Annotated in this window: 46 protein-coding genes; 17 read left to right on the top strand and 29 right to left on the bottom strand. The window is 68.8% G+C overall.

The window, feature by feature from the left end:
• Positions 1-375 precede the first annotated feature (375 nt).
• The 3 genes from aroB to ACJQWM_RS12900 all read right to left on the bottom strand — a co-directional run bounded on the left by aroB (position 376) and on the right by ACJQWM_RS12900 (position 2,979).
• Positions 376-1,479 carry a 3-dehydroquinate synthase gene (gene aroB, locus ACJQWM_RS12910; RefSeq protein WP_332704644.1) on the bottom strand — a complete coding sequence of 368 codons (1,104 nt, stop codon included), beginning with the start codon at positions 1,477-1,479 and terminating at the stop codon, positions 376-378.
• On the bottom strand, positions 1,476-2,015 hold the full coding sequence (locus ACJQWM_RS12905) for a shikimate kinase (protein ID WP_332704642.1): 540 nt from the start codon (positions 2,013-2,015) through the stop codon (positions 1,476-1,478). Before ACJQWM_RS12905 ends, aroB begins: the two co-directional genes overlap by 4 nt.
• Positions 2,016-2,154: 139 nt before the next feature.
• Positions 2,155-2,979 carry a kinase gene (locus ACJQWM_RS12900; protein ID WP_332704640.1) on the bottom strand — a complete coding sequence of 275 codons (825 nt, stop codon included), beginning with the start codon at positions 2,977-2,979 and terminating at the stop codon, positions 2,155-2,157.
• A 17-nt stretch (positions 2,980-2,996) separates the two neighbouring features.
• Here ACJQWM_RS12900 and pdxH point away from each other — a divergent pair, with 17 nt between their 5' ends.
• The 4 genes from pdxH (at position 2,997) to ACJQWM_RS12880 (ending at position 6,142) form a co-directional block, all read left to right on the top strand.
• Positions 2,997-3,614, top strand: a complete 618-nt coding sequence (pdxH, locus tag ACJQWM_RS12895; RefSeq protein ID WP_332704638.1) for a pyridoxamine 5'-phosphate oxidase — start codon at positions 2,997-2,999, stop codon at positions 3,612-3,614.
• A gap of 206 nt (positions 3,615-3,820) precedes the next feature.
• On the top strand, positions 3,821-4,615 hold the full coding sequence (locus tag ACJQWM_RS12890) for a cobalamin-binding protein (RefSeq protein ID WP_332704636.1): 795 nt from the start codon (positions 3,821-3,823) through the stop codon (positions 4,613-4,615).
• A 160-nt stretch (positions 4,616-4,775) separates the two neighbouring features.
• The gene (locus tag ACJQWM_RS12885) at positions 4,776-5,150 is read left to right on the top strand and encodes a PA2779 family protein (protein ID WP_332704634.1); all 375 of its coding nucleotides are present in this window, start codon (positions 4,776-4,778) and stop codon (positions 5,148-5,150) included.
• Between the two features lie 62 nt (positions 5,151-5,212).
• Entirely contained in the window at positions 5,213-6,142 is a 930-nt protein-coding gene (locus ACJQWM_RS12880) for a PA2778 family cysteine peptidase (protein WP_411306879.1), read from the top strand.
• 62 nt (positions 6,143-6,204) lie between these two features.
• Here ACJQWM_RS12880 and ACJQWM_RS12875 read toward each other — a convergent pair whose 3' ends face one another.
• The 3 genes from ACJQWM_RS12875 to ACJQWM_RS12865 form a co-directional block, all read right to left on the bottom strand.
• Positions 6,205-6,690, bottom strand: coding sequence for a DUF4426 domain-containing protein (locus ACJQWM_RS12875; RefSeq protein ID WP_411306878.1), 486 nt, complete (start codon positions 6,688-6,690; stop codon positions 6,205-6,207).
• Positions 6,691-6,773: 83 nt separating this feature from the next.
• On the bottom strand, positions 6,774-7,622 hold the full coding sequence (gene proC / locus ACJQWM_RS12870) for a pyrroline-5-carboxylate reductase (RefSeq protein ID WP_332704628.1): 849 nt from the start codon (positions 7,620-7,622) through the stop codon (positions 6,774-6,776).
• 268 nt (positions 7,623-7,890) lie between these two features.
• On the bottom strand, positions 7,891-8,589 hold the full coding sequence (locus tag ACJQWM_RS12865) for a YggS family pyridoxal phosphate-dependent enzyme (protein ID WP_411306877.1): 699 nt from the start codon (positions 8,587-8,589) through the stop codon (positions 7,891-7,893).
• A gap of 125 nt (positions 8,590-8,714) precedes the next feature.
• On the opposite strand from ACJQWM_RS12865, the gene ACJQWM_RS12860 reads away from it, so the two are divergent.
• Together ACJQWM_RS12860 and ACJQWM_RS12855 are read left to right on the top strand one after the other, a co-directional pair.
• Entirely contained in the window at positions 8,715-9,752 is a 1,038-nt protein-coding gene (locus ACJQWM_RS12860; protein WP_332704626.1) for a type IV pilus twitching motility protein PilT, read from the top strand.
• A gap of 146 nt (positions 9,753-9,898) precedes the next feature.
• Positions 9,899-11,068, top strand: a complete 1,170-nt coding sequence (locus ACJQWM_RS12855; protein ID WP_332704624.1) for a PilT/PilU family type 4a pilus ATPase — start codon at positions 9,899-9,901, stop codon at positions 11,066-11,068.
• Between the two features lie 247 nt (positions 11,069-11,315).
• Here the strand turns inward: ACJQWM_RS12855 and ACJQWM_RS12850 are convergent, their stop codons facing one another.
• The 6 genes from ACJQWM_RS12850 to cysG all read right to left on the bottom strand — a co-directional run bounded on the left by ACJQWM_RS12850 (position 11,316) and on the right by cysG (position 18,486).
• Positions 11,316-12,314: an SDR family oxidoreductase gene (locus ACJQWM_RS12850; protein ID WP_332704622.1), complete on the bottom strand. Its 999-nt coding sequence runs from the start codon at positions 12,312-12,314 to the stop codon at positions 11,316-11,318.
• Positions 12,311-12,658, bottom strand: a complete 348-nt coding sequence (locus tag ACJQWM_RS12845; RefSeq protein ID WP_332704620.1) for a sensory rhodopsin transducer — start codon at positions 12,656-12,658, stop codon at positions 12,311-12,313. Before ACJQWM_RS12845 ends, ACJQWM_RS12850 begins: the two co-directional genes overlap by 4 nt.
• On the bottom strand, positions 12,561-13,445 hold the full coding sequence (locus ACJQWM_RS12840; RefSeq protein ID WP_332704618.1) for an enolase-like domain-containing protein: 885 nt from the start codon (positions 13,443-13,445) through the stop codon (positions 12,561-12,563). The genes ACJQWM_RS12845 and ACJQWM_RS12840 overlap by 98 nt, the downstream gene beginning before the upstream one ends.
• Positions 13,442-15,235 (bottom strand): thiamine pyrophosphate-requiring protein, encoded by a 1,794-nt coding sequence (locus ACJQWM_RS12835; RefSeq protein WP_332704616.1) that lies wholly within the window; start codon positions 15,233-15,235, stop codon positions 13,442-13,444. The genes ACJQWM_RS12840 and ACJQWM_RS12835 overlap by 4 nt, the downstream gene beginning before the upstream one ends.
• A 651-nt stretch (positions 15,236-15,886) precedes the next feature.
• Positions 15,887-16,864, bottom strand: a complete 978-nt coding sequence (gene cysK, locus ACJQWM_RS12830) for a cysteine synthase A (RefSeq protein WP_332704614.1) — start codon at positions 16,862-16,864, stop codon at positions 15,887-15,889.
• A gap of 155 nt (positions 16,865-17,019) precedes the next feature.
• Positions 17,020-18,486, bottom strand: coding sequence for a siroheme synthase CysG (gene cysG / locus ACJQWM_RS12825; RefSeq protein ID WP_332704612.1), 1,467 nt, complete (start codon positions 18,484-18,486; stop codon positions 17,020-17,022).
• 270 nt (positions 18,487-18,756) lie between these two features.
• On the opposite strand from cysG, the gene ACJQWM_RS12820 reads away from it, so the two are divergent.
• Positions 18,757-19,743 carry a LysR family transcriptional regulator gene (locus ACJQWM_RS12820; RefSeq protein WP_332704610.1) on the top strand — a complete coding sequence of 329 codons (987 nt, stop codon included), beginning with the start codon at positions 18,757-18,759 and terminating at the stop codon, positions 19,741-19,743.
• A gap of 212 nt (positions 19,744-19,955) precedes the next feature.
• Here the strand turns inward: ACJQWM_RS12820 and ACJQWM_RS12815 are convergent, their stop codons facing one another.
• From ACJQWM_RS12815 to ACJQWM_RS12805, 3 genes are read right to left on the bottom strand one after another with little or no spacing between them, the layout of a single operon-like run.
• Positions 19,956-20,837, bottom strand: a complete 882-nt coding sequence (locus ACJQWM_RS12815; protein WP_332704608.1) for a phosphoadenylyl-sulfate reductase — start codon at positions 20,835-20,837, stop codon at positions 19,956-19,958.
• Positions 20,834-22,636 carry an assimilatory sulfite reductase (NADPH) hemoprotein subunit gene (cysI, locus tag ACJQWM_RS12810; protein WP_332704606.1) on the bottom strand — a complete coding sequence of 601 codons (1,803 nt, stop codon included), beginning with the start codon at positions 22,634-22,636 and terminating at the stop codon, positions 20,834-20,836. The genes ACJQWM_RS12815 and cysI overlap by 4 nt, the downstream gene beginning before the upstream one ends.
• Positions 22,636-24,507, bottom strand: a complete 1,872-nt coding sequence (locus ACJQWM_RS12805; RefSeq protein WP_332704604.1) for an assimilatory sulfite reductase (NADPH) flavoprotein subunit — start codon at positions 24,505-24,507, stop codon at positions 22,636-22,638. The genes cysI and ACJQWM_RS12805 overlap by 1 nt, the downstream gene beginning before the upstream one ends.
• 251 nt (positions 24,508-24,758) lie before the next feature.
• Between ACJQWM_RS12805 and cysD the strand changes: the two genes are divergently transcribed.
• Positions 24,759-25,676 carry a sulfate adenylyltransferase subunit CysD gene (gene cysD / locus ACJQWM_RS12800; protein ID WP_332704602.1) on the top strand — a complete coding sequence of 306 codons (918 nt, stop codon included), beginning with the start codon at positions 24,759-24,761 and terminating at the stop codon, positions 25,674-25,676.
• A gap of 172 nt (positions 25,677-25,848) precedes the next feature.
• Positions 25,849-27,741: a sulfate adenylyltransferase subunit CysN gene (gene cysN, locus ACJQWM_RS12795; protein ID WP_332704600.1), complete on the top strand. Its 1,893-nt coding sequence runs from the start codon at positions 25,849-25,851 to the stop codon at positions 27,739-27,741.
• A gap of 513 nt (positions 27,742-28,254) precedes the next feature.
• Here cysN and ACJQWM_RS12790 read toward each other — a convergent pair.
• Both ACJQWM_RS12790 and ACJQWM_RS12785 read right to left on the bottom strand, forming a co-directional pair.
• Positions 28,255-28,500 carry a GlsB/YeaQ/YmgE family stress response membrane protein gene (locus ACJQWM_RS12790; protein WP_332704598.1) on the bottom strand — a complete coding sequence of 82 codons (246 nt, stop codon included), beginning with the start codon at positions 28,498-28,500 and terminating at the stop codon, positions 28,255-28,257.
• Between the two features lie 93 nt (positions 28,501-28,593).
• Positions 28,594-30,114: a M20 family metallopeptidase gene (locus ACJQWM_RS12785; protein WP_411306876.1), complete on the bottom strand. Its 1,521-nt coding sequence runs from the start codon at positions 30,112-30,114 to the stop codon at positions 28,594-28,596.
• Positions 30,115-30,324: 210 nt separating this feature from the next.
• Here ACJQWM_RS12785 and ACJQWM_RS12780 point away from each other — a divergent pair, with 210 nt between their 5' ends.
• A complete protein-coding gene (locus tag ACJQWM_RS12780) occupies positions 30,325-30,648 on the top strand; it encodes a ComEA family DNA-binding protein (protein ID WP_332704596.1) in 324 nt (107 codons plus the stop codon).
• A 235-nt stretch (positions 30,649-30,883) separates the two neighbouring features.
• Positions 30,884-31,546, top strand: a complete 663-nt coding sequence (locus ACJQWM_RS12775) for a HutD/Ves family protein (RefSeq protein WP_332704594.1) — start codon at positions 30,884-30,886, stop codon at positions 31,544-31,546.
• A 96-nt stretch (positions 31,547-31,642) separates the two neighbouring features.
• Here ACJQWM_RS12775 and ACJQWM_RS12770 read toward each other — a convergent pair whose 3' ends face one another.
• The 7 genes from ACJQWM_RS12770 to ACJQWM_RS12740 all read right to left on the bottom strand — a co-directional run bounded on the left by ACJQWM_RS12770 (position 31,643) and on the right by ACJQWM_RS12740 (position 38,493).
• A complete protein-coding gene (locus ACJQWM_RS12770) occupies positions 31,643-31,963 on the bottom strand; it encodes a non-heme iron oxygenase ferredoxin subunit (RefSeq protein ID WP_332704592.1) in 321 nt (106 codons plus the stop codon).
• 95 nt (positions 31,964-32,058) lie between these two features.
• A complete protein-coding gene (locus ACJQWM_RS12765) occupies positions 32,059-32,613 on the bottom strand; it encodes a GNAT family N-acetyltransferase (protein WP_332704648.1) in 555 nt (184 codons plus the stop codon).
• A gap of 88 nt (positions 32,614-32,701) precedes the next feature.
• Positions 32,702-34,015: a cysteine desulfurase gene (locus tag ACJQWM_RS12760; protein WP_332704590.1), complete on the bottom strand. Its 1,314-nt coding sequence runs from the start codon at positions 34,013-34,015 to the stop codon at positions 32,702-32,704.
• Positions 34,012-35,307 carry a Fe-S cluster assembly protein SufD gene (gene sufD, locus ACJQWM_RS12755; RefSeq protein WP_332704588.1) on the bottom strand — a complete coding sequence of 432 codons (1,296 nt, stop codon included), beginning with the start codon at positions 35,305-35,307 and terminating at the stop codon, positions 34,012-34,014. The genes ACJQWM_RS12760 and sufD overlap by 4 nt, the downstream gene beginning before the upstream one ends.
• 235 nt (positions 35,308-35,542) lie before the next feature.
• Positions 35,543-36,307: a Fe-S cluster assembly ATPase SufC gene (sufC, locus tag ACJQWM_RS12750; RefSeq protein WP_332704586.1), complete on the bottom strand. Its 765-nt coding sequence runs from the start codon at positions 36,305-36,307 to the stop codon at positions 35,543-35,545.
• Positions 36,308-36,446: 139 nt separating this feature from the next.
• Positions 36,447-37,928, bottom strand: coding sequence for a Fe-S cluster assembly protein SufB (gene sufB, locus ACJQWM_RS12745; protein WP_332704584.1), 1,482 nt, complete (start codon positions 37,926-37,928; stop codon positions 36,447-36,449).
• Between the two features lie 82 nt (positions 37,929-38,010).
• Positions 38,011-38,493: an SUF system Fe-S cluster assembly regulator gene (locus ACJQWM_RS12740; RefSeq protein WP_332704582.1), complete on the bottom strand. Its 483-nt coding sequence runs from the start codon at positions 38,491-38,493 to the stop codon at positions 38,011-38,013.
• Positions 38,494-38,758: 265 nt separating this feature from the next.
• Here ACJQWM_RS12740 and ACJQWM_RS12735 point away from each other — a divergent pair, with 265 nt between their 5' ends.
• The 5 genes from ACJQWM_RS12735 to ACJQWM_RS12715 all read left to right on the top strand — a co-directional run bounded on the left by ACJQWM_RS12735 (position 38,759) and on the right by ACJQWM_RS12715 (position 44,771).
• Complete coding sequence (locus ACJQWM_RS12735; RefSeq protein ID WP_332704580.1) at positions 38,759-39,241, top strand: SET domain-containing protein; 483 nt, start codon at positions 38,759-38,761, stop codon at positions 39,239-39,241.
• 227 nt (positions 39,242-39,468) lie between these two features.
• On the top strand, positions 39,469-41,796 hold the full coding sequence (locus tag ACJQWM_RS12730) for a DUF5916 domain-containing protein (RefSeq protein WP_332704578.1): 2,328 nt from the start codon (positions 39,469-39,471) through the stop codon (positions 41,794-41,796).
• A 102-nt stretch (positions 41,797-41,898) separates the two neighbouring features.
• Positions 41,899-42,696 (top strand): S-methyl-5'-thioinosine phosphorylase, encoded by a 798-nt coding sequence (locus tag ACJQWM_RS12725; protein WP_332704646.1) that lies wholly within the window; start codon positions 41,899-41,901, stop codon positions 42,694-42,696.
• A gap of 133 nt (positions 42,697-42,829) precedes the next feature.
• The gene (locus tag ACJQWM_RS12720; RefSeq protein WP_332704576.1) at positions 42,830-43,036 is read left to right on the top strand and encodes a cold-shock protein; all 207 of its coding nucleotides are present in this window, start codon (positions 42,830-42,832) and stop codon (positions 43,034-43,036) included.
• A 583-nt stretch (positions 43,037-43,619) separates the two neighbouring features.
• On the top strand, positions 43,620-44,771 hold the full coding sequence (locus ACJQWM_RS12715) for an ATP-binding protein (RefSeq protein WP_332704574.1): 1,152 nt from the start codon (positions 43,620-43,622) through the stop codon (positions 44,769-44,771).
• A 97-nt stretch (positions 44,772-44,868) separates the two neighbouring features.
• Here ACJQWM_RS12715 and ACJQWM_RS12710 read toward each other — a convergent pair whose 3' ends face one another.
• From ACJQWM_RS12710 to ACJQWM_RS12700, 3 genes are all read right to left on the bottom strand, one after another.
• Positions 44,869-46,662, bottom strand: coding sequence for an ABC transporter transmembrane domain-containing protein (locus ACJQWM_RS12710; RefSeq protein ID WP_332704572.1), 1,794 nt, complete (start codon positions 46,660-46,662; stop codon positions 44,869-44,871).
• Positions 46,663-46,770: 108 nt separating this feature from the next.
• Positions 46,771-47,481, bottom strand: coding sequence for a hypothetical protein (locus ACJQWM_RS12705; RefSeq protein WP_332704570.1), 711 nt, complete (start codon positions 47,479-47,481; stop codon positions 46,771-46,773).
• Positions 47,482-47,638: 157 nt separating this feature from the next.
• Positions 47,639-48,268 carry an IMPACT family protein gene (locus ACJQWM_RS12700; RefSeq protein ID WP_332704568.1) on the bottom strand — a complete coding sequence of 210 codons (630 nt, stop codon included), beginning with the start codon at positions 48,266-48,268 and terminating at the stop codon, positions 47,639-47,641.
• A 247-nt stretch (positions 48,269-48,515) separates the two neighbouring features.
• Between ACJQWM_RS12700 and ACJQWM_RS12695 the strand changes: the two genes are divergently transcribed.
• Positions 48,516-51,455: a bifunctional diguanylate cyclase/phosphodiesterase gene (locus ACJQWM_RS12695; RefSeq protein ID WP_332704566.1), complete on the top strand. Its 2,940-nt coding sequence runs from the start codon at positions 48,516-48,518 to the stop codon at positions 51,453-51,455.
• Positions 51,456-51,500: 45 nt separating this feature from the next.
• Here ACJQWM_RS12695 and ACJQWM_RS12690 read toward each other — a convergent pair whose 3' ends face one another.
• Complete coding sequence (locus ACJQWM_RS12690; RefSeq protein WP_332704564.1) at positions 51,501-52,940, bottom strand: aldehyde dehydrogenase family protein; 1,440 nt, start codon at positions 52,938-52,940, stop codon at positions 51,501-51,503.
• Positions 52,941-53,135: 195 nt separating this feature from the next.
• A partial coding sequence (locus ACJQWM_RS12685; protein WP_411306875.1) for an exodeoxyribonuclease VII large subunit occupies positions 53,136-53,500 on the bottom strand: 365 nt, incomplete at its 5' end.

Genomic DNA, 53,500 nt, shown 5'->3' with positions numbered 1-53,500 from the left:
ACCATGATCACGCCGCGCTCTTCGGCGCTGAGGTGTGCGTAGTGCTGGCCCATTGCAAGTTCTCTTTGCCAAGTGATGCACTTGAGCTTAGAGACCGCCAACCAAAGAAAGGCCCTTCCCCGACACTTCAAACACCTTGCGTTCGGGCGACGCGGGGATTTTCCGACTCGGCATCCTGCCTCGGTCGAAAAACGGCGCACATCCATGTGCGCCGCCCCTTCGGGGTTCGTGGAGTGGCGAGGTGGATCGGTTGACGCTGGGGATCAACAGCCAAGCAACGGCAAAGGCAACCGGAACGGCAGCCGCAGGTCCAAGCTCAAGAGCAGATCACGAACCGCAGCGTTTCGCTGGGAAGACGGGCGTGTGCGGCGGGGCTCAGGCGGGGTGGAGTACGCCGAGGACCGCCTCGTCGGGTACGCCGGAAACGATCCGCGCCCGTCCCGCGCCGTCCCACAGGACGAATCGCAAGCCCGCCGCATCGGCTTTTTTGTCCAGGCGCATGCGTGCGAGCAAGGCCTGCGGCTGCAGCCCTGCAGGGATCGAGGTCGGCAAACCCAGCCGCTGCAGCAGGACCTGCAGCCGCTCGGTGTCGGCGGCGGGGGCCAAGTCGAGGGCTGTCGACAGCCGCGCTGCCAGAATCATCCCGACCGCCACCGCCTCGCCGTGGTTGAGCGCCTCGCTGCCGGACCCGGAATAGCCCTGCTCGGCCTCGATCGCGTGGCCGAAGGTATGGCCGAAGTTGAGCAGCGCCCGCTCGCCGCGCTCGAACGGATCGCGCGCCACCACGGCGGCCTTGTACGCGCACGAGCGCGCCACTGCCTCGGTCAGTGCCGCGTCGTCGCCGCGCAGCAGGCGCTCGGCGTGGGCGTCGAGCCAGTCGAGAAACGTCGCATCGAAGATCGCGCCGTACTTCGCCACCTCGGCCAGGCCCGCGCGCAGCTCGCGTGCCGGCAGCGTGCGCAGCGCGGTGGTGTCGGCGATCACCGCGCGCGGTGGATGGAACGCGCCGACCAGGTTTTTGCCGGCGGGCAGGTCGACTGCGGTCTTGCCGCCGACCGATGAATCGACCATCGCCAGCAAGGTGGTCGGCAGCTGCACCACATCGATCCCGCGCATCCAGCAGGCCGCGGCGAAGCCGGCCAGGTCGCCGACCACGCCGCCGCCGAGCGCCACCACCGCGGCATCGCGGGTGGCGCCGAGCGCGGCCAGCGCGTCCAGGCATTGGCCGAAGCGCGCCAGGGTCTTTTCCTGCTCGCCGGCCGGCATCACATAACGGGCGATCACGAGTTCGGGGCGGGTGCTGCGCAACGCGTTTTCGGCGCGGTCGGCATACAGCGGCGCGACATTGTCGTCGCTGACGATCAGCGCGTGGCGCCCGCGCAGCGAGCCGGCGAGCCGGGGGCCGTCATCGAGCAGGCCGGGACCGATCTTGATCCGGTAGGGCGTCGCGCCCCCGACCTCGATCACGCGCGCGCTCATGCCGCCACTCCGCGTTGCCAGCAGCGCTCGAGCTCGTGCGCAAGCGCGGTCGCCGCCTCGGCCGCGGTCAGGTGGTCGGTGTCGAAGCGCAGGTCGGCAATCTCGGCATACAACGGTCCGCGGACCCGCGCCAGCTCGTGCAGCACCTCGTCGCGGTCGGCGCGTGCCAGCAGCGGCCGGCTGCGGTCGCGCGCCAGGCGCTCCAGCTGCTGCGCCGGGGTGACCTGCAGGTGCACCACGAAGCCGCGCGTGCGCAGCAGCCTGCGGTTATCGGGATCGAGCGCTGCGCCGCCGCCGGTGGCGAGCAGCAATCCGTCGTCCTGCAGCAATGCTGCCAGCGTGTCGCGCTCGCGGGCGCGAAAGCCGGCCTCGCCCTCGCACTCGAAAATCGTGCTCACGCTGGCGCCGGCGCGCTGTTCGATCTCGCGGTCGGTGTCGGCCAGGCGCAGGCCGAAGCGCCCGGCCAGGCGGCGGCCGATGCAGGTCTTTCCGGCGCCCATCGGCCCGACCAGGATCAGGTTGTTGGCGGGGTTCATCGGGTGATTGTAGTCATGGCGGTAGCCTCGACTCGCCGGCGTGCGCGATGGGGGTGCTGGTTGGAGCGTACTGGGCCGTCGTTCCCGCGCTTGTGGGGCGGCCGAGCCGGGGCGCGACGCGTGCGGTCACCGGCAGTGTTCAATCATCGAGGCGAGGCGGGCGCCGCTGCGCATCCAGCGCGATCGTGCGCTGCGCGATGTGGGGCAGGGCCCGCAGTGCGTGCCGGCTGACCCGCTCGAAAAACTGCACGAACCGCTCGACCTGCGCGCGCGACATGGCGCTGCGGCGCGGGTGCGCGGCCTGCAGGGTGCGCTCCTGTTGCCAGCGCCAATCGGGCACCACATCGAAACCGGGGCCCTGCAGGAACACCAGCCGCGGCAGTCGCGACCACAAGGCGGGGTAGTCCCGTGCCAGCGCCTCGTTGCAGTGGCGCCGCCAGATACCGTGCGGGTCTTCGTCGCGTTCGAGTCGGTTGAGCGGTGTGGCCAGCGCGGCTTGCGCCTGCGGTGGCACCTTCAAAAACCAGCCCTCGAACAGCACCAGGTCGGCCGTGTCGGCCCGCGGCCAGCGCGATGGCGGCAGGCGCCGGTCGGCGATCTTGTCGAAGCGCGGGAGCCGCGCCGGCAGGCCGCCAGCCAGACGGTCGAGTACCTCGCAGGCGAGCGCGACGTCGTGCGTGCCCGGCGGGCCGCGCGTGGCGAGCAAGGGGTGCACGTGGCGACCGAGCCGCTGCCGCTCCCGGTGCCCCAGGTAGAAGTCGTCGATCGACAGCGCCACCGCATGCACGCCGCGCGTACGCGCCGCGGCCACCAGTTGCCTGGAGAGCGTCGATTTGCCGGTGCCCTGCAGGCCGGCGATGGCGTACACGCCACCGCCCTGGGACAGCGCATCGGTCAGTACACCGGCGACGAACCGCTGCTCATAGCCCGGCGCGTTCGATGGCGGATGCAGACGTGGGGACATCGCCGCACAATAGCCCAATGACCGCGCCCGAACCGACCGCCCCGGAATTGCTGCAAGAAGCCCTCGCCACGTTCGCGCAACTGTTCGACGAAGCGCGCGCGGCGGGCGAGCCCGACCCGACCGCGATGGTCGTGGCCACCGCCGCGCTCGATGCGCGCCCCTCGGCGCGCACGGTATTGCTCAAGGCTTTCGATGCACGCGGCTTCGTGTTCTATACGCATCTGGACGGGCGCAAGGGCCGCGACCTGCAAGCCAACCCGCACGCCGCGCTGCTGATGCACTGGCCGCGGGTACGCCAGGGGGTGCAGGTGCGTATCGAGGGTGCGGTGGAGGTCGTCAACGACGAGGAGGCCGACGCCTACTTCGCCTCGCGCCCGCGCGGCAGCCAGATCGGCGCATGGGCATCCAAGCAGTCCGAGACGCTGGAGTCGCGCGACGCCTTCGTGCAGCGCATCGCCCAGGTCGATCGCGAGTTCGAAGGGCGCGAGGTGCCGCGACCGCCGCGCTGGAGTGGCCTGCGCGTGCGGCCGGAGCGGGTCGAGTTCTGGTACGGCGCCGAGTTCCGCCTGCACGAGCGTTTTGCATATGAAAGCGATCTCGCGGGGGAATGGTCCAAGCGGATGCTGTATCCGTAAGAGCGTCCTTGTCGATGTAGGAGCGGCTTCAGCCGCGAGCTCTTCAGCCCCATTGGCGAGTACACCCGTTGGTAGGAGCGACGTAAGTCGCGATCCACGCACCGACGGAGTTCTTTCGAGACTCACGTCGCTCCTACCGAGGCGAAGAGCTCGCGGCTGAAGCCGCTCCTACAAATGATGAGACGGCATTGCGGCAGAATGCCCGCATGGGCCCTCAACGCATCGTCTGCCTGACCGAAGAACCGACCGAAACGCTGTACGCACTCGGCGAGCAGGACCGCATCGTCGGCATCAGCGGCTTCACCGTGCGCCCGGCGATCGCGCGCAGGGAAAAGCCGAAGGTGAGTGCGTTCACCAGCGCGAAGATCGGCGAGATCCTCAAGCTTCAGCCGGACTTCGTGGTCGGGTTTTCCGACATCCAGGCCGAGATCGCCAGCGCGCTGATCAAGCACGGCATCGAGGTCTGGATCAGCAACCACCGCAGCGTCGCGGGCATCCTCGACTACGTGTGCCGGCTCGGTGCACTGGTCGGTGCGGGCGAGAAGGCAAATGCCTATGCCGAGGACCTGCGGCGCGGACTGGACGCGATCGCCGAGGCGTCCACGCGGCTGAAACGGCGGCCCCGGGTCTACTTCGAGGAATGGGACGAGCCGCCGATCAGCGGCATCCAGTGGGTCGCCGAGATCGTGCGCATCGCCGGCGGCGACGACATCTTTCCCGAGCGCGCCGCGGAGCCGCTGGCCCGGCAGCGCATCCTGGAGGATCCGGACGAGGTGATCCGGCGCGCCCCGGACATCGTTTTCGGCTCCTGGTGCGGCAAGAAGTTCCGGCCCGAGAAGGTCGCCGCCCGTCGCGGCTGGGACGCGATCCCGGCGGTACGCGACGGCGAGCTGCACGAGATCAAGTCGCCGATGATCCTGCAGCCCGGACCGGCCGCGCTGACCGACGGCGTGCGCGCGATCGCCGAGGTCATCCAGCGCTGGGCCGATCGCCGGGGCTGAGGCGCCTGCTCGCCTGCTCCTGCTCCCCTCCTTGCAAAGCGGCAGGCGCGGGGACTTGTGTTCCACGTCCGGTTCGACCAGCAACTCCGCCACCAGCAATCCTTCACGCCGCCTGTGGCATACCGCTGCCTGCCACTTTTGGTTCAAGCAGGAGAGCGCCATGTTCCGCAGATTCCTCGTGATGCCGTTGTTGATCGTCGCGCTGATGTCTTACGGCTTTGCCGGCACCGCGTCGGCGGCGGTGATCAGCACCCAGCAGGCGCTGTCGGCCGAAGCCCGCGCCGCCAGCGAAACCGACGTGCGCAGCGCCCTGGCACGCGAGGACGTGCGCAACGCGATGCAGCGCCTGGGCGTGGATCCGGTCGATGCCGATGGCCGGCTGGCCTCGTTGAGCGACGCCGAACTGGTCCGGTTGCAGGGCGAACTGGACCAGTTGCCGGCCGGTGGCGATGCGCTGGCGGTGATCGGCGTAGTGTTCCTGGTGTTGTTGATCCTCGAACTGGTCGGCGTGACCAACGTCTTCAACCGGGTTTGATCGATCCGTTGCGGCGTCTTGGACGTTTAGCGGCGGCGGGCCTTGCGCTCGCCGCCGTTCTGATGCTGCCCGCTTGCGCGATCAACCCGGCCTGGACGCTCGCCGGCGCCGCGCCCGACGCCGCTCCGGTCTTGCTGGAGCAGGTGCCATTCCACCCGCAGACCGACTACCAGTGCGGGCCGGCGGCGCTCGCAACGGTGCTCGGCGCCAGCGGGGTGCCGGCCTCGCCGGAGGCCCTGGCCCCGCAGGTCTACCTGCCGGGCCGGCGCGGCAGCCTGCAGCTGGAGCTGGTCGCCGCCACCCGCCGCGCGGGGCGCATCCCGTTCGTTGTCCAGCGCGATCCGGACGCATTGCTCGATGAGGTCCGCGCCGGTCGGCCGGTGCTGGTGCTGCAGAACCTCCTGACCCGCAGCGTGCCGCGCTGGCACTACGCGGTGGTGGTCGGCAGCGATCCGGCGCGCAACCGCGTCGTGCTCAACAGCGGTACCGAACGCGGCCTGGCGATGCGCGCGCCGAAGTTCCTGCGCACCTGGGACTGGGCGGGGCGCTGGGGACTGGTCGCTCTGGCGCCCGGCGACATGCCGGTCCGCGCCGAGCCGGTGGCGTACCTGGGCGCGGTCGCCGATTTCGAGGCGGTGGCAGGCGCGGAGGCGGCGGCGCCGGCGTATCGCGCCGCGCTGCAGCGCTGGCCGCGGGAGCCGCATGCGCATCTGGCGCTCGGCAACCAGGCGTATGCGGCGGGGGAGCGCGCGACCGCCGCGCGGCACTACCGCGACGGGCTCGCGCATGCGCCGGACGACCCGGTGCTCGGCAACAACCACGCCAGCGTACTCGGCGAGCTCGGCTGCCGCGAGCAGGCGCGTGCGGCGCTCGCCGCAGCGCAGGCGGGCTTGCCCGAGAACAGCCCCTGGCGCGAACGCCTCGCCGAAACCGGTCTTGAGCTGCAGCGCCACCGGGTCGAACGCAGCGCTGCCTGCGATACCACGCGCTGAGGCGCGGCGGCGGCCGCCAAGGATGTCCCGCCGGACATCGGTGCAGCTCTCCGTGCGGCTCGTCAGCGCGGAAAGATGTCGCGGCTGAACTGCATGGTCGAACGCGCACCGCCTTCGCGCACGATCGTCAGGTCGAAACGCAGCGTATCGGGCGGCGCGACCCGGGCCGTCCCGACGTAGTCGACCAGGTCTCCGTTGCGCACCTCGCGCATCTCGATGCCCTGGCTGACCCCACGCAGGTCGGTCGCGGTGGCCGTGATCCGTGCCGGCAGCGCGGTCTCTTGCGCCTCCGGCCCCAGGCGCACGCCGACCAGCAACAGCACCGTGTTCTCGTCGCGCTCCAGCCCGTACTGCGCGGCCACCGCCTCGCCGATCATCGCCGTCGGCGCCACGCTGGCGCGGATGCTGACGTCGCCGACCCGGCTGGTCGCCTCCTGCTGCGTGGCGTTGGCGTGGCTGGCGGTCGCCGATGGTGCGGATGGTTCGCGGCCGCAGCCGGCCACGGCCGCGACCGACGTCAGCAGCACGGCGCAGCCGGCGCGGCGCATGGACCGGGCCCATGACGGCATGCTCAACGATTCCATGCTCAACGACGCCATGCTCAACGAAGCCACGCGCGGTAGCAGCATGCTCAATCGTGGGCCGCCGACAGCTCGCGCCCGCGCACCGCGGCGGCGGCCACCGCCTTGGCGACCAGCGCCTCGAACCCGCCGGCCTGGAAGGTCTCGATCGCGGCGTGGGTGGTGCCGTTGGGCGAGGTCACCTGCCGGCGCAGTTCCGCCGCCGGCTGCTCCGATTCGGCCAGCATGCGCGAGGCGCCGAGCAGGGTCTGGGTGGCCAGCGCGCGCGCGGTCTGCTCCGGCAGGCCTTGGGCCACGCCGGCGGCCTGCATCGCCTCGGCCAGCAGGAACACGTAGGCCGGGCCGCTGCCCGAGACCGCGGTCACCGCATCCATCTGCGCCTCGTCCTCGACCCACACGGTTGGCCCCACCGCACCGAGCAGGGTCGCGGCCTGCTCGCGCTGCGTCGAGGTGGTGGGCTGGTTGGCGAACAGGCCGGTGATGCCGGCGCCCAGCAGCGCGGGCGTGTTAGGCATCGCCCGCACCACCGCCATGCCGCCGCCGAGCCAGTGCGAGAGCTGGCCGGAGGTGATGCCGGCGGCGACCGAGATCGCCAGCGGCGGATGTGCCTGCGCCTGTTCGGTCATGGCGTTGCAGACGCTGCGCATGACCTGCGGCTTGACCGCGAACAGCCATACGCTGGCCCCTTCGGCTGCCTCGGCGGCGGTGGTGAACGTGGTGACGCCGAACTCGCTGCGCAGCGACTGGCGCAGGGCGTCGACCGGCTCGGCCACCCGGATCGAGGCCGGCGCCGCGCCGCGCGCGACCATGCCGCCGATCAGGCTGCGGGCCATGTTGCCGCCGCCGATGAAGGCGACGGTGGGGGATTCGGGGTTGGAGACTTGGGATTCGGGACTCATCGGACCACCAGTTGCGTGAACGTGTGGCCAGTCTAAGGCGAAGCCCCGGTGGCTGCCCAAGCCCGTGCACCCGCGCGCCTCTGTAGGAGCGGGCCATGCCCGCGACCGGTCCACCACATGCAAAGCGATCGCGCCCATGGGGCGCTCCTACAGAAAAGCGTTGGCAGGAGCCGGTGATGCCGGCATGCATTCTTGTAGGAGCGGCTTCAGCCGCGATCGGATGCCAGAAGCATCGCGGCTAAAGCCGCTCCTACAGTTCCGCCGCCGATCAGCCCGCCTTCCCCGGTCGCGCCCCGAACAGCGCCCTGCCGACGCGCACCATCGTCGCGCCTTCGGCGATCGCCAGCGGGAAGTCCTCACTCATGCCCATCGACAGCGTGTCGATATGCGGATGGACGCGCTGCAACTCGTCGAAGCAGGCACGCATGCGACGGAATGCATCGCGACGGCGTCGGGACTCGGGCGAGGGCGCCGGGATCGCCATGAGCCCGCGCAGGCGCAGGGCCGGTGCGGCGGCTACCGCACGTGCCAGACCGGCGATCGCGTCGGGGGCGCAGCCGTGCTTGCTGGTCTCGTCATCGATGTTGACCTGGATCAGCACGTTAAGTGGGAGTTGATCCCCGCGTCGGTGCCGGGCGAGCGCAGCTACCAGCTTCTCGCGATCCACGGTCTGCACCCAGTCGAACAGCGCCGCGGCGTCGCGCGCCTTGTTCGACTGCAGGTGACCGATCAGGTGCCATTCCAGTCCAGCCGCGGCCGGGTCCAGCGCGGCCAGTTCGGTGCGCCGGGCGGCGGCTTCCTGCACGTAATTCTCGCCGAACGCGCATTGTCCGGCCGCCGCGAGCTCCGCGACCGCGGCCGCGGACTGGCTCTTGGCGACCGCCAGCAGGCGCGGCGGTGGCCGGTCGGGCGCACGCGCCGCGTTGTTCAGGAGTTGGCGGACGTCGTTCAGGTTCTGGGCGAGCACGCCGGGGAGTCCTCACTAGGGTTCGAATTTGCGACGGCGGGCAGTGGCTATACTGCCGCGCAGGGGTAGTATCGTTCCAATCGGCGGCCCCTGTGCGGGGCCGCCCTGCAGTGCGGGGAGCACTCATGGACATCGCCGAACTCCTGGCGTTCTCGGTAAAGAACAAAGCATCCGACCTGCACCTGTCGGCCGGCTTGCCCCCGATGATCCGGGTCGACGGCGACGTGCGCCGGATCAACATCCCGGCGCTGGACCACAAGCAGGTCCACGCGCTGGTGTACGACATCATGTCGGACAAGCAGCGGCGCGACTACGAGGAATTCCTCGAGGTCGACTTCTCGTTCGAGATCCCCGGCCTGGCCCGCTTCCGCGTCAACGCCTTCAACCAGAACCGCGGCGCCGGTGCGGTGTTCCGCACGATTCCGTCCGAGGTGCTGACCCTGGAGGATCTCGGCACCCCGCGCATCTTCAAGGAGTTGATCGATCAGCCGCAGGGTCTGATTCTGGTGACCGGCCCGACCGGCTCGGGCAAGTCGACCACCTTGGCGGCGATGATCGACCACATCAACAAGAACGAATACGGCCACATCCTCTCGGTCGAGGACCCGATCGAGTTCGTGCACACCTCGCAGAAATGCCTGATCAACCAGCGCGAGGTGCACCGCGACACCCACGGATTCAACGAGGCGCTGCGCTCGGCGCTGCGGGAGGACCCCGACTACATCCTGGTCGGCGAGTTGCGCGACCTGGAGACCATCCGACTGGCGTTGACCGCCGCCGAAACCGGCCACCTGGTGTTCGGCACCCTGCACACCTCCTCGGCGGCCAAGACCATCGACCGCATTATCGACGTGTTCCCCTCGGGCGAGAAGCCGATGGTGCGCAGCATGTTGTCGGAAAGCCTGCGCGCGGTGATCTCCCAGGCGCTGCTGAAGAAGGTCGGCGGCGGCCGCACCGCGGCGTGGGAGATCATGGTCGGCATCCCGGCGATCCGAAACCTGATCCGCGAAGACAAGGTCGCGCAGATGTATTCGGCGATCCAGACCGGCCAGCAGCACGGAATGATGACCCTCGACCAGCACCTGCAGGACCTGGTCAAGCGCGGCCTGATCGCACGCCCGCAGGCGCGTGATTACGCCAAGGACAAGCGTCTGTTCGATTGACCGGGACTCGGGACTCGGGACTCGGAAAAGCGTAACGCTGCATTGATTTTTCTACACAAGCGGGTTGCAGGACGACGGATCAGGATGAGCAGAGCGTGCTTCTGCGAGTCCCGGATTCCGAGTCCCGAGTCCCGCCGGAGACAGGCATGAACACCACCAGCAGCACCGGCCCCAATCCGGCCACCGGCACCAGCATCGACTTCACCTCGTTCCTCAAGCTGATGGCGCACCAGAAGGCGTCGGACCTGTTCATCACCGCCGGCATGCCGCCGGCGATGAAGGTCCACGGCAAGATTTCGCCGATCACCCAGAATCCGCTGACGCCGCAGCAAAGCCGCGATCTCGTGCTCAACGTGATGAACCCGCTGCAGCGCGAGGAGTTCGAAAAGACCCATGAGTGCAATTTCGCGATCGGCGTCGCCGGGATCGGCCGCTTCCGCGTGTCGTGCTTCTACCAGCGCAACCAGGTCGGCATGGTGCTGCGCCGGATCGAGACCAAGATCCCTACGATCGAGGAGCTGAGCCTGCCGCCGGTGATCAAGACGCTGGCGATGACCAAGCGCGGCATCATCATCTTCGTGGGCGCCACCGGTACCGGTAAGTCGACCTCACTGGCGGCGATGATCGGCTACCGCAACCAGAACTCGACCGGCCACATCATCACCATCGAGGACCCGATCGAGTTCGTGCACAAGCACGAGGGCTGCATCATCACCCAGCGCGAAGTCGGCATCGACACCGACAGCTGGGAGGCCGCGCTCAAGAACACCCTGCGCCAGGCGCCCGACGTGATCATGATCGGCGAGGTGCGCACCCGCGAGGGCATGGACCACGCCATCGCCTTCGCCGAGACCGGCCACCTGGTGCTGTGCACGCTGCACGCCAACAACGCCAACCAGGCGATGGACCGCATCATCAACTTCTTCCCCGAGGACCGCCGCAACCAGTTGCTGATGGACCTGTCGCTGAACCTCAAGGGCGTGGTCGCGCAGCAGCTGATCCCGACGCCCGACGGCAAGAGCCGCCGCGTCGCGATGGAGATCATGCTCGGCACCCCGCTGGTGCAGGACTACATCCGCGACGGCGAGATCCACAAGCTCAAGGAAGTCATGAAGGAGTCGACCCAGCTCGGCATGAGGACCTTCGACCAGGCCCTGTTCGAGCTCTACCAGGCCGGCGAGATCAGCTACGAGGACGCACTGCGCTTTGCCGACTCGCAGAACGAGGTGCGCCTGCGGATCAAGCTCGCCCAGGGCGGCGACGCCAAGACCTTGGCACAGGGCATGGACGGGATCGAGGTCGCCGAACTGCGCTGACGGTCGTTATCGCAGGTGGGAAACAGCCGGGCCGATGCCCGGCTGTTTTGTTTTCGGGGCCGTGTATCGGGTGCGGAGCGGAGACAGGCTGCGAGGTGGTCCTCGTCGCGGCCGATCGAAGGGCTCGCGGCTGAAGCCGCTCCTACAAAAGCCGGGGAGTTCCGCAGGCCTCGTAGGAGCGGCTTCAGCCGCGAACCACAATGATCCTCGCCGCGCTCCCCACCAGAGGCTGCGCGCCGGGCAACCCTCACCACACCAGCGCCGCGACCCCCACAAGCAGCACCAGCACCACCAGCGCCGCCACCGCCAGCCCGGCGCGATGCATCGTCGACCACAACTGCCAGCTGCGGCCGCGTGCCTGCTGGTCGAACCGGCCGTGGGCGCCGAATTCCCCCTCGACCGGCTCGAACAGGTTGTCCGGTCCCGGTGGCAGCGGGTCGTCGGTGATCTGGCCCTCCCAGGCCTGGCGACTCAGCACGCGATCCGCTAACGCCGGCGCGAACTTGTTGCCCCAGATCGCCTTGACCGCGGGAAAACCGACGCAGACCTCGCGCCGGCCGGCATAGGCGGCATGGCGGATGCCGCGCGCGGCCAGTTCCGGCTGGAAGATCGGCGGCACCGGCTGCGCCCGGTGCTGCATCTTGTTGCGGGCCCAGTCGAACTGAGGCGTGTTGAACGCCGACAGCTGCACCATCGTCAGGCGGATGTTGCAGCGCTCGTGCATCAGCTCCACCCGCAGCGCATCGGTGAAGCCGCGGATCGCGAACTTGGCCGCGCAGTACGCCGACTGCAGCGGGATGGCCCGGTACGCCAGCGCCGAGCCGACCTGCACGATGGTGCCGCGGTTGCGCCCGCGCATGCGCGCCAGTGCCGCCAGGGTGCCGTGGACGGTACCGAGGTAGGTGACCTCGGTGACCCGCCGGTATTCCTCCGGGGTGACGCGATGCACCGGGGCGAACACCGTCACCATCGCCGAGTTGATCCAGATGTCGATCGGCCCGAACGCCTCCTCGACCCGGGCGGCGGCCGCTTCGACCTGGGCCGCATGGGCCACGTCGGCGACCAGTTCCAGCGCTTCCCCGCCGAACGCGCGGACCTCCTCGGCGGCCGCCTGCAGACGTTCCCGCGAGCGCGCCAGCAGTCCGATGCGGGCGCCGTGCCGGGCGAACTCGCAGGCCACCGCGCGACCGATGCCGGCCGAGGCGCCGGTGATCACGACCACGTCGGGGCGCCCGCCGCGGCTCATTGCGCGGGGTAGGCCATGGTGCTCAGCAGCGCCAGTGCTTCCCGCCGCGAATCCAGGCGGGTGTGCTGCACGACCACCGGCACGTCGGATTCGATGACGCTGGCATAGTCGCTGTCGTGCGGCACCGGCTCGGGATCGGTGAGGTCGTTGAAGCGCAGGTGGCACGTGCGCCGCGCCGGCACGGTCAGGCGGTAGGGCCCGACCGGCTCGCGATCGGCGAAGTACAGCGTGATCCGCAGTTGTGCATCATGGTCGCCGCAGTTCAGCACGCACGCGGTCTCGTGGCTGGCGAAACGGCGGTCGCGTGGGCCGTCGTCGGGAGGGATGTAGCCCTCGGCGATCACCCAGGTGTGTCGCCCGATTGATGTGGTTGCTGCGGCCATTGGAGTCTCCTGTCTCTGCGAAGGTTTGCGGTCGCGGCTCAATGCGCTGGTCGGATGCCAGCGCAACCACGGCGTCACACCCGGTAGGCCGCGAGGTCGTGCTCGCGCAGGGCCAGGCCTTGGCCGGGGGACGCCCGGTCAGGCACCAGCATGCCGCCGCGCCGCGAGTGCCAGCGCCTGGCCGCGATCGTAGGCGCCGTTGGCCTCGACCATCAGGCCGGGCGTGCTGCCGATCGCCGTGCGCGCGGCCGATCTTCATCTTGACCCGGTCGATACCCTGCTCGATCCAGCCCGACAGCTGGGTCGACCGCTGGACGTCGTCATAGCTGGTGAACCCGCCGCTGCCGTACACCGGCACGCGATCGCGCGCCGCGCCCAGCAGGTCCGGCAGCGATACCTGGAGCAGCCGCGCCTTCAGATCCCACAGCGCCACGTCGAGCGCCGATACCGCCATCGCGCCGAGTCCGGGATGGCCGATGTTGCGTAACGCAGCCACCGCCTCGCCATGCAGCGCCGCGGTATCGAAGGCATCGCGGCCGCGCGCCAGCGGCGCCAGCGATTCGGCGATCACCACCGCGACCGCGCGGTGTCCATAGGTGTAGCCCAGCCCGCTGCAGCCACCGGCGTCCACCCGCACCGTGTCCAGGGTGCTGCTGTCCCAGGCGACGGTGCCGTCGGACTCCGGGGCACTGGTCGGCACGGTGAAGGCGTCGGTGCGGACCCGCTGGATCGGGCAGTCCGGCTTCACCCGCGGCCCTGCCCCGGCAGCATGCTCGCCGCGACCTGCTTGACGCTCTGCTTGATGATCCCGCCGCGGTCGGGATCTCCGTGCACCAGCGAGGACATCAGTGCACGCGCCTGCTCCAGCGTGATGTGCGGCGGCAGCGGCGGCACGTCGGGATCGGTGATGAACTCCAGCAGCACCGGGCGGTCGGCGGCGAAGGCCTCGTCCCAGGCCCGGCCGATGTCGTCGGGACTGTCGATGCGGATACCGCGGAAGCCGAGCATTTCGGCGTATTTGGCGTAGGGAAAATCAATCACGTCCTGCGCGGCGGAGAACTTGGGATCGCCGGCCAGCACCCGCTGTTCCCAGGTCACCTGGTTGAGGTCGTGGTTGACCAGCACCAGCACGATGAAGGTCGGGTTGCTCCAGTCCTTCCAGTACTGCTGCACGGTCAGTAGTTCACCGCTGCCGTTCATCTGCATGGCGCCGTCACCCACCATCGCGATCACCGGGCGGTCCGGGTGGGCGGTCTTGGCGCCGATCGCGTAGGGCACGCCGCTGCCCATGGTGGCCAGCTGGCCCGACAGCGAGCCGTTCATGCCGCGGCGCATCTTGACGTCGCGCGCGTACCAGTTGGTGTGCGAGCCCGAATCGCCGCACAGGATCGCCCGCTCCGGCAGGCGCGGCGACATCTCCCAGAACACCCGTTGCGGGTTGATGGGCTTGGCCTCCACCATCGCCCGCGCCTCCAGGTCCTTCCACCAGCCGGCGACGTTCTGCTCGATGCCGCGGCGCCAGCCGCGGTCCTGCTTGGGCAGCAGCAGCGGCAGCAGGCGGCGCAGGGTTTCGGCGCTGTCGCCGACCAGGTTGACCTCGGTCGGGTAGCGCATGCTCATGTTGCGCGGCCGGATATCGATCTGCACCGCGCGGGCCTGGCCGTCCTTGGGCAGGAACTCCGAGTACGGGAAGGTGGTGCCCACCATCAGCAGCGTGTCGCAGTGCTGCATCATTTCCCAGCTAGGCTCGGTGCCGAGCAGGCCGATCGAACCGGTCACGAACGGCAGCTCGTCGGGCACCGCGGCCTTGCCCAGCAGCGCCTTGGCCACGCCGGCGCACAGCTTCTCGGCGACCTCGATGACCTCGTCGGTGGCCAGGAGCGCTCCCGCGCCGACCAGCATCGCGACCTTGCTGCCCTCGTTGAGCACCGCCGCGGCGCGCTGCAGCTCCTCCTCGTTGGGCTGCGGCCGCGGTTGGGCGTGGCCGACACCCGAGTAGACATGGCCGTGCGAGCGCGGCGGGCTGTCGACCGCGTCTTTCTCCTGCAGGTCATTGGGCACGATGATGCAGGTCACCGCGCGTTCGGCCGCGGCGATGCGCATCGCGCGATCGACCACGTGGCGCACCTGGGCCGGCGCGCTGACCTGCTCGACGTAATTGCACACGTCCTTGAACAGGCTCTTGAGGTCGGTTTCCTGCTGGTAGTCGCTGCCCAGCGCGGTCATCGCCTGCTGGCCGACGATCGCGACCACCGGCATGTGGTCGCCCTTGGCGTCGTACAGGCCGTTGAGCAGGTGGATCGCGCCGGGGCCGGAGGTGGCCATGCATACGCCGGTGCGGCCGGTGAACTTGGCATAGCCGCAGGCCATGAACGCGGCCATTTCCTCGTGGCGCACGCGCACGTAGACGAAGCGGTCGGACGCGCGGCCGAGCGCGCCCATGATGCCGTTTATGCCGTCGCCGGGGTAACCGAAGATGCAGTCCACGCCCCAGTCGGTCAGGCGCTGCAGCAGAAAATCGCCGACGGTAGTGCTCATGTCGAGTCCTCGCCTACGGATGGAGTGTGCTGGTGGCGTTCCACCGTCCGCCGCGTGCGGCGCTCGCCCGCCCGCCCGCGGCTGTTGCTGATGAAGGCGTGGTCGGCGAGCGACGATGGCATGGGGTGCGATGCTCCCTGGCGGCGCGGGCGCGTTGCCGGACGAGAGGTCGGGGTCGGCACGCGCCGACGCTGGAGGTCGCCGCCAGCGTGCCCCTAGCCGCGTGGGTGACCTCGCGGATGACAACGAATGGAGCGGCGGCGACGGGGGCCTTTGCACTGTACCCAGCGCCTGTCGGCGCCCGGTGAAACCGCGCTCCTTTGTCGGGGACGTGGTCAACTCGGCCGCTGTGCGGCCTGTGAACGGTAAACGGTAAGAGCAACAGCAACAGCAACAACAAGTCATCGTTGATCATCTGCTCGAATGGCGTGGCGGTGGCTTTGCTCTTGCACTGACCATTGACCGTTCACCTCAATCCACTTTTTCGATCAGTGTCTGTGCATCGAACCGCGCGTGGACCTTGGCGTCGTTGTCGAAGTAGCGATAGACATCGCGCTGCTTCGTGCGCGGCATCTCCTTGTGCGCCGGGGTGCTTCCGACGCGCTGTGCGCTCGCGTCCGGTGGTCGCCGGAATGCGAGCAAGAGAGCCGCTTACGCGGCGACCGCTTCGCCCGGCAGGGCGGCGAGCCAGTCGTCGTCGGAACCTTCGGCCACCCCTTCGAACAGGAACGTCGACAGATAGCGCTCCCCGGTATCGGGCAGCATCGCCAGCAGGACCGTGCCGTCCGGCGCCTGCGCGGCGACTTGCAGGGCGGCCGCGACGGTGGCGCCGGCGGACAGGCCGACGAACAGGCCTTCCTCGGCGGCCAGCCGGCGTGCGGTGTCGCGCGCATTGACATCGTCGATCGGGCGGATCTCGTCGGCGACGCCACGATCCAGCACGCCCGGCACGAAATCCGGTGTCCAGCCCTGAATCTTGTGCGGCTGCCACTCCTGCCCCGACAACAACGCCGCGCCCGCGGGTTCGCAGGTCACGATCCTGAGCTCCGGCCGCGCCAGCTTCAGCACCTGGCCGGCGCCGGTCAGGGTGCCGCCGGTGCCCCAGCCGCTGACGAAATAATCCAGCCGCCGGCCGGCAAAGTCGCGCAGGATCTCCGGGCCGGTGGTGCTGCGGTGGTAGGCCGGATTGGCCGGGTTGTCGAACTGCTGCGCGAGGAACCAGCCGTGGCGCTGCGCGAGCTCCGCGGCGCGGCGTACCATGCCGCTGCCGCGCTCGGCTGCGGGCGTCAGGATCACTCGCGCCCCGTAGGCGCGCATCAACTTGCGGCGCTCGATCGAGAAGGTTTCGGTCATCACCGCAACGAACGGGTAGCCGCGCGCGGCGCAGACCATCGCCAGCGCGATGCCGGTGTTGCCGGAGGTGGCCTCGACCACCGTCTGGCCCGGCTTGAGCGCGCCGCTGCGTTCGGCATCGAGGATGATCGCCAGCGCCAGCCGGTCCTTGACCGAACCGCCGGGATTGGACGCTTCGACCTTGGCGTACAGCGAGACGTGCGCTGGCGCGAGGCGCTGCAGTTTCACGATCGGGGTGTTGCCGATAGTGTCGAGGATGCTGTCGTGCAGGGGCATGGGATTTCTCGCAGTCGAGGGGGTGTGCTCTTGCTCGTCATCCCCGCGAAGGCGGGAACCCAGCGGCTTTGCTGCTCATGGAGTTGGAAAGCAAAAAGTCACTGGGTTCCCGCTTTCGCGGGAATGACGTCTGGTGAGGGCGGCGCGGGTGATGCTCATGCGGCTTGGGGTAGCGACTCGCGCGCGCGATCGGCTGAAGTCGAAGCGACCGTGGACAAAGGCTCGCTGCCAAACCAGTGCAGCTCACGCGCCAGCGCGGCGACTTCGCCGAGGATCAGCAGCGCGGGCGACACCACCGAGTGCGCCTGCGCGATCTCCGGCAGTTCTGCCAGCGTGCCGGTGATCACGCGCTGTTGCGGGCGCGAGCCGTTCTCGATCAATGCAAAAGGGGTGCCGGCCGCGCGGCCGTGGGCGAGCAGGCGCTCGCGCAGCTGCGGCAGCCCGGCCACGCCCATGTAGACCGCGAGCGTCTGCCGCTCCTGCGCCAGCGAACGCCAGTCCAGCGCATCGGCCGAGTCCCTGCAGTGCGCGGTCACCAGCCGCACCGACTGGGCGTGGTCGCGATGGGTCAGCGGCACGCCGGCATAGGCGGCGCAGGCCACTGCGGCGGTGATGCCGGGCACCACTTCGAAGTCGATGCCATGGGCGTGCAGGAACTCGAGCTCCTCACCGCCGCGCCCGAACACGAACGGGTCCCCGCCCTTGAGCCGTACCACGCGTTTGCCGGCGCGCGCGTGCTCCAGCATCAGCGCATGGATGGTCTCCTGCGGCGCGTGGTGCCACCCGGCCTGTTTGCCCACTTCGATCAGCTCGGCATCGCGCCGCACCAGCGCCAGCACCTCGGCGCTGACCAGGCGGTCGTGCAGGATCACGTCGGCTTCGTTGAGCACACGCAATCCACGCAGCGTCAGCAGGCCGGGATCGCCGGGGCCGGCGCCGACCAGCGCGACGCTGCCGCGGGAGTCCGATGCATCCTCGGCCAGTGTCCGCTCGAAGGTCTCGCGGGCGGCGGCATGGTCGCCGCGACGCAGCAGCGACGGCACCGCGCCGCGCAATACGCGTTCGAAAAAGCGGCGGCGCGCGCCGAGCTCGGGCCAGCGTGCGCGGATGCGCGCGCGCTGGCGCGTCAGCAACGTGGCCAGTGCCCCCAGTGACTCGTCGAGCTGGATCTCGAGCTGCTCGCGCAGATGCCGCGCGAGCATGGGGGCGCCGCCGCCGCTGGAGATCGCGATCTGCACCGGCCCGCGCTCGACCCGCGACGGCACCTGGAAACTCGACTGCCCGGCGTCGTCTACCACGTTGACCCACACCCGCCGCGCCTCACCGGCCTCGGCGACGGCGCGATTGGTCGCGACGCTGTCGGTGGCGGCGATCGCCAGCCACGCATCATTCAGCCAGTTCGGGTCGAAACGTCCGCGGCGGTGCTCGATGCGGCGCTCGTCCGCCAGCTGCTTGAGCGAGGCTTCCAGCGCGGGTGCCCCGACGGTCACGCGCGCGCCGGCCTCCAGCAACGCGGCAACCTTGCGCCGTGCGACCGTGCCGCCGCCGACCACCAGCACGCAGCGGCCGCGCAGGTCGGCGAAAATCGGAAACAGGCGGGGCGGGGACGAACCGGTGGTCATGGCGGCACTTCACAAGGTGGTGCCGTGACGCTAGGCCTTGCATGCGCCGAGCGGAAATAAGCAATCGATCGCCGGGCATGCCGGGCGGTCATAAGCGATGACGGAGATCGGCTGGACGCGGCCGGGAGCACCGGGTAGCTTCGATTGCATCGCCCCCGGGTGTTGGGGGCGCCCGTCCGGAAGCTGCGCCATGTACCTGCGTTGTCCACTCAAACGTTGTCGCCCGCACGCCTGAACCGCGTCGCCCCGACCTCTTCCGGACCGGATCCGATGACCCTGACCCAACTGCGCTATCTCGTCGCCATCGCCGATTCCGGCCTCAACATCACTGTGGCCGCCGAACGCGTGCATGCGACGCAGCCGGGTTTGTCCAAGCAGCTCAAGCAGCTCGAGGACGAGCTCGGCTTCCAGCTGTTCGTGCGCAAGGGCCGCAGCCTCGAAGCGATCGCCCCGACCGGCCAGCGCGTGCTCGCGCACGCCCGCCGCATCCTGGAGGAAGCCGCCAACATCCGCGCCTACGCCGCCAACGAACGCGGCGAAGCGGTCGGCCGGCTGATCATCGCCACCACCCACACCCAGGCGCGGCACGTGCTGCCAAGCGCGATCGCCGCGATCAAGCGCCGGTTCCCGCAGGTCAGCGTGCACCTGGAGCCGGTGGCCGACGGCGAGGTGCTGGAGCAACTGGCACATGGCGCCGCCGACGTTGCGGTGCTGAGCACCGCCGGCCAGGTCCCCGATGGCGGGATCGCGGTGCCGCTGTTCCGCTGGCGACGGCAGGTGCTGGTGCCCGGCGGCCACCCGCTGGGCAGCCTCGCGCACCCGCCGAGCCTGGCCGACCTGGCGCTTTATCCGCTGGTCAGCTACGAGTCCTCGGTCCGTCCGGAATCATCGTTGCGCCGCGCCTTCGCCGCGGCCGGGCTCGAGCCGCAACTGGCGATGACCGCGCGCGATGCCGACCTGATCAAGACCTACGTCCGTGCCGGCCTCGGCGTGGGCCTGCTGGCCGAGATGGCAGTCGGTGCGCGCGAAGACGAGGACCTGTTGGCCCTGGCGGCGCCGGCCGAGCTGCCCGAGTGCATCAGCTGGGCGGTGCTGCCACGGGCACGGGTCTCGCGCGACTACGCGCTCGAGCTGATCCACGCGCTGGCGCCGCAGCTCGATCTGCGCGACCTGCGGCGCGTGCTGGAAGGCAACCAGGAAGCCGACTGGGCGCTGCCGCCGAGCTGGGTGGAGTTGAGCCAGCCGATCACGCAGTGATGCGTAGGGTGGGTACGCCGTTTGTGCCCACCATCGGCGGCGTGGGCACAAACGGCGTGTCCCCCTACGTCGCTGCGAAAGCAGACGTGTCCACCACACGGATGCTGCCTGCCGTTGTAGGAGCGGCTTCAGCCGCGATCCAAAACCGGCGCCTGTCGACCGTTCCAGATCGCGGCTGAAGCCGCTCCTACATGTGCGGGGCGCGAGGCCGCTCAGGCGGCGCGGTCGGCGTCGCTGTCGAAGTGCAGGCCGCACTCGCGCTGCAGGCCGAAGAACCGGGTGTCCTCAACGCGCATGCCCGGCTCCAGCCGGCGGGTGGTGTGCACGTCGCCGATCGACACGTAACCCTCGTGCCACAGCGGGTGATACGGCAGGTCGTGCTGTTGCAGGTAGGTCCAGACGTCGCGGTCGGACCAGTCGGCCAGCGGGTGCAGCTTCCAGCGGCCATCGCGCAGTTCCAGCACGTCGATGTCGGCACGGCTGCGCGCCTGGCTGCGGCGCAGGCCGGCGATCCAGGTGCGCACGCCGAGCTCGCCAAGCGCGCGCTGCATCGGCTCGACCTTGCGCAACCGGTTGTAGCGCTCCAGCCCCTCCACCCCGTCTTCCCACAGCCTGCCCATGCGAGCCTCCATCCAGGCCGGCCCGACCTGCGGCCGGTAGACCTTCAGGTTGAGGTCGAGGCGCTCGACGAGCTGGTCGATGAAGCGGTAGGTCTCGGGAAACAGGTAGCCGGTGTCGATCAGGATCACCGGGATGCCGGGTTGCTGGCGGGTGACCAGGTGCAGCGACACGGCCGCCTGCGCACCGAAACTCGACGACAGCGCGTGCGTACCGGCGGTGTTCTCCAGCGCCCAGGCGACACGCTCGGGCGCGCTGCGCCGGGTCAGCCAGCTGTTGAGCTCGGCCAGCGCACGCGGCGACTCGGCGGCGGTGATCGGGTCGGGGAGCGGCCCCCCGCTTGCGTTACTTGTCGATTGTCGATCGGGAGCGGCGGGCCGCTCTCCCTCACCCGTCCCTTCGGGCCACCCTCGCCCGCGAGCGGGAGAGGGATCAAAGGTGCGGCCTTCGGCCGACTGGTCTTTCTCGGGGCTCATGCGGATACCTCCGGAACGGCAGGGGCCTGGGCGAGCAGCGCTGTGCGCAGCAGGAAGTCGCCGAAACCCTCATCGGCCTGGTGGTCGGCTGCATACCGCGCCAGCAGGGGATCGAGCGCGGCGAGGATCTCGGGCTCGCCGATGTTCTCGCGGTACAGGGTGTTGAGCCGCTGGCCGCGATGGTCGGCGCCGAGCATCAGGTTGTAGCGACCGGGCGCCTTGCCGACCAGCGCGATCTCGCCCAGGTACGGCCGCGAGCAGCCGTTCGGGCAGCCGCTGACGCGCAGGTTGATCGATGCATCCTGCAGCCCGTGCTTTTGCAGCAGCGTTTCGAGCTTGCCGAGCAGCTCGGGCAGGTAGCGCTCGGCCTCGGCCATGGCCAGCCCGCAGGTCGGCAGCGCGACGCAGGCCAGCGCATTGCGCCGCAGCGGCGATGCATTGCGGTAGCCATCCAGCCTGTAGAGCGCGACCAGCGCGTCGATCACGTCGCGGCGTACGGCGGGCACGCCGGCGATCACCAGGTTCTGGTTGGGCGTCATGCGGATCTCGGCGCCCTCGTCATGGTGGTGCAACACGCGTGCGATCTCGCGCAGGCCGCTGAGGTGGCGCAGTCCCGGCCCCTCGGTCTGGGCGATGTCGACGATGCGTCCGGCCGGGATGCGCAGCGTCAGATGGCTGCGGCCGTCGTCGCCCTCGACCCAGCCGAAACGGTCGCCGTTGTGGCGGAACTCGAACGGCCGCGCCGGCGCGAGCCGGAACCCGGCACGGCGTTCGATCTCGATGGTGAACGCGTCCAGGCCGTGGTCGTCGATGGTGTACTTGAGCCGCGCGCGCTTGCGCACGCTGCGGTTGCCATGGTCGCGTTGCGCGGTCACCACCGCTTCGGCGACCGCGGTCACCTGCGCGGGGCTGACGAAGCCGATCACGTCGCCCAGCCGCGGGTAGGTCTCCGGGTCGCCGTGGCTCGCGCCCATGCCGCCGCCGATGCTGACGTTGTAGCCGGCCAGCGCGCCGTTCTCGATCACCGCGATGAACCCCAGGTCCTGCGCGAATACGTCGACATCGTTATAGGGCGGGATTGCGAAACCGATCTTGAACTTGCGCGGCAGGTAGGTCGCGCCGTAGATCGGTTCGTCAACGGCCGGTTCCGTAACCGCATGCTCCGTACCAGCATGCTCCACAACAGCATGCTCCGCGACGGCAGGCCCGCCCACCTTCGGAGTGCCGGCGACGCGCTGCTCGTCGAGCCAGATCTCATAGTACGCGCGGGTGCTCGGCAGCAGGTGCTCCGACAGCGCGGCGGCCTGCGCGTACACCCCCGCGTGCGTGCGCGACAGCAGTGGGTTGGCGGCGACCGCGACGTTGCGGTTGACGTCGCCGCAGGCGGCGAGCGTATCGATCAGCGCGGCGTTGATCGCCTGCATCGTCGACTTGAGTTCGGTCTTGATCACGCCGTGGAACTGGAACGCCTGCCGTGTGGTGATGCGCAGCCCGCGCTCGGCATAGGTGGTGGCGATCGCATCGAGCTTGAGCCACTGTTCCGGGGTGACCACGCCGCCGGGCGTGCGGGTGCGGATCATGAAACTGTAGGCCGGCTCGAGCTTGGCCAGCCGGCGCTCCTCGCGGATGTCGCGGTCGTCCTGCTGGTAGCTGCCGTGGTACTTGATCAGCGTCTGGTCGTCCTCGCGCAGAGCTCCGGTCACCGGATCGGCGAGGCTCTCAAGCAGATTGCCGCGCAAGCCGCGGCTGGCGCGCTTGATCTCCTCGACCGCATTGGTTTTGCCGGTTTGTGCGCTCATCAGTAGACGTCCCGGGCGTAGCGGCCCTGCTGTTGCAGCGTGTTGATGTATGCCTCGGCGTCCTCGCGCGAGCGGCCGCCGTGCTCGGCCACCACGTCGATCAACGCCGCATGCACGTCCTTGGCCATGCGGGTGGCATCGCCGCAGACGTAGAGGTGGGCGCCGCCTTCGAGCCAGTCGTACAGCGCCCGGCCGTGCTCGCGCAGGCGGTGTTGCACGTAGATCTTCTCGGCCTGGTCGCGCGAAAACGCCAGATCCAGCCGCTGCAGCTGGCCCGACCCGAGCGCTTGCTGCCACTCGGTCTGGTAGAGGAAGTCGCTGCGGAAGTGCGGGTTGCCGAACAGCAGCCAGTTGCGGCCGGTGGCGCCTGCAGTCATCGGCCGTGTCGCGGCGCGCTCCTGCACGAAGCCGCGAAACGGTGCGACGCCGGTGCCGGGGCCGATCATGATCACGTCGCGCGCCGGATCGGCGGGCAGCCGGAAGCGCTCGTTGCGCTCGATGAACACCGGCAGCCGGTCGCCTTCGCCGGCGCTGGCGAGGCAGTGCGAGGCGGTGCCCCAGCGCGTGTCGGCGCCGCGCTGGTACTGCACGTGGGCGACGGTCAGGTGCGCTTCCTCGCCGACCAGCTTCTGGCTGGACGCGATCGAGTACAGCCTGGGGGTCAACGGCCGCAATGCGGCAACCAGTTCCTCGCCCGACCACTCGCCCCGATGCGCCTGCAGCAGATCGATCACCTGGTGCTCGGCGAGCAGCGCACTGAACGCCGCCGCATTGTCGGGCGCCAGCAGGCGATCGAGCGCGTCGCTGCCGGCGCGCGCGGCGTGCCTGGTCACGAACGGACGTGACAGCCGGGTCAGCTCGCGCTTTCTGTCGAGCCACTCGCGCAGCGGCAGCTCGTGGCCACCGTGCTCGATGCGCTGGTCGCCGTCCAACCGCAGCACCTCGAGCACCGCCTCGACCAGCGCCGGCGGATTGCTCGGCCACACGCCAAGCGCATCGCCGGGCTCGTAGTGCAGGCCCGACTCCTCCAGCGACAGCTCCATGTGGCGGATGTCGCGGTCGGACGATGACCGGTGGCCGCTGGCGGTGGTGATGCGCTGGTTGGCCAGCACTTCGGCGGCGAACGGATGGTTACGATCATGCGTCGAGGCCGCCGCGGCGGCGAGCGGCCGCAACGGCGTGACCGTCGCCCGCGGCAGCTGTTGCGGAGATTGCAGCGGCTTCAGCGCATCCTTTGCTGCGCCCAAAGCCTGTTCGATCCAGGGCGTGGCGACGGTCTCGATGTCGAGATCGGCCTCGCCGCGCGCGAACAGCCGCGTCGCGCCGAGTGCGGCCAGGCGCTCGTCGAGCTGGCGCCCAATCACGCAGAACTGCGGATAACTCGAATCGCCCAGGCCGAGCACGGCGTAGCGGAGCTGCTTGAGCTCGGGCGCACGCTTGCTGGCGATGAACTCGAGCAGGCCGCGTGCATCATCCGGCGGATCGCCGTCGCCCTGGGTGCTGATGACCACATACAGGTGGCGCTCGTTCTTGAGTTCGCGGGTTGGATAGGCGTCGGCGCGCAGCAGGCGCACCGCCAGCCCGGCGGCCTCGCTGCGCTGCGCCAGTTGTTCGGCGAGCCGTTTGGAGTTGCCGGTCTGGCTGCCGTAGACGATCGTCAGCGCCGGTGCATCCTGCGATCCGGTGGCGGGGCTGGCGGCAGGCGCGGCCGGCAGCGGCTGCGCCCGTGCCAGTCCCGCGGCATAGCCCGACAGCCACCACAGCCCGGCACCGTCGAGGCCCTCGGTCAGGCGCGACAGCAGGACGGTCTGGTCTTCGGTCAGCAAAGCCGGGGACAGCGGCGGCGTGGCAGGTACGGCGGAGGCGGGCATCAAGGCGCATCTGGTTTTGGTTCAACGCCAGACTAGGCAGCGGCCTGCGCACCGGGAAAGGATGCGTGGTTATGCGCTTATGCACTCCGCGCATTTCCGGTGCGGGCGGTGCGTTCCGATACTGCGGGCCAGCCACGGGCCGGTCGCATGCGTCCGCCGGCAGCTTGAGCATCGCGCCCGGATTTGCGTCAGGATTCCGCTTCGCGCCATTCACTTTGCTCCATTCATTTTCTAACCCACGGTTGTCAGCGATGCCCCTGCCGTCCCCATACCCGCTCGGCCACCTCGACCGTCTCGAAGCCGAGAGCATCCACGTCCTGCGCGAAGTCGCGGCCGGGTTCCGCAATCCGGTGATGCTGTACTCGGTCGGCAAGGACAGCTCGGTGCTGCTGCACCTGCTGCTCAGGGCATTCCACCCGGCGCGGCCGCCGATCCCGCTGCTGCACGTCGACACCGGCTGGAAGTTCGCCGAGATGATCGCCTTCCGCGACCGCCGCGCCGCCGAGACCGGCATCGACCTGCGCGTGCACATCAACCTCGACGGCATCGCCCAGGGCATCGGCCCGATCAGTCACGGTGCCAGCGTGCATACCGACGTGATGAAGACCCAGGGCCTGAAGCAGGCGCTGGACGCCGGTGGTTTCGACGCCGCGATCGGCGGCGCGCGGCGCGATGAGGAAAAATCGCGCGCGAAGGAGCGGATCTTCTCGTTCCGCAACGGCCAGCACCGCTGGGACCCCAAACAACAGCGCCCGGAGCTGTGGAGCCTCTACAACACCCGCGTGCAGCCCGGCGAGAGCGTGCGCGTGTTTCCGATCTCCAACTGGACCGAGCTCGACATCTGGCTCTACATCTATCGCGAGAACATCCCGGTGCCGTCGCTGTACCTGGCCGCCAAGCGACCGGTGGTCGAGCGCGACGGCGCGCTGATCCTGGTCGACGACGCGCGCCTGCCCTTGCGCGAGGGCGAAGCCCCGGCGCTGAAGAAGGTGCGCTTCCGCACCCTGGGCTGCTACCCGCTGACCGGCGCGATCGAGTCGCAGGCCGACACGCTGGAAAAGGTCATCGCCGAGATGCTGGTCGCCACCACCTCCGAGCGCCAGGGCCGCATGATCGATCACGACCCGGGCGCGTCGATGGAGAAGAAGAAGCAGGAGGGGTACTTTTGATCGCGATATTGTCGACATCGGGCGCGGGACCGGGGACCCGGGACCGGGGACCCGTTAAAAGCACTATGGGCATCCAGCGGAGCCGTCTCGCCTATTCGGTATTGGGTGGGCAAGGCTTTTGCTCCTCCCGGGTCCCGGGTCCCCGGTCCCCGGTCCCGACTGGAGGCGCCCGATGACCACCGCCACCGCCACCGCCATCGCCGAATACCTCCGCCAGCACGAAACCAAGAGCCTGTTGCGCTTCATCACCTGCGGCAGCGTCGACGATGGCAAAAGCACGTTGATCGGCCGCCTGCTGCACGACACGCGGCTGCTGTTTGACGACCAGCTTGCCGCGCTGCAGTCCGACAGCCGGCGCCACGGCACCCAGGGTGACGCGGTCGACTACGCGCTGCTGGTCGACGGGCTGGCGGCCGAGCGCGAGCAGGGCATCACCATCGATGTCGCCTACCGCTTCTTCAGTACCGACAAGCGCAAGTTCATCGTCGCCGACTGCCCCGGGCACGAGCAGTACACCCGCAACATGGCGACCGGCGCCTCGACCGCCGAGGTCGCGGTGGTGCTGGTGGACGCGCGCAAGGGGCTGCTGACCCAGACCCGCCGGCACAGCTACATCGTCTCGCTGCTCGGTATCCGCCACGTGGTGCTCGCGGTCAACAAGATGGACCTGGTGGGGTACGACCAGGGGGTGTTCGACGGCATTGTCGAGGGCTACCGAACGCTGGCCGCGCAGCTCGGCATCGAGCAGGTGCAGGCCATTCCGCTGTCGGCACTCAACGGCGACAACCTGCTGCTGCGATCGGATGCGACGCCGTGGTACGACGGCCCCAGCCTGCTGGCGCACCTGGAGACGGTCGAGGCCAGCCGGGACAATCGGGACATCGGCTTCCGCCTGCCGGTGCAATGGGTCAACCGGCCGCACCAGGACTTCCGTGGTTTCGCCGGCACGGTGGTCGCCGGTTCGATCGAGCCAGGCGAGGAGGTCGTGGTGCTCCCCTCGGGGCGGCGTTCGAAAGTTGCGCGTATCGTGACCGACGCCGGCGACCTGACCGCCGCGAACGCCGGCCAGGCGGTGACGCTGACCCTGGCCGACGAGCTCGACGTCAGCCGCGGCGACGTGATCGCCACCGCGGCGCGGCCGCCGCAGGTCGCCGACCAGTTCGCCGCCCACCTGCTGTGGATGGGCGAACACGCCCTGCTGCCGGGACGGCCGTACTGGCTCAAGCTCGGTGCCCGCACCGTCAGCGCGACGGTCACCGAGATCAAGCACAAGGTCGACGTGAACACCCAGGCGCACCTGGCGGCCAAGCACCTGGAACTCAACGAGGTCGGCTACTGCAATCTTGGCCTGGACCAGCCGATCGCGTTCGAGGCCTATGCCGACAATCGCGAACTCGGCGGCTTCATCCTGATCGACCGCCAGAGCAATGCCACCGTCGCCGCCGGCACGCTCGATTTCGCCCTGCGCCGCGCCGGCAACATCCACTGGCAGCACGTCGATGTCGACAAGGCCGCGCGCGCGCGCAGCAAGCACCAGGCGCCGCGCTGCGTATGGTTCACCGGCCTGTCGGGCGCGGGCAAATCGGCGATCGCCAACCTTGTCGACAAGCGCCTGCACGCGCTCGGCCATCACGCGTTCGTGCTCGATGGCGACAACGTGCGCCATGGCCTCAACAAGGACCTGGGCTTCACCGACGAGGACCGGGTCGAGAACATCCGCCGCGTCGCCGAGGTCGCGCGGCTGATGACCGAGGCCGGATTGATCGTGCTGGTGAGCTTCATCTCGCCGTTCCGTGCCGAGCGGCGCATGGCGCGCGAGCTGTTCGGGCAGGGCGAGTTCATCGAGGTGTTCGTCGATACCCCGCTGGAGGTCGCCGAGCAGCGCGACGTCAAAGGGCTCTATGCCAAGGCGCGGGCCGGGCAGATCCCGAACTTCACCGGAATCGATTCGCCGTACGAGAAACCCGAGTCCGCCGAGCTGGTGCTCGATACGGTGAACACGAGCGCGGAGGCGCTGGCCGAACGCGTGGTTGCGCTGGTGTTGGGCGACGGGCCGGCGGCGTGACTCCCGCGTGATGTGCTTGCCATTGTTCCCCTCCCTTTGTTGTAGGAGCGGGCCACGCCCGCGACCGTTACCCGTAGTAGAGCGATCGCGCCCATGGGGCGCTCCTACAAAGGCCCGCGTTTTTGTAGGAGCGGGCCATGCCCGCGATGTGGAGTGACGCGACCGCGTGCATCGCGCCCATGGGGCGCTCCTACCAAGGCCCGCGTTTTTGTAGGAGCGGGCCATGCCCGCGATGTGGAATGACGCGACCGCGTGCATCGCGCCCATGGGGCGCTCCTACCAAGGCCCGCGTTTTTGTAGGAGCGGGCCATGCCCGCGATGTGGAGTGACGCGACCGCGCATCGCGCCCATGAGGCGCTCCTACAATCGCGACGCGCTGTTGAAAGAGGGCAGGGGGTGCTCTGGGCGCAACCGCAAACCCTCCCCAGCCCTTCTTTCCAAAGGAGGGGGCAAGTGCAAGACTTCAAGCAAAAAAAAACCCGGCCGAAGCCGGGTTTTCTTCTGCAGCGACCGTCAGGTCCGCGGTCGCGCCGTGCGCTTGCGGATCATCTCGTAGATGAAGAGCAGCACGATCGCGCACACGATCGAGATGATGAAACCGATGATGCCGCCCGGGTAGAGCATGCTGCCGATCCAGGCGCCGGCGATGCCGATCAGGATCGTCAGGATCCAGCCCATCGGATCCGCACCCGGTTTCAGAAAACGTGCAAGTACACCAATAACCGCACCGATGATGATCGTATACAAGATCTCGCCCATATCGTTCCCCTTCTGATGATGGTTGGTGACGCGCCCGCATCGTAGCAGCCGGCGCGTCCCATTCCGCTCAAGGGGGCGGATTGCGCATTCCGCTCAACAGCACCCGTGCTCGCCGCGCTCCTGGCTGCTCGCGGCCGCGGCCACGCCGGTGGTTTCGCCGCGCTGGCTGGCGGCGTGCTGCTCGGCGATCACGCGGGCGACGCAGGCGGTGACCTTCTTGCCCATCGGGATGTGCAGGAACTCATTGGGCCCGTGCGCGTTGGACTGCGGACCGAGCACGCCGGTGATCATGAACTGCGCGCCGGGGAACTTTTCGCCGAGCATGCCCATGAACGGGATCGAGCCGCCTTCGCCCATGTACATCGCCGGGGCGCCGAAGAAGTCGCGGCTGGCCGCGTCGATCGCCTGGCTCAGCCATGGCGACAGCGCCGGCGCGTTCCAGCCGCTGGAGGACTTCTCCAGCTCCAGCGATACCTTCGCCCCATTGGGTGGGTCACGCAGCAGCGCCTTCTTGAGCACCTCGCCGGCCTGCTTGCCGTCGAGCGTCGGCGGCAGCCGCAGCGACAGCTTGACCGTGGTGTGCGGGCGCAGCACGTTGCCGGCCGAGGACAACGACGGAATGCCGTCGATGCCGGTCACCGACAGCGCCGGCCGCCAGGTGCGGTTGAGCACCAGTTCGGTCAGGTCGCTGTCCATCGGCGTCATCCCGTCCAGCAGCGGGAACTTGTCGTAGATCGCGTTGCCGAGCACCTTGGCCGCTGCGCTCGCCTGCTCGACGCGCTCGGCCGGGATATCGGCGTGCAGCTCCTCGATGCAGATGCGACCGGTGTTCTCGTCCTCCAGCCGCGACAGCAGCTGGCGCAACAGGCGGAAACTGGACGGCACCACGCCGGAGGCATCGCCCGAATGCACGCCTTCCTCCAACACGGAAACACCGAAATTGCCTCCCGCCATGCCGCGCAGCGAAGTCGTGCACCAGAGCTGGTCGTAGTTGCCGCAACCCGAATCCAGGCAGACCACCAGCGATGGCTTGCCGATGCGATCGGCCAGATGATCGACGTAGGCCGGCAGGTCGTAACTACCCGACTCTTCGCAGGCTTCGATCAGCACCACGCAGCGCGAGTGCGGCAGCTGCTGCTGCTGCAACGCGAGCACCGCGGTGAGCGAGCCGTAGATCGCGTAACCGTCGTCGGCGCCGCCGCGGCCGTAGAGTTTGTCGCCCTTGATCACCGGCTTCCACGGACCGAGATCCTCGTCCCAGCCGGTCATCTCCGGCTGCTTGTCCAGGTGCCCGTAGAGCATCACGCAGTCGTCGTTGCTGCCGCCATTGGCGGCCGGGATGTCGATGAAGATCAGCGGCGTGCGGCCTTCCAGCCGGACCACTTCCAGCTGCATGCCGGCAATGGGCTGCGCACGCGCCCAGCCTTCCATCAACCCGATCGCATCCTCCATGTAACCGTTTTCGACCCAATCGGGGTCGAACATCGGCGACTTGTTGGGAATGCGGATGTACTCGACGAGCTGCGGCACGATCTCGTCGTCCCATTTTTTGGCGACAAAACGCTCGATGAGAGCGGGCTCGATAGGAGCAGGGCCGACTTTGCTGGCATCCATGGGGGCGGACTCCGGACGGGGAAGAATCACCAAGTCTAGCGTGGACCGCCGGGTAGGCCTTTTCCTACCCGGGGTCGGGGCGTGTTCCGGTGGCCCATTGGCGGTCCCGGCGATGGGCCCGGCCGGCAGGGACGCGGACACTGTTTCCACCGGCCGACACCCGTCGCCGGCGGAACGGAACCCACCAGAACCCACCCAGGGAGTCACGCCATGAAATCGTTCAGCCTTATCCTCAAGTCGCTGGTCCTGTCGCTGCTGCTGGTCGGCAGTGCGCTCTCATCCAGTGCCTTCGCGGCCGAGAAGGTCAACATCAACACCGCCGATGCCGCCACCCTGGATCGCGTGCTGGTCAACATTGGCCCGGCCAAGGCCGAGGCGATCGTCGCCCATCGCGAGGCCAACGGTGCCTTCCGCAGCGCCGAGCAGCTCGTCCTGGTGAAGGGCATCGGACTGAAGACCGTCGAGAAGAACCGCGACCGCATCGTCATCGGCGCAGGCGCGACGGCCGACCAGTCCGCATCGGCCCAGCGCTGATCAAGCTCGCGGTCGCCGCACGGAGCGCGGCGACCGGAACGGTTCGGACACGAGGTCCGCAGGAGTCGGGGGTGCCCCCTGGACACGGATGTATGCCGCCCGCCGCAGACGGACCTGCGTGCGGGCGGCACCTTTTCGCGTGCAGGACTACCTGCATGCATGGTCGATTCGCGCCTGCACCTCCACTTGCGGGGGCTGGGGTGCAGCGGGTCCCTGCCCGTTAGACTTGGCCGCAATGACCTGTCGGATCGAGACGATGCCGAGCAACCGCGCGGACCATGCCTCGCGCTCCCGGGTAATCCCGGCCAACGAATACCGGCGCGAGCGCTGGCGTAACCAGCTTGGCTGGACCCGGGAGATCCATCGGTCGGCGCAGGACGGCGACTGGCTCTGGCGCCTGTCGATTGCCGAGATCGAGCGCGATGCCGAGTTCTCCCTGTTTCACGGGGTCGAGCGCGAGCTGGTGCTGCTGGCCGGCAACGGCCTGCGCCTGCGCTTCGATGATGGCCGCGTTCATGAGCTGCTGCCGCCGCACGACAAACTGCGTTTCGCGGGCGAGAGTGGCGTGCGCGGCGAATTGATCGACGGGCTGACCCACGACTTCAACCTGATGTGGCGCCGCGAGGAGGTCCAGGCCGAGCTGTGGCACCGGCCGCTGGTCGGCCCGATGGTGATCTTCGCCGAACCCGGCACGACCTGGGCGGTGTACCTGATCGCCGGCCAGGCGGTATTTGCCGACGATTCGGGGTTGCCGCCGCTGGCGGCCGGCGACAGCGCGATCCTGGAGGCCGGCGGGCAGCGCCTGCGGCATGTCCTCGATGGGGGCGGCGAAGCGCTGCTGGTCAGGATTGCGCCGGCCGCGCCCGACATCGCGTCGGCCATGCCGCCGCTCTCGTAGAGCCGAGCTTGCTCGGCTTGCGTCAGACGATGGAAGGCAGGTGCAGCGGAGCAAGCTCCGCGCTCACGGCGCGGTTGCAGACCTCGTCGGGGCGCCTTACCGATCGTCGCGCGTCCACAACACGCCATCCTCGACCTTGACCGGGAACCGCGGCACCGGCGCGTAGGCCGGCGCGCACAGCGGCCGGCCATCGCGCACGTCGAACCTGGCGCCGTGCAGCACGCATTCGATCGTGGCTTCCTCGCCGTCGAAATTGCCCGCCGACAGCTCGAAGTCCTCGTGCGAGCAGCGGTCCTCCAGCGCATAGAAGTCGCCGTCGTAGTTGCAGACCAGGATCGGCGTGTCGCCGTCCCAGGCCACCGTCGACTCACCCGGCAGCAACTCGGCGGTGGAGCAGACGCGGATCCAGTCGGTCATGAGTGTGTTCCCCAAATACTCTGTAGGAGCGGCTTTAGCCGCGATCGGGCCTCCCTCGCGCGCAACCGACTCCAGGATCGCGGCTGAAACCGCTCCTACGTCTCGCGCGTGAACGCTTTCTCCAGCACCTCGAAGCGCAGATCGTCGCGCCGCGGAATCCCGAACCGCTCATCACCATACGGAAACGGCTTGTGCATGCCGGTGCGATGATAGCCGCGGCGCTCGTAGAACCCGATCAGCTCGGTGCGCACATCGATCACCGTCATCCGAATCAGCGGCAATTGCCAGTCCTCTCGCACGATGCGCTCGGCCTCGCGCAGCACCGCCTTGCCGATGCCGTCACCCTGCAGCTCCGGGCGCACCGAGAACATGCCGAAATAGCCGGCGCCCGCCTCGTTGCCGCTGCCGCGTTCCATCGCCACGTGCGCGCAGGCGAGCAATGCGCCATCGCGCTCGCCGATCAGCATGACGCTGCGCTCGCGCTGGATGCACGCGACGATGTCGTCGGCGCCGGTGCGGCGGCCGCCCAGCAGGTCGGCCTCGGTGGTCCAGCCGGCGCGGCTGGCGTCGCCGCGGTAGGCCGATTCCACCAGCGCCACCAGCGCCGGAACGTCATCGATGGTGGCGACGCGGAAATGAAGATCGGACATCGTCATCGGGCTTCTTTGTAGGAGCGGCTTCAGCCGCGATCTGACGTCCGATCGCGCGTCCGGTTTCAGATCGCGGCTGAAGCCGCTCCTACAGCAACAGGTTGCGGACCTTGAGCAGTGCCGCGACAAACGCGTCGATCTCATCGAAGGTGTTGTAGTACGCGAACGACGCGCGGCAGGTCGCGGGCACGCCGAAGTGCTGCATCAGCGGGTGCGCGCAGTGGTGGCCGGAACGGATCGCGACGCCTTCCAGGTCGAGCAGGGTGGCGAGGTCGTGCGCGTGCGCGCCTTCGATGAGGAAGCTGATCACCGCCGCCTTCTCGCGCGCGCTGCCGAAGATGCGCAGCCCGTCGACCTTCGACAGCGCCTCGGTCGCATGCGCGAGCAGCGCCTGCTCGCGCGCGTCGATATTGGCCATGCCGAGCCCGGACAGATAATCGACCGCTGCGCCGAGGCCGATGAAGCCGGCGATGTTCGGTGTGCCGGCCTCGAACTTGTGCGGGGCGTCGTTGTAGACGGTGCCGTCGAAACGCACTTCCTTAATCATCTCGCCGCCGCCCAGGAACGGCGGCATCGCGGCCAGGTGCTCGCGGCGCGCCCACAACAGGCCGGTGCCGGTCGGTCCGTCCATCTTGTGGCCGGTCAATGCGTAAAAATCGCAGCCGATCGCAGCGATGTCCAACGGCCGATGCGGCGCGGCCTGCGAACCGTCGATCACGGTGACTATCCCGCGCCTGCGGGCCTCGCGGCAGATCTCGCGCACCGGGTTGACCGTGCCGAGCACGTTGGAGACGTGGGTCAGCGACAGCAGCTTCACCTCCGGGGTGAGTTGCGCGTACAGCGCGTCCAGATCGAGCTCGCCGCGCTCGTCGATATCGGCGACCTTGATCGTGGCGCCGGTGCGCTGCGCCACCAGCTGCCACGGCACGATGTTGGCGTGGTGCTCCATGCGCGTGAGCACGATCGCATCGCCGGGCCCGAGCTGCGGCAGCGCCCAGGAGTACGCGACCAGGTTCAGCGCGAAGGTGGTCCCGCTGCACAGCACCAGCTCGTCGCTGCGCACGTTGAAGAATCTGGCCAGCTTGTTGCGCGCGCCCTCGTAGGCGTCGGTCGCCTCGGTGCCGAGTGCGTGCACCGCGCGGGAGACGTTGGCGTTGTGGTGGCGGTAGAAATCGTCGGTCGCCTCGATCACCGCGGCCGGTTTCTGGCCGGTATTGGCCGAGTCGAGATAGATCAGCGGCTTGCCGTGGACCTCGCGCGTGAGCAGCGGAAAATCCGCGCGCACCGCCGACCAGTCGATGCCGCTTCCGACTCCCTCTCCCGCTGGCGAGCCACTGGCTCGCGCGTTACCGAGCGCCGCCGCGCCCGGGTGGGGGTGAGGGCGCTCTTGCTCGTGACTCATACCGCCTCCAATCTGGCCAGCGCCGCGTCCAGTTGCATCGTCAATGTCTCGCGCAACGCCGCGTCCTCGAACACCGCCAGCGTCTCGCGGCAGAACGCTGCGGTCAGCAGCGAACGTGCGTCCTCGGCCGGCAGCCCGCGCGAGCGCAGGTAGAACATCGCGAGCGGATCGAGCTGCCCTACGGTCGCGCCGTGGGCGGCCTGCACCTCGTCGGCGTGGATCACCAGCACCGGCTGGGTGTCGATCTCGGCGTTCTCGCTGAGCAACAGGTTCTTGTTGGACAGCATCGCCGCGACCCCGTCGGCGCCTTCGCGGATCAGGATGCCGCCGTGGAACACGGCGCGCGCGCGGCCGGCACCCAGGCCGCGCCAGGTCAGTTCGCAGGCGCTGTCGCGTCCGACGTGGTCGATGCCCAGGCGCGTGTCGAGATGGCGGCGGCCGTCGGCCAGCAGCACGCCGTTGGCATGCAGCCGTGCCGACTCGCCCTGCAGCGTGACGTTGAGTTCATGGCGCGACAGGCCGGCGCCGAGTTCGAGATCGAGCCGGCGGTACTGCGCATAGCGCGCCAGCACCGCATCGGTGCGCGCGATGACGGTCGCACCGCTGGCCTCGTTCTGCACCCGCGCATGTGACAGCCGGGCGCCCTGGCCCAGATGCACGTGCGTGAGCGCGTTGGCCAGGTGCGCGTGCGCGGCGCCGGCGAGCTGGTGTTCGACCAGGTGCAGTTCGGCGCCGGCGGCCAGCTCGATCAGGTGGCGCAGGTGCCAGGCGTGGTCTCCACTGGTGGGCGCGCCGATGAATACGAGGTGGATCGCTTGCGTCGAGCGGACATCGGCCTGCGCGCGCAGCACCACGCCTTCATCGGCCAGTGCCGCGTTGACGCGCGCGAAGATTTCTTCGGGCCTGTCGAAGCGGCGCGCTAGGAAGTTCGCCTCGCGGGCGTCGCCGTCGCGCAGCATCTGCGACAGGTGTTGCAGGCTCACGCCCGCGGGCAGGGCGGCGAGATCCGACGCATGCGCATCGAAGCGGCCGTTGATGAAGACGATGCGGGGCGCCGGAATCGCGGCCAGCATTTCGGCGTCGAACACCGGCGCGGCCGCGTCGACCGGCGCGAACGAGCGGCGGTCGAGCGCGCGCAGCGGGGTGTATTTCCATGCTTCGCTGCGCGCATGCGGCAGGCCGTCGCGCAGCGCGGCATCCAGCGCGGCACGGCGGGTCTCGCCCAAACCGGCGGCGTCGCGCACGGGCAGGGCCTCGAAGGCGCGGGTGAAGTGGTCGAGCAGGGCGCTCATGCGGGCGTCGCCATGGTGAGCCCCTCTCCCGCTCGCGGGAGAGGGGTTGGGGTGAGGGCGCGCGAAAACGAAACTTGCGCCGCTGCTGAGAGTGCGAGCGCCCTCATCCGCCCTTCGGGCACGTACATCGAGCACGTCCCTGTGCTCGACCCTTCGGGCGGCTGACGCCGTGCAAATCGGCAATCCTGCCGATTTGTCTCCCACAAGTGGGAGAAGGAAAATGCAGGCTGTCCGATCACGCCACACCTTCCGGCGCGATCCGGTCCTTCAACCACGCATACCCGTGCGCCTCCAGCTCCAGCGCCAGCTCCGGTCCGCCGCTCTCGACGATGCGGCCATCGTCCAGCACGTGCACCACGTCGGGCTTGATGTAATCCAGCAGGCGCTGGTAGTGGGTGATCATCAGGAACGCGCGATCGGGCGAGCGCAGCGCGCTGACGCCATCGGCCACGGCCCTGAGCGCATCGATGTCCAGGCCCGAGTCGGTCTCGTCGAGGATCGCCAGCTTCGGTTCGAGCAGCGCGAGCTGGAAGATCTCGTTGCGCTTCTTCTCGCCGCCGCTAAACCCCTCGTTGACGCCTCGGTGCAGCAATTCGTCCTTCAGGTGCAGCACCGCGAGTTTCTCGCGCACCAGCTTGAGGAACTGCATCGAGTCCAGCTCGGCATCGCCGCGGGCCTTGCGCTGCGCGTTGAGCGCGGCGCGCAGGAAGTAGGTGTTGTTCACACCCGGGATCTCGACCGGGTACTGGAACGCCAGGAACACGCCGGCGGCGGCGCGCTCCTCGGGCTCCAGCGCGAGCAGGTCACGGCCCTCGAACGTCACCGAGCCGTCGGTGATCTCGTAGCCCTCGCGCCCGGCGATGACGTTGCCCAGCGTCGACTTGCCGGCGCCGTTGGGACCCATGATGGCGTGCACCTGGCCTGGCTGCAGTTCCAGGCTCAGCCCTTTGAGAATTTCTCGGCCGTCGATGCGAACGTGGAGGTTTTCGATTTTCAGCATGGTGGTTTCTTCTCGTGTCCGGTGAGGGACTACAGGTTGTGTTTTTGTAGGAGCGGCTTCAGCCGCGATCGGACGCTGATCGCCCGCGCCGATTCTGGATCGCGGCTGAAGCCGCTCCTACGGGCGATTCAAGGGACGATCAGCCGACAGCGCCTTCCAGACTCACTTCCAGCAGCTTCTTGGCCTCGACCGCGAACTCCATCGGCAGCTCGCGGAACACCTGCTTGCAGAAGCCGTCCACGATCAGCGACACCGCGTCCTCCTCGGAGATGCCGCGCGTGCGGCAATAGAACAACTGGTCGTCGCTGATTTTGGAGGTGGTGGCTTCGTGCTCGACGGTGGCGTTGGGGTGCTTGACCTCGATGTAGGGGAAGGTGTGCGCGCCGCATTTCTTGCCGATCAGCAGGCTGTCGCACTGGGTGTAGTTGCGCGCGCCCTCGGCGGAGCGCTCGACCTTGACCAGCCCGCGGTAGGTGTTCTGGCCATGGCCTGCGCTGATGCCCTTGCTGATGATCTTGGATTTGGTGCGCTGACCGACGTGGATCATCTTGGTGCCGGTGTCGGCCTGCTGGCGGTGATGGGTCAGCGCGACCGAATAGAACTCGCCGCTGGAGTCGTCGCCCAGCAATACGCACGACGGGTACTTCCAGGTGATCGCCGAGCCGGTCTCGACCTGGGTCCAGGAAATCCTGCTGCGCGCGCCACGGCACTCGCCGCGCTTGGTCACGAAGTTGTAGATGCCGCCGACGCCGTTCTCATCGCCGGGGTACCAGTTCTGCACGGTCGAATACTTGATGTCGGCGTCTTCCAGCGCGACCAGTTCCACCACCGCCGCATGCAGCTGGTTCTCGTCGCGCATCGGCGCGGTGCAGCCTTCCAGGTACGACACCTGGGCGCGCTCCTCGCAGATGATCAGAGTGCGCTCGAACTGGCCGGTGTGGCCGGCGTTAATGCGGAAGTAAGTGCTCAGCTCCATCGGGCAGCGCACGCCCCTGGGAATGAACACGAAGCTGCCGTCGGAGAACACCGCCGAGTTGAGCGCGGCGAAGAAGTTGTCCCCCGTAGGCACCACGCTGCCGAGGTACTGCCTGACCAGCGCGGGATGGTCCTTGATCGCCTCGGACATCGAACAGAAGATCACGCCCTTCTCGGCCAGCTCCTTGCGGAAGGTGGTGCCGACCGAGACCGAGTCGAACACCGCATCGACTGCGACCCCGGCCAGCTTCGCGCGCTCGTGCAGCGGCACGCCGAGCTTCTCGTAGGTGTCGAGCAGCTCCTGCGGAACTTCGTCGAGGGACTGGTACTTGGGTCCCTTCGGCGCGCTGTAGTAGCTCAGCGCCTGAAAATCGATCGGCGTGATGTTGAGCTTGGCCCAGTGCGGCATCGGCATCGTCAGCCAGTGCCGGTACGCTTCGAGACGCCAGTCGGTCATCCACTCCGGCTCGTCCTTTTTTGCCGAAAGCGCGCGGATGATGTCCTCGTCCAGGCCCGGCGGCAGGCTGTCGGACTCGATGTCGGTGATGAAGCCTGCATCGTACTTGCGGCCCAGCTGCGCGTGGATCTCGGGATTGCTGCCTGCGCGGTTGCTGACGGGTTTTTCGATGGTGATGTCGGTGGCCATGGGGGGCTGCCTGCGGTTGTCTGGTGCTGGTAGCGCGGAGCTTGCTCCGCTGCCGGAACGCGGAATCGGAGCAAGCTCCGCGTTACGCGGGAATGTCGGCGAGGCGCAGATCGATGCGCCTGGTGCCGGGGGAAGTGGCGATAGCGGCTGGGGCGCTGGCGGTCGGCGGCGCGGTCATCTGCGCCAGCGTCACGCCGCGCAGGGTGTCGATCACCACGTCGTTGATGCGGCGCCAGTTGGCGCGCACGCCGCAGTGGTCCTCGATCGTGCAGTGGCCGGCATGCAGGCTGCACTCGGTCATCCCGAGCGGGCCTTCCATCGCTTCGACCACTTCGATCAGGCCGATTTGATCGGCGGGCCGGGCCAGCCGGTAGCCGCCGTTGGCTCCGCGGAAGCCCTCGACCAGGCCGGCCTGGGCCAGCGGCTTGAGCAGCTTGCTGACGGTGGTGGTTTCCAGCCCGGCGCGCTCGGCCAGTCCGGATGCGCTGAGCACGGCATCGGGCTGCGCAGCGAGAACGGTCAGCACCACTGTGGCGTAGTCGGTGAGCTTGGTGACACGGAGCATGGCGGCGGATCACGGGAATCAGGACCGAAATTGTACTATTTATGCATCCCGGCGCCAAGCCAAGGCGGTCCGCAAAGGACGCAAAGAACGCCAAAAAAACAACACAAGCTCACAGCGGACCGCCTGGCGGATGCGCCCAGCCTCCACTTGCCATTCAGCTTTTTACTTTTTCGCCTTTCGCGTCCTTTGCGGACCGATTGCTCCTGCGCATGTCGGCCCGCAGAGTTCGTGCAGAATGGCGGCTTCTCCTGTCACGGAATTCCGCATGCCGCGCAAGATTGTCGCCCGCCGCTCCGCCATCCATGGCAATGGCGTGTTCGCCCTCGAGCCGATCGCCAAGGGCGAACGCATCATCGAGTACAAGGGCCGCCGCCGGACCCATGCGGAAGTGGACGCCGGCGACACCGGCGATGCCGACTCCGGCCACACCTTCCTGTTCACGCTCAATGACGAGTACGTCATCGACGCCAACCACGAGGGCGGAGTGGCGCGCTGGATGAACCACAGCTGCAAGCCCAACTGCGAGGCGGTGATGGAGGAGGCCGATGGCGATAACCGCCGCAGGGACCGCGTGTTCATCGAGGCGATCCGGGCGATCAAGCCCGGCGACGAGCTGATGTACAACTACGGCATCACCCTGGACGAGGCGCACACCGCGCGCATGAAGAAGATCTGGGCCTGCCGCTGCGGGGCGAAGAGCTGCACCGGCACGATGCTGCAGCCCAAGCGCAAGCCGAAGAAGGGGTGAGCCGTTCCGCGGGCGGACACACGCCTCCTGTAGGAGCGGGCCATGCCCGCGACCGGGATGCGTAGTAGAGCGATCGCGCCCATGGGGCGCTCCTACAGAACCGGTGATGCGCCTTCCATGACTTCCGCCAGTCGGTAACCGCGTCGATACGGGCTAGCCTGCGCGTCCCCCAACGGAATGCTCGCCCTACCCGCAAGGATCGCGGCGCCACTTTTGTCGAGACCGCAATGCGCGCCCCCCTGTCCCTGTTCAGCACGCCTCTCTCTTTGCTTCCCCTGCTGGCCGCGCTCATCGCGCCGGCCGCCCACGCGGTCACCGTCGACGGCCGCATCGATCCGGCCGAGTGGCAGGGTGCGCAGCACATCACCGACTTCCGCCTGACCCAGCCGCTGTCGCGGGCGCCCGCGCCGCAGCCGACCGAGGCCTGGGTGCTGGCCACGCCGGAAGGTCTCGCGATCGGCTTCCGCAACCTGCAGTCGCCTGAGATCCCACGCACCCGTCAGCGCACCCAGCGCGATGCCGGCGGCCCGCTGGACCGGGTCAACCTGTACGTCGATTTCAACGGTGACGGCCGCTCCGGCTACAACTTCGTGCTGAACCTCGGCGGCGGCATCGCCGACGCCACGATCACCAACGAGAGCCGCTTCAGCGACGACTGGGACGGCGACTGGGAGCACGCCGTCAGCGAGGACGCGGCCGGTTGGTCGGCCGAAATGCTGATCCCGTGGCACATCGCGCCGATGCGCGGCAATGGCGGCGACACCCGCACGATCGGCATCTCGCTGGACCGCGTGATCGGCAGCACCGGCGAGCGCGCTTCCTGGCCGGCGATCAGCTACCAGGAGGCGCGCTTCCTCTCCAATTTCCACCAGCTGCAGATCCCGGCCTACAGCCAGTCGCTGCTGGCGATCACCCCGTATGTGGTCGGCGTGTACGACTTCATTCCCAACGACAGTCGCGGTAGTCGCACCGATTTCGACACCGGCGCGGACTTGTTCTGGAAGCCCAATGGCCGGTTCCAGCTCAGCGCTACGATCAACCCCGACTTCGGCCAGGTCGAGAGCGACCAATTGGTGGTCAACTTCGGCGCGACGGAGACCTTCTTCAGCGACAAGCGCCCGTTCTTCACCGAGAACCAGGGCTTCTTCGACGTGCTGTTCGGCTCGCCCAACACCGCCAATCGGCTGATCTATACCCGCCGTGTCGGCGCGCCGGCCGACGATGGCAGCGGTTCGGCCGATGTCGCCGCGGCGGTCAAGCTCAACGGCAGCGCCGGTGCCTTCAACTATGGCGTGTTCGCCGCCAGCGAGGCCGACGCGGTGGGGCGTGACTTCTACGCGGTGCGCGGCACCCGCGACTTCGACGCCCACGGCCTCGGCGCGATGGTGACCCGGGTCGACCGTCCGTTCCTGGACCGGCAGGCGAACGTGTACGAGCTGGACCACCGCTGGACCCCCAACGCGCAGCTGGGGATCCGCAGCACCGTGGTGGCTTCGGATGTCCGCACCGCCGGCGGCAGCGGTGCCGGGCGCAACATCCGCGACAGCGGCGCGCAGGTGCGTATCGACTACGACATGGGTGGCGGTTGGCGCCAGCAACTCTACGCGGTGCACCTGGGCGACGAGCTGCAACTCAACGATTTCGGCTTTCTGGAGCGCAACGACTTCAACTACGCGCGCTACGACCTGGCCCACCGCGTCACCGGCTTCGCCGAGAGCTCGCCGTATTCGGCCAAGGACTGGCACTGGGCGTTATCGCGCCGCACCAACGACCACGGCCTGCACATCGCCGATGCCGCCGCAATCAACCGCCGTGGCGAGCGGCGCGACGGCGGCGGCGACTTTGCCGAGCTGGCCGCCTACAGCCGCGGCCACGACGACCTGATCACCCGCGGCAACGGCGCGGTCGCGGTGCCGGCCAAGCTGTTCGCCTACTACCAGCGCTCCCGCCCGCGCCAGGGCGACAGCCGCTGGGAGATGTCCGGCAGCATGCGTTATTCGGCCGAAGGCCTGGGTGGGTTGGACGAGGGCCGCAGCGCGCTATACGTGGAGCCGAGCTACCACGTCAACGACCGGCTGAGCTTCTTCGGCGGCCTGGAGCTGGTGCACCACGGCGACTGGCTGTTGTGGCGCGGCGGCAACCTGCTGGGCAGCTATCGCGCCGACCAGATATTCCTCAACAGCGGCGGTGTGTGGGTGATCGGCGACCGCCAGGAGCTGCGGGTGCGGCTGGAGGCGATCGGGCTGGACGCGCGCGCGCGGCAGGCGTGGCGAGTGGCGGCCGATGGCGAGCCCATCGCGGTGGAAGAGCCGATCCCAGACTTCGCGCTGCGCAATCTCGGTTTCCAGATCCGCTACCGCTATGAGCTCGCACCGCTGTCGCACCTGTACATCGCCTACGTGCGCGGCGGCGAGCTGTACGACGAGGGCGTGCGCGGGAGCGGCGGCGTGGCCGGCTTCGACGGGCGCGGTGCCGGCCGCCAGTTCAGCGACGCTTTCGACCTGCGCGACAGCGAGCAACTGCTGGTGAAGCTGTCGTATCGGTTCGAAATCTAGTCCCGTCTAGACTGTGGCGGCTGCGATGCGCGCCGTGGGCTGGTGCGCATCAAAGCTTTGCCGTTGCCCTTCCACAGGACCAGCCGAGGATCCCGCATGAGCATGGAACCGGATGCAGACATCGACCTCGCCGTCATCGGCGGCACCGGGCTCTACCAGCTCGCCGAGCTGCGCGAGATCGAGCCGCACCTGCCGGTCACGCGCTTCGGCACGCCGTCCGGACCGATCCGGATTGGCCTGCTCGACGGGTATCGCGTGGCGTTCCTGGCGCGCCACGGCGAGAGCCACGTGCTCCCGCCGCATCTGATCAACTACCGCGCCAACCTGGCTTCGCTGCAGGCACTGGGGGCGCGGCGGGTGCTGGCGCTGAACACCGTCGGCGGGATCACCGAGCGCTTCGGTCCACGCGTGCTGGCGTGCCCGGACCAACTGATCGACTACACCTGGGGCAGGGCGTCCACGCTGTGGGAAGCCGATCAAGGCGAGGCCGAGCAGGCCCAGACCGAGCAGGCCGGGACCGAAGTGCTGCACGTCGACTTCGGCGAGCCCTACACGCAGTCGCTGCGCGAGCAGGTGATCGCCGCCGGCCAGCAGGCCGGGGTCGCAGTGGTCGCGGACGGTTGCTATGGCGCCACCCAGGGCCCGCGCCTGGAGACCCGCGCCGAGATCGCGCGCATGCGGCGCGACGGCTGCGACCTGGTCGGCATGACCGGCATGCCCGAAGCCGGGCTTGCGCGCGAACTGGGGCTGGACTACGCGTGCCTGGCGATCGTCGCCAACTGGGCTGCCGGCGCCGGCCCCGATCGCGGCGAGGTGATCGCGCTGCAGGACGTGCTGGACAACGTCGCGGCCGCCTCGGCCGGACTGGCCGCGATACTGCGCGCGCTGCTGGCACGTTGAAGGCGCGCGGCTAACCCGAGACGGCTGCGGCGGCGGGTGATTGTCATCGTCGCCTTCACTTTGCATACTCGAGCGGCGTCACCGCCTTCCGCGTCGGCGCAGACAACGCAACCAGCATGAGGTCAATACGGATATGCAGCACGGCACCGTGAAGTGGTTCAACGACGCCAAGGGCTTTGGTTTCATCTCGCCCGAGGATGGCAGCGCGGATGTATTCGCGCATTTCTCCGCAATCGCCGCAAAGGGCTTCCGCAGCCTGCAGGAAGGCCAGCGGGTCAGCTACGAGCTGACCCAGGGCCCGAAGGGCGCGCAGGCATCCAATATCGTGCCTGCCGAGTAATCGGGCTTTTCGCCGATATTTTTCAGGCCCCGCTCCGGCGGGGCCTTTTTTTTCCTGGCGCTAACCGCAACCCGGCGCGCACGCAGCGCGCGCGGCGTTGAGCTACCTGCACCCATCAGGTCGACCCCGGCAGCAGTTGCCCGCTGACCATGGCCCGTGTTGCGGTGCGGGTGCTTCGGCGCGAACCGGCGCTGGCCGAATGGGCCCGAGTACCTGGCGACCTTGCCCAACAGCAAGATGTTGGGCAAGGTCGACCACGCTTAGTCGACGGTGCGCAGCGCCCCAGATGTCGACGCGACCGCCTGCGACTCCGGGGCGCTCGGCGCACTGTGCCTTCACGCCGGATGCGTTCAAATTTCGATCCGAGCGGTTCTCCAGCAGGCCGATTGCGCGCAAACGTTCTGCTCGATCGCAGATTACCGAACCGGATTTCCTCTGCGGCGGTCACCACCAAGCCAGTGCTGTCTGTCGCCTGTCAGTTCAGTGGCAGCTGCCGCGCGCTTTGCCGCCGCGGGACAGGGTTGGGATTGCCTACTCCCGGTTTGGCTGCGCCGCGAATAAAAACCGATCAGGGAGTCGCTCTGTGAAACTTTCGCACTTCATCACCGAACAGATGGAAACGATCCTGTCCGAATGGGATGCATTCGCGCGGACGCAGCTACCGGCGGCAAGGATCATGTCAGACAAAGAGTTGCGCGATCATGCGAAGCAGATCCTGCAGGCCGCCGCTGAAGATATCGACACCGCCCAAAGCACGGAGCAGCAGTCCGAAAAGTCGAGGGGCCTCGGGCCACCAGAGGGAGATGAAGACAGCGCCGCCTCGGTGCACGGCTCACTGCGTCAGCTCAGCGGATTTTCGATGAGTCAACTGATTGCGGAATACCGCGCATTGCGAGCGACCGTGCTTCGCCTGTGGTTCAAACAGGTGAGCGAGGTCACCGATGCCACGTCAAACGACATGATCCGGTTCAACGAAAGCATTGATCAGGCGCTCGCGGAGTCTTCCGATACCTTCACCAACAATGCGTTCCGTACCCGCGACACGTTCCTCGCCATTCTCGGTCACGACCTGAGAAGCCCGTTGTCCACGATGGCAATGTCGGGCGAGGTCCTTACAAAGCCAGATGTGGGGTCGGAGCAGACGCAGGAAGTCGGTGCGCGGATCAAACGAAGCGCCGCGATGATGTCCTCGATGGTGGTTGACCTCATGGAGTATTCGCGGACCCAGCTCGGTGCCGAAATTCCGATAAACAGGCAGCCGGCGGATATCGCGGAAATTTGCCGGGCGGCCGGCCATGATTCCGGCGCCGCCTATCCCGACTGCGCGATCGAGGTAGAAACATCCGGAGACATGACCGGCTGCTTCGACAGCGTCCGCCTGCAGCAACTGTTCACCAACCTGCTGAACAATGCCGCGCAGTACCGTTCAAAGGATCAGCCGGTTGTGGTGTGCGCCCGCGGCGAACCGCACGAGATCGTGGTGCAGGTGAAAAACCAGGGCCCGGTGATTCCAGCTGACGCGCTGCGCGCCATCTTCGATCCGCTGGTTCGGCTCGCGCGCGAAAGTCATCACGACGCTCGCCCATCAACCAGTCTGGGCCTTGGCCTCTTCGTCGCGCGGGAAGTCACCGAGGCGCACGGTGGGACGATCATTGCGCAGTCCAGTGTCGGCGCAGGAACCGTATTCACCGTCTGCTTGCCCAGACGCGAGCCGCAGAAGTCGCCGGAAAATTGAGTGCTGAATCACCTGCGCAATCGCGCCGCATTTCGTCTCGTGGGTTGAGCCGTGCCGGGCTGACGTTCCTGCGATTGAACGCCGCGGATACGGGCAGTCAGTCCAGGAACTGCAGCTTCGCCAGCTCCGCGTACAGCCCGCCCGCGGCCATCAACTGCTCGTGGGTGCCTTCAGCGACGATCCGGCCGTGGTCCATCACCACGATCCGGTCGGCCTTGAGCACGGTCGCCAGGCGGTGCGCTATGACTATCGTGGTGCGGCCCTGCATCAGCGTTTCCAGTGCCTGCTGCACGGCGCGTTCGCTTTGCGCATCCAGCGCGCTGGTGGCTTCGTCGAGCAGCAGGATCGGCGCGTCCTTCAATAGCGCACGGGCGATCGCGATTCGTTGCTGCTGGCCGCCGGACAGGCGCGCGCCGCGTTCGCCCAGCTGGGTGTCCAGGCCCTCGGGCAGAGCGTCGATGAAATCGCTGGCGTGCGCGGCGCGGACTGCGGCCTCGACTTCCCCGTCGCTGGCCTCGAGGCGGCCGTAGCGGATGTTGTCGCGGGCGCTGGCGGCGAAGATGGTTGGCTGCTGCGGTACCAGCGCGATGGCCTCGCGCAGGGCGGCCGGGTCGAGCGTGCGGATGTCGGCGGTGTCGACCTGCAAGCTGCCCGACTGCGGGTCGTGGAAGCGCAGCAGCAGCGAGAAGACGGTGCTCTTGCCGGCACCTGACGGACCGACCAGTGCGATGGTCTCGCCGGGCTCGACCCGCAGATCGAATCCGTCCAGCGCCGGCAGGTCCGGCCGCATCGGGTAGTGGAAGGTGACCGCATCGAACCCGAGCTCGCCCCGTAACGGCCGTGGCAGGGGGCGCGGGTCAGCGGGAGTGACGATGCCGGGAGTCTCCTGCAGCAGTTCGCTGATGCGGCCCATGCCGCCGGCGGCACGCTGCAGCTCGTTGAACACCTCCGCCAGCGCGCCGACCGAGCCGCCGCCGATCAGCGCATACAGCACGAACTGGCCCAGGGTGCCGGCGGTCATGCGCCCGGCGACCACGTCGTGCGCGCCGGACCACAGCACCAGGGTGATAGCGCCGAAGATCAGGGTGATCGCGATCGCGGTGACCCAGGCCTGCGCCTGGATACGGCGGCGGGCGGTGTCGACGGCGACCTTCAACGCACTGACGAAACGGCTGCGTTCGTAGGGCTCGCGCGCGTGCGCCTGCACCGTGCGCACCGCCCCGAGGGTCTCGTTGGCCAGCGCATTCGCATCGGCGACGCGGTCTTGCGCCGAGCGCGAGATCTTCTGCAGGCGCCGCCCGCCGATCACGATCGGCAGCACCGCCAGCGGGATCCCCACCAGCGCGTAGGCCGCCAGGTGCGGGCTGGTGACGAACAGCATCGTGATGCTGCCCAGGAAGGTGACGATGCTGCGCAGCGCCACCGACATGCTGGTGCCGACCACGCTACGCAGCAGTTCGGCATCGGCGGTGAGCCGCGAGATCAGCTCGCCGCTGCGGTTGCGATCGTGGAAGCCTGCATCGAGCGCGATCAGGTGCGCGTACAGGCGCTCGCGCAGATCGGCCACCACCCGCTCGCCCAGCAGCGAGACGAAGAAGAAGCGCGCGGCGGTGGCGAACGCCAGCGCGAGCGCGACCGCGAACAGCAACACGAACGCGCGGTCGATCGCGCCGCCGCCGCCCTGGGCAAAGCCCTGGTCGATCATGATGCGGAACGCGAACGGCAGGCTCAGGGTGGCGGTGCTCGACGCCGCCAGCGCGACCAGCCAACCGGTGAACAGGCCGCGATGCCTGCGCACGAACGGCCAGAGCGTGCGCAGCCTGCCGATCGGGGCCTTGGCCGGGGTAGCGGTGCTGGAAGGGGGGGCGGCAGGCGTGGCGGCGGCGTTCATCCGCACATTGTCCGCTATCGCGGCCGCCCGCCGCATCCTGGGTGCGCCCCTGCGCGCACCGGACGGCACAGCCGTGGCGGCGCGCGGTCCGGCCGCGAGCGGCGGGCGTCAGTGCGGGTCGTGTGGTTCCGCTTCGGCGTGCCGGCGCCGGTAGGGGTCGCGCCGCGTGGACATCTGGAGGCGCACATCCGGCACGTCGAACGACATGACGATGTTGATCCGTGCGATACCGCCGCGCACCGGGCGCGCGCCGTGCAGGCAGCGGTCGCCGCGCATCACCAGCAGCTGACCGGCGCGCGGCGCCACCAGCCGGCGCCGCCCGAACAGCTGGCGCACCAGCGCCGGACGCAGCGCCTGGTCGAGCCAGCGTTGCGGCGCGGTATCCACGCCGGCGGGCCAGCGCAGGCGGTAGTTGGGGCAACATTCGGTCTCGCCGCCGTCGACCGCGTTGAGCCAGACGACCGCAGTCACCGCATGGCGATCGTAGTGCCAGCGCTCGCTGCCGCCAGGACCGGTGATGGTGATGTTGCAGGCGAGCTGCTCGTCCTCCAGCGGCTGCAGCGGGGCCTGGTGCAGCATGTCGACCAGGGTGTTGACGCGGCGGTGCAGGGCGACCACCTCGGGCAGGTGCCTGCGGATGCGCAGGCCGTCGATCACCCCTTGCCGCAGCGGCCGATCATCCGGTTCGCGGCCCAGCGCCGGCACCGGCATCCGCTGCCGGTGCGCCAAGACCTGCGCGAGCAGATCGGCGCAGCGGTGCGCGGGCAGGAAGTCCGGCTTGATCCAGCAGCCGGCGGTGTCAAGGCTGGTTCGCTCCACGGTGGGCTCCGCTCGGGGCATCACGAGCGTGGCAGGGGAGCTGTGAGGGTTTTCGCAAGACCGGCGGCGCGAGGGCGCGGCTGGGCTCCCTCCTTTTCGCAAAGGAGGGCCGGGGAGGATTTTGCTGTTGGGCTACAGCAACAGCGGACGACCCCCCTTAGCGCCCTTTTTCGAGCGCGGGATCCGGCGATGGACCGGAACGGTCGTTGGCGACGTGCACGCGGTCGCGGGTGGCATCGCGCAGGTGGGTGGTCAGCGCGTCGGCCCGGTCGGCGGGCAGGCGCAGGTGCAAGTGCGCGCCGCGGGCATCGAAGCGTTCGTCGAGCTTTTCCGCGGCGTACTGGGCCAGCGCGGCATGTACCGCGCCGGTGTGCTCGAACGGATAGGCCAGGTGCAGTTCGCGCCAGGCGATGAGCGGGGTGCGGTCGGCCAGCCGCAGGCACTCGGCTGCGCTGCCGCCGTAGGCGCGGACCAGCCCGCCGGCGCCAAGCTTGATCCCGCCGTACCAGCGCGTCACCACCACCATCACATGATCGAAGCCCTGGCCGTCGATGGCGGCGAGGATCGGCCGGCCCGCGGTGCCGGCCGGCTCGCCGTCGTCGCTGGAGCGGTACTGGGTGCCGAGCCGGTATGCCCAGCAGTTGTGGGTGGCGGCGGCATCGCCGACCTCGGCCAGGAACGCCAGCGCCTCGTCGGGCGTCTGCGCCGGCGCGGCCTGGGCCAGGAATCGGCTGTTTTTGACCTCCAGTGGATGCGAGGCGCGGGCGGCGAGGGTGTCCAGGCTCATTCAGTCGGCGCCGGGCCCGCCGGTGGCAGGCCGTCGGCGGCTTCGGCGGGTGGCGGGTCCGCCCCAGCATGAGCCGGGATGCGCGTCCGCCGCAAGCTGGCAGCGGCGCAGCGGGGCCGGGCCGTGGTATCGCAGCCGGCCGCAGCCCGGCGGACCCCCGGCCTGCGGGCAGCTCGCCTGGATGGACGGTCTGCGCGGAAGCGGGCATCGGGGTATCCTGCCGCGGGGCGGGGAAGGGGCAGCATCGATGCAGAAGGGCGCGCGGGCGGCGGAGACTACCGAGCAGGACGCAGTGACGCTGTCCATTGCGCTGCAGCAGGCCCTGCCGGTCGGCTCGCGCGTATCGGTCCGTTGGCAAGAGGGGCCTGGCGACACACACACATGCACGCTCGTCGGTAGCGACGAGCTCGACGCCGTGCTCGGCGCATGCGCACTGCAGCTGCTTAGCGGCGAGGCCACCTCGTGCGCTACGCCCAGCACCGACGTGCACGCGACCGACGCGCCCGATCGCATAGAACACCTGTGGCAGACCGCCGCCGGCAGCCAGGCGGCCATCGTCGCCACCCTCGCCGAGGCATTCGCACCGCCGGCCCGTGTGGCCTGGCTGGAGCTGGCCAAGCGGCTGGTCGATGCGCACCTGGTCGCGGCGCGCGCGCAGGCGCGCATCGAGTCGCTGGAAAAGTCCGAGCGCCTGCAGCAGGCGCTTTACGAGATCGCCGACCTGGCCGGGTCCGACCTGGAGATGACCGAGATGCTGCGCCGCATCCACGGCGTCGTGGCCAGCCTGATGTATGCCGGCAATTTCTACATCGTGCTGTACGACGATGCCGACGAAAGCGTGCGCTTCCTGTATTTCGCCGACCGCCTCGATCCCTTCGTCGCCGCGCCCGAGCAGTCCATCCCCGCTTCCGAGATGCCCAACAGCCTGACCCTCGCGCTGCTGCGCCATGGCGAGCCGGTGCAGGGGCGCTCCGACGATGTGCGCGAGCAACTCGGCGTCGGCGCCGACCAGCGCCACGGCCCGGACGCGGAGGACTGGCTCGGCGTGCCGATGCGCCGCGAGGACCGCGTCTGCGGCGCGATCGTGGTGCAGACCTACGACCGCCCCGGGGTCTACCGCGATGAGGAGCGCGCGCTGCTGGTGTTCGTCGCCCAGCACATCCTGACCGCGCTGGATCGCCACCAGGCGCGCGAGGAGCTCGAACGCCGGGTCGAGGAGCGCACGCTCGCGCTGCAGCTCAGCAACCGCGACCTGCAGGCCGAGATCGTCGAGCGCCAGCGCGGCGAGCGGCTGCAGCGCGCGCTGTTCCGCATCGCCGAGCTGTCGATCACTTCCGACACGCTCGAGCGCTTCTACGCGCAGGTGCACGACGTGGTTGGCGAGCTGCTGTACGCGCGCAACTTCTACATCGCGCTGCTGGCCGAGGACGGCGAGACGCTGCAGTTCCCGTACTCGATCGACGAGCGCGACTCCAAGCGCCCGAGCCGCCGCCTGTCGGCCGGGCTGACCGAGTACGTGATCCGGACCGGCCGCGCGTTGCTGGCCGACCGCTCCCGCATCCACGGGCTGCAGGAGCAGGGCATCGCCCACAGCCGCGGCGCGCTCTCGCACTGCTGGCTCGGCGTGCCGTTGTTCCGCGACGAGGCCGTGGTCGGCGTGATTGCGGTGCAGAGCTACTCGCCGGCGATCGTGTTCACCGCACGCGACCAGGAGTTGTTGACCTTCGTCGCGCACCATATCGACATCGGCCTGACCCGCAAGCAGGCGCAGGACCGGCTGGTCACCGCCCACGCCGAGCTGGAGCAGCGTGTCAGTGCACGCACCCAGGAGCTCGCCCAGGCCAACGCCGACCTGCTCGAGCAGATGGGCGAGCGCCTGCGCGCCGAGCAGCAACTGACTCACGCCGCGCGGCACGATGCGTTGACCGGTCTGCCCAACCGGACCCAGCTGCTGGACCGTCTGGCAGTCGCGATCGCGCGCGCGCAGCAGGATCCAACGCGGCTGTTCGCGGTGCTGTTCCTGGACCTGGACCGCTTCAAGCTGGTCAACGACAGCGTCGGGCACTTGGCCGGTGACGAGCTGCTGGTCGAGGCCGGGCGCCGGATCGTCGCGGCGGTCGGGGAGGCCGGCATCGTCTCGCGCCTGGGCGGCGACGAATTCGCGATCCTGATCGAGAACCTCGACGGCCTGCACGTAGCCGAATCGCTGTCGCAGGGCATCCTGGGCGCGCTGGGTCGGGCCTGCTGGGTCGCCGGGCGCGAGGTGTTTCCCTCGGCCAGTCTGGGCATTGCGCTGTGGCATCCGCGCTACCGCAACGGGGTCGAGCTGCTGCGCGACGCCGACGCGGCGATGTACCGGGCCAAGGCCTCCGGTCGCGACCGCTGCGTGGTGTTCGACGAGGCGATGCGCGAGCAGGCGGTGCAGATCCTCGATCTGGAAGCCGACCTGCGCCGGGCGATCAACGGCACCGGCTTCGTCGCGTTCTACCAACCGATCGTGCGCCTGTCGGACCGCGCGGTGATCGGCCACGAGGCCCTGCTGCGCTGGCGCCACGAGCGCCGCGGGCTGCTGGCGCCGGGCGAGTTCATCGGCCTGGGCGAGGACAGCGGTCTGATCGAGGAAGTCGACTGGCTGATGTATGCGCAGGTGGTCAAGCAGCTGGCCTTCCGCAGCGAAGGCTATATCTCGATCAACGTCTCGCCGCGGCATTTCCGCTCGGCGGATTTCGCCGACCGCATGCTGCGTCTGGTCGACAGTGCCGGCGCCGATCCGCGGCGGCTGCGCATCGAGATCACCGAGGTCGCGCTGCTCGACGACGTGCCGCACGCGCTACGCACCTTGCAGCAGCTGCGCGGCCGCGGCGTGCTGGCGCAACTGGACGACTTCGGCACCGGCTATTCGGCGCTGTCCTACCTGCATCGGTTCCCGATCGAATGCCTGAAGATCGACCAGAGCTTCGTCGCCGGGCTGATCGGGGAAAACCGCAACGAGGCGATCGCGGTGGTGCGCGCGATCCAGGCGCTGGCCGGCACGCTCGGCATCCACACCATCGGCGAGGGCATCGAGACCGACGAGCAGCGTTCCGCCCTGCGCGAGCTCGGCTGCGCCCAGGGCCAGGGCTATCTGTTCGGCCGCCCGGCCGAAGCGATGCTGCTGACGCCGGCGCTGAGCGAATTTAGTCTCTAGCGAGCAGATTGAGAACGTCGTCGCGCCGGTAGCGAAGCAGCGGCGCTAGAGAGCGTCCTTGATCACCAGCAGTCGTGGCTCGGTCATGTCCTGGATCGAGTAGCGCAGCCCCTCGCGGCCCAGGCCCGACTGCTTCACGCCGCCATAGGGCATGTTGTCGACGCGGAAGCTCGGCACGTCGCCGACGATCACCCCGCCGACCTCGAGCCGGTCCCAGGCGCGCATCGCGTGGTCCAGCCGCGCGGTGAACACGCCCGCCTGCAGGCCGAATTCGCTGTCGTTGACCGCGTCCAGCGCGGCGTCGAAATCCTCGAACGGCTCGATCAGCGCGACCGGCCCGAACACCTCCTTGCGGTACAGGTCGGCGTCGTGCGGCACCTTCTCCAGCAACTGCGCGGGCAGCATGTTGCCCTCGCGGGCACCGCCGGCCAGCCCCCTGGCGCCCTCCTGGCGCGCGCTGGCGATCCAGGCCTCGACGCGCCGGGCCGCCTCCTCGTCGATCATCGGGCCGATGAAGGTGGCTTCCTCGCGCGGGTCGCCCATGCGCAGCTTGCCGACGGCGGCCTTGAGCTTCCTGCGCAGCGCATCAAAAACATCCACATGGGCGTAGATCCGCTGCACGCTGATGCAACTCTGGCCGCTCTGGTAATACGCGCCGGAGACCAGCCGTTCGACCACGTGATCAAGGCCCGCACCCGGGTCGGCATCGACGATGCACGCCGCATTGCCGCCCAGCTCCAGCGTGACCTTCTTGCGCCCGGCCCTGGCCTTGAGATCCCAGCCGATCATGCCGCCGGTGAAGCTCAGCAGTGCGATGCGCTCGTCCTCGACCAGCGGCGCGGCGTCCTCGTTGGAGCACGGCATCACCGAGAAGGCGCCCCTGGGCAGGTCGGTCTCGGCCAGCACCTCGGCGATGATCAGCGCGCCGACCGGAGTCTTGGCCGCCGGCTTGAGCACGAACGGACAGCCGGCCGCGAGCGCCGGTGCGATCTTGTGCGCGACCAGGTTGAGCGGGAAATTGAACGGTGTGATGAAGCTGCATACCCCGACCGGCACGCGCTTGACCATGCCGCGGTAGCCGCGCGTGCGCTCGGAGATCTGCAGTTCGAGCACTTCGCCGTCGATGCGGGTGGCCTCGCCGGCGGCGATGCGGAACGTATCGATCAGGCGGGTCACCTCGCCGCGGGCATCGTTGATGGGCTTGCCGGCCTCGATGCACAGCGCGAGCGCGAGCTCCTCCTGGCGCTCGCTGAAGCGGTGCACGCAGTGTTCGAGCACGTCGCGCCGCGCATCCGGCGCAAATGCGGCCATCGGCCCGCGCGCCTCGTGTGCGGCCGCAATCGCCTTGCGCACCGCGGCGCCGTCGGCCAGCGCGACCCGGGTCGCGCGCTTGCCGCTGTACTTGTCGAGTACCTCCAGGTCTGTGTTGGCTGCGACCGGGCGGTTGGCGAGGTAGTACGGGTAGGATTTCTTGAGCGTGGCCATGCGGAACCTCCTGGACGGCAGGGTCGCGCAATACGGGTTAACACCCGGTCACGCGATCGGCGCAGCTCTGCGTGCCCATTTGTAGGAGCGGCTTCAGCCGCGATCCGATGCCGCGCCGGCGAACGATGTTCAATCGCGGCTGAAGCCGCTCCTACAGAGGTTGCGGTCAACAAACCGCGGTGAGAAATACCGCGATCAGGCGCCGGGCTTTTCCACCCGCACGCGCAGCGCGCCGTCGCTCAATCGCGCGTCCAGCCGGTCGCCCGGTGCGGCGTCCAGCACGCTGCGCACGATGCGGCCGTCGTCGTGGCGCAGGATGGCGTAGCCGCGGGCGACGGTCGCCAGCGGGCTGACCGCCTCCAGCGAGCGCGCGAGCGCACGCAGTCGCAGGCTCTCGTTGCCCAGCCGCCGCGCGATTCCGGCTTGGGGTCGCTGCGCGACCGCGGCCAGGCGCTCGCGCAGCCGCGCGATCCTGCGCTGCGGGTGGGCCGCGCGCAGCACCGCATCGGCGTGGCGCACGCGGGCGCGGTCGCGCTCCAGCCGCTGCCGCCAGGCGGCCG

This window comes from Novilysobacter longmucuonensis, from assembly GCF_046600735.1.
Classification (GTDB): domain Bacteria; phylum Pseudomonadota; class Gammaproteobacteria; order Xanthomonadales; family Xanthomonadaceae; genus Novilysobacter_A; species Novilysobacter_A longmucuonensis.
The sequence above is the reverse complement of the archived record's forward strand: the minus strand, read 5'-3'. Positions and strand labels throughout refer to the sequence as shown.

Bases quoted from the DNA above. Each gene is read 5' to 3' on its own strand.
- aroB (WP_332704644.1), bottom strand. From the start codon at position 1,479: ATGAGCGCGCGCGTGATCGAGGTCGGGGGCGCGACGCCCTACCGGATC.
- ACJQWM_RS12905 (WP_332704642.1), bottom strand. From the start codon at position 2,015: ATGAACCCCGCCAACAACCTGATCCTGGTCGGGCCGATGGGCGCCGGA.
- ACJQWM_RS12900 (WP_332704640.1), bottom strand. From the start codon at position 2,979: ATGTCCCCACGTCTGCATCCGCCATCGAACGCGCCGGGCTATGAGCAG.
- pdxH (WP_332704638.1), top strand. From the start codon at position 2,997: ATGACCGCGCCCGAACCGACCGCCCCGGAATTGCTGCAAGAAGCCCTC.
- ACJQWM_RS12890 (WP_332704636.1), top strand. From the start codon at position 3,821: ATGGGCCCTCAACGCATCGTCTGCCTGACCGAAGAACCGACCGAAACG.
- ACJQWM_RS12885 (WP_332704634.1), top strand. From the start codon at position 4,776: ATGTTCCGCAGATTCCTCGTGATGCCGTTGTTGATCGTCGCGCTGATG.
- ACJQWM_RS12880 (WP_411306879.1), top strand. From the start codon at position 5,213: ATGCTGCCCGCTTGCGCGATCAACCCGGCCTGGACGCTCGCCGGCGCC.
- ACJQWM_RS12875 (WP_411306878.1), bottom strand. From the start codon at position 6,690: ATGCGCCGCGCCGGCTGCGCCGTGCTGCTGACGTCGGTCGCGGCCGTG.
- proC (WP_332704628.1), bottom strand. From the start codon at position 7,622: ATGAGTCCCGAATCCCAAGTCTCCAACCCCGAATCCCCCACCGTCGCC.
- ACJQWM_RS12860 (WP_332704626.1), top strand. From the start codon at position 8,715: ATGGACATCGCCGAACTCCTGGCGTTCTCGGTAAAGAACAAAGCATCC.
- ACJQWM_RS12855 (WP_332704624.1), top strand. From the start codon at position 9,899: ATGAACACCACCAGCAGCACCGGCCCCAATCCGGCCACCGGCACCAGC.
- ACJQWM_RS12850 (WP_332704622.1), bottom strand. From the start codon at position 12,314: ATGAGCCGCGGCGGGCGCCCCGACGTGGTCGTGATCACCGGCGCCTCG.
- ACJQWM_RS12835 (WP_332704616.1), bottom strand. From the start codon at position 15,235: ATGAGCACTACCGTCGGCGATTTTCTGCTGCAGCGCCTGACCGACTGG.
- cysK (WP_332704614.1), bottom strand. From the start codon at position 16,864: ATGCCCCTGCACGACAGCATCCTCGACACTATCGGCAACACCCCGATC.
- cysG (WP_332704612.1), bottom strand. From the start codon at position 18,486: ATGACCACCGGTTCGTCCCCGCCCCGCCTGTTTCCGATTTTCGCCGAC.
- ACJQWM_RS12820 (WP_332704610.1), top strand. From the start codon at position 18,757: ATGACCCTGACCCAACTGCGCTATCTCGTCGCCATCGCCGATTCCGGC.
- ACJQWM_RS12815 (WP_332704608.1), bottom strand. From the start codon at position 20,837: ATGAGCCCCGAGAAAGACCAGTCGGCCGAAGGCCGCACCTTTGATCCC.
- cysI (WP_332704606.1), bottom strand. From the start codon at position 22,636: ATGAGCGCACAAACCGGCAAAACCAATGCGGTCGAGGAGATCAAGCGC.
- ACJQWM_RS12805 (WP_332704604.1), bottom strand. From the start codon at position 24,507: ATGCCCGCCTCCGCCGTACCTGCCACGCCGCCGCTGTCCCCGGCTTTG.
- cysD (WP_332704602.1), top strand. From the start codon at position 24,759: ATGCCCCTGCCGTCCCCATACCCGCTCGGCCACCTCGACCGTCTCGAA.
- cysN (WP_332704600.1), top strand. From the start codon at position 25,849: ATGACCACCGCCACCGCCACCGCCATCGCCGAATACCTCCGCCAGCAC.
- ACJQWM_RS12790 (WP_332704598.1), bottom strand. From the start codon at position 28,500: ATGGGCGAGATCTTGTATACGATCATCATCGGTGCGGTTATTGGTGTA.
- ACJQWM_RS12785 (WP_411306876.1), bottom strand. From the start codon at position 30,114: ATGGATGCCAGCAAAGTCGGCCCTGCTCCTATCGAGCCCGCTCTCATC.
- ACJQWM_RS12780 (WP_332704596.1), top strand. From the start codon at position 30,325: ATGAAATCGTTCAGCCTTATCCTCAAGTCGCTGGTCCTGTCGCTGCTG.
- ACJQWM_RS12775 (WP_332704594.1), top strand. From the start codon at position 30,884: ATGACCTGTCGGATCGAGACGATGCCGAGCAACCGCGCGGACCATGCC.
- ACJQWM_RS12770 (WP_332704592.1), bottom strand. From the start codon at position 31,963: ATGACCGACTGGATCCGCGTCTGCTCCACCGCCGAGTTGCTGCCGGGT.
- ACJQWM_RS12765 (WP_332704648.1), bottom strand. From the start codon at position 32,613: ATGTCCGATCTTCATTTCCGCGTCGCCACCATCGATGACGTTCCGGCG.
- ACJQWM_RS12760 (WP_332704590.1), bottom strand. From the start codon at position 34,015: ATGAGTCACGAGCAAGAGCGCCCTCACCCCCACCCGGGCGCGGCGGCG.
- sufD (WP_332704588.1), bottom strand. From the start codon at position 35,307: ATGAGCGCCCTGCTCGACCACTTCACCCGCGCCTTCGAGGCCCTGCCC.
- sufC (WP_332704586.1), bottom strand. From the start codon at position 36,307: ATGCTGAAAATCGAAAACCTCCACGTTCGCATCGACGGCCGAGAAATT.
- sufB (WP_332704584.1), bottom strand. From the start codon at position 37,928: ATGGCCACCGACATCACCATCGAAAAACCCGTCAGCAACCGCGCAGGC.
- ACJQWM_RS12740 (WP_332704582.1), bottom strand. From the start codon at position 38,493: ATGCTCCGTGTCACCAAGCTCACCGACTACGCCACAGTGGTGCTGACC.
- ACJQWM_RS12735 (WP_332704580.1), top strand. From the start codon at position 38,759: ATGCCGCGCAAGATTGTCGCCCGCCGCTCCGCCATCCATGGCAATGGC.
- ACJQWM_RS12730 (WP_332704578.1), top strand. From the start codon at position 39,469: ATGCGCGCCCCCCTGTCCCTGTTCAGCACGCCTCTCTCTTTGCTTCCC.
- ACJQWM_RS12725 (WP_332704646.1), top strand. From the start codon at position 41,899: ATGGAACCGGATGCAGACATCGACCTCGCCGTCATCGGCGGCACCGGG.
- ACJQWM_RS12720 (WP_332704576.1), top strand. From the start codon at position 42,830: ATGCAGCACGGCACCGTGAAGTGGTTCAACGACGCCAAGGGCTTTGGT.
- ACJQWM_RS12710 (WP_332704572.1), bottom strand. From the start codon at position 46,662: ATGAACGCCGCCGCCACGCCTGCCGCCCCCCCTTCCAGCACCGCTACC.
- ACJQWM_RS12700 (WP_332704568.1), bottom strand. From the start codon at position 48,268: ATGAGCCTGGACACCCTCGCCGCCCGCGCCTCGCATCCACTGGAGGTC.
- ACJQWM_RS12695 (WP_332704566.1), top strand. From the start codon at position 48,516: ATGCAGAAGGGCGCGCGGGCGGCGGAGACTACCGAGCAGGACGCAGTG.
- ACJQWM_RS12690 (WP_332704564.1), bottom strand. From the start codon at position 52,940: ATGGCCACGCTCAAGAAATCCTACCCGTACTACCTCGCCAACCGCCCG.